Here is a 55,705-nt window from a genome sequence, read left to right on the forward strand (position 1 = left end):
TTAACGAAGAACCCAGCCAATCGGCTGGGTTTTTTGTATGCGTGGAAGAAAATAAAGCACACGTGTTAATGGTATGATGCGTCCCCAGCGACTATATCAACCGGCTGTCACTTTGGGTGATAGACGCAATTTGAGGTGAAGTGGTGAGTAAAACGGTACCGACATCGTGGTTAGTTTACTGCCGCCCTGGTTTTGAACATGATGCGTTGTCAGAAATGCAGCACCATGCAAAGCACCAAGGGGTACCCTGTGAACCTGCTTATGGGGAAGGGTGGGTCAGCCTAACGCGAACAGACGATGAACCCGTTAATGACTTGCACCGGCGGGCGGCTTTTAAAAGACTTATTTTCGCTCGTCAAAGCCTGGCGGCCTTACCAGCACTCACCTTGTCACGAGATGATCGATTAACCGCTATTTTAGAGCAGGTTAAAGCTAGCGGCTGGAGTTTTGAAGAAATCTGGCATGAAACGCCCGATACTAATGATGGTAAGGCGCTGGTTGGCCTGATCAAAGCCCTTACCAAGCCGTTGCAAAGCATGTTGAAAAAACGCGGTGCGCTACGCGGCAAGGCAGGTGGGCGTCGGTTACATATTTTTTGGACCGATGGTGATCGCGCCCAGCTAGGCATAAGTTTTCCCGGTAATCGTAGCGAGCTGCTTAACGGTATTCGTCGGTTGCGCTTCCCTTCGCGTGCACCAAGCCGCTCTACGCTTAAACTGGAAGAAGCATGGCATGAGTTTATCCCACGCGAAGAGTGGGAGGAGCGCTTGAGTGCGCATATGCAGGCAGCAGATCTAGGAGCCGCGCCCGGTGGATGGACATGGCAGTTGGTGCAGCGGGGCATGTACGTTTATGCCATTGATAATGGGCCAATGGATAAGCAGCTAATGGCCTCTGGGCAAATTGACCACCTTAAAGAAGATGGCTTTACCTGGGAGCCGCCTCAGCGTTTGGATTGGCTGGTATGTGACATCGTAGATAAGCCCGTACGGGTGCTGGCGATGGTCGAGCGTTGGCTAACGCGTAAATGGTGTAGAGAGGCTATTTTTAACCTCAAACTACCTATGAAGAAACGTTGGGATGAAGTAACGCGCTGTTTGGAAACATTGGAAGAAGCGCTTAAAAACGCGGGTGTTGGTGCCCACATAAACTGCAGGCACCTTTATCACGACCGGGAAGAAGTGACTGTGCACGTAAGGCTAACCCACTAAGGTGTTAATAGCCCGCTTCATAGATGCGGATCGTCTCGTCTTCTGTTAATAGCGGTAAAATACGTTGCATCGCAGTGGCACGCGCATCGCTGGCGTGCCATTCTTTCCAGGCGCGTAAATCGCGCCATTTGGTAATCATCAAGCGTCGATCCGTATGGCCTTGTTGTGCCAGCGTTTCACCGCTGACAAAGCCTCTGACACCGAGCGAAACACGCATGACTTCGCGTGCGGCCTGTTCATACTCATCTTCAAGGCCAGGCATAATACGCCGTTCGATGATAACTTTAATCATGCTATCTAGTTCCTAAACCGAGGATATGAATGGCTGACACGACTGATGCCTCACCCCACTACGACACTGTTCTGGACACCACAGGGCTTTATTGTCCTGAGCCTATCATGCTGATGCACAACAAAGTGCGTGATATGAGTTCAGGTCAAGTGCTTAAAGTTGTGGCAACGGACCCTGCTACCACGCGTGATGTACCTAAATTTTGTCAATTTTTGGGTCATGAGCTTGTCGACCGCAGTGAATCAGCAGAAAGCTACGTTTACTTTATACGCTTAGCGTAAAGATGTGCAGCCGTGCGCGGCAAAAATCGACTAATGGTGAATAGCCTCGCACGGTGCGCATAATTAAACAGGTGTACCGCCTCGTACGTTAATCGCCTGGCACGACCATCATGGCTAATGTCTCAAGAGTAGCGGGATCTTCCTCAAGAATACGGTTAGCGATATGGCGCTGAAAGTAATAAACGCTCGGGTGACAGGAGCGTGCACTGTAGAGGCACTTATCACCCAACAGAATGGGTGTCATTGTGGCCTTTTCTTCATCAGCAAGTAAGGCATCAATAGAGCCATCGCTGTACAAGCGCCATCCGTAAACGGGTTTCATATGCCACGGTGCATTGGGGTGATTCATGCACAACGCATGAGTGCCCAGGGTATCGGGAATTTGCTGGATGAGCGTAACGTCTCCCGACGCTTCATACTCAAAATAGTCAGCGGCAGCCGTTAGCTCGTAATATTTGTGATCGGGCGGTGACTCAAAGATCTCTTCTGTTTCTGGATCGCGATAGCCAACAAAATAGCCGTTTTCCTGGCTATCCACCTCTTGGCAGGCGGTTAGTGTTTCCATCCAGGGCACCAACCCAACAACATGGCCATCGGCTCTTAAGCCCCAGGCCAGAATGGGCATGCCAAAATAGGAATCGGGGCTCGCAGCGAGCTGGTATACCATTTCCAACCCGTCTAACTCGGGCGCTAAACGAACCAAACTTTTTTGCGCCTGCTGACGCAGGCGCACGGTATCCAGGTCGATGACCTGGGCAGAGCGGGGTGACTGGGATACGCCCATGATGTCCCTCCTAATGCTGCGTGGCCACGACATTGGTAAGCAAGAAATGCTTACCGCATCCTTCACCAATAGCACAGGTTGCCCATAAGGTTAAGAGGGAGGCGAATATTTAATCGCTTAAACAGACTGAGTGCATTTCTCTAAGCGATAAGTGGTGCGTTTTGGCCTGCTGATACTGCTGCCAAGGCGCTTGTGCGTTATCAAGTGAGAGCCATTGCGTTTGGTAAACACGTACCGCTTCTGGCAAGGCAACGCTTTGGCTGTTTATCAGCTTGTTGATAGCGAGTAGCCACTGTTGCGCGTTAGCTTCAAGGAGGTTCAGTGCTTCAGTGTCCCACGCTGTTAAACACGCTTCATGGTGAGGATCATGCTGGCTTAAGTGCTCGCTGGCGTCTTGCAAACGTTGTTCGGAAAGTAGCAGTGTGCGGAGTATCTCGGCGGTTAAGGGGCGTTCTTGAAGGTGCTTGAGGTGGTTTTCAAGCTGAGAGGAGTCTTGCTGCCATGCTTGGCTAAACTGGCTATCTACCATTTGTTGCAAATAATCGACAGCGGCAAGCTGCTGCGCAATCGCTGGAAAATCACTCATCGCTAGCGGTTGGCTTGCCCGAGAGAAGCTTTTTACCCACTCATCAGAATCGAAAATAGCATTCCAGCTAACAGCGGGTAGTTGTGCTGTTTTCAGAGCAGTAAGCTGTTCAAGGCGCTCTTTATCGCGCTCGCTTAACCGGTCTGGGACATCGCTTTCCTGGCATGCCGCCAAGCGTTGCCATAACTCACGCTCGTAAAGCCAGTGCTGGCTGGGCGGCGCAACCCGGCCAAGCTGATTGTTGCGGGCTGCAATCAGCGATGTGATGTGACACTCGCGCAACGCGTAAATATTGAGTATGCCATCGCGGGTTTCAGATACCTCAATCAGCCTTTCTTGGCGTTCTGGAAATGCCCCTATGTTGGATACTTCTGTGCGCTCGAGCGGAGGCGAGGACAGGTCTTCGGCCAACTGATGATGATAGGCGACCCATGGCTGCTCTGCCTCATGATCGCTGCAACCTGTCAAAACCGACATTGCCGTGAACATAACGAAGAGAAGCCACAGGTTTGTCACTTTTCACCCCTGTCGGCTAATCCATTTTAAACGCCAGGCCAACAACAGTGCGGCGGTGCTAAGCCCTGCAATCAAGCCTATCCAGTACCCATGAACACCTAAAGGCTCGGTTAAACCGCTTGCACCATGCACACCTAACCAGTAACCGCCTCCAAGGCCTACAAGCCAGTAGGACAGCACTGTAATGACCATGACGATGCGGGTGTCCTTATACCCTCGTAGCGCGCCTGCCAGGTTCACCTGAAGCGAATCAGAGAGCTGGAAGATGACCGCAAGGGCAATGAGGGTAAGGGTCAGCGCCTGTATCTCAGGGTTCGAGGTATACAAGGCAATCACCGGCTTGGCAGTTAGCCACAAAAAGAGGCTATTAAACGCCGCAATCAGTATGCTCACCACCACACCATTCCATGCAACCTGGCGAGCCAGTGTCAGGCGATGTTGGCCGAGGGTATTACCCACGCGTACCGTTAATGCCATGCTCAATGAAAGCGGCAGCATAAACAGAATAGAGGTAAAGCTGAGCGCGATTTGGTGAGCACCTACGGTTATCTCGCCCAGGCTGGCAACAAACAGGGCGATCAAGGTGAACAGGGTCACCTCAACAAAAATAGCCACGCCAATCGGCATGCCTACAAAAATCAGCTCTTTAATACCCGCCAGCTGTGGAGGCGTAAAACGGTGCCATAGCGACACGTTTTGGTAAGCACGCCCTCGGCGAGTGTACAGCAGCATGATTAACATCATGGTCCACATGGAGATAGCCGTCGCGATCCCACAGCCAAAGGCACCCATGGCCGGAATTTGTTGCAGAATATCGGGAACGCCGCTACCCAACAAATTGACCAGCCCGTCGCCGCCGTAGATCAGCAGGTAGTTGGCCGGAATATTCACGAGCAAACCGATGACACTGATCCACAATGATGGCCGCGTATGGTTCATGCCATCCGAAAACGCGCGTAATGCTTGAAAGAGGGCAATACCGGGCATACCGAACGCCACCGCTGAAAGATAAGCAGCTGATTCTTGAGCGACTTGAGCCGGTACATCCATTAATTCGAAAATGGGCATGACGCTGGTTCTAAGCAGAATCGCGGCGATAATGCCTAGAACCAAGGCCACCCATAATCCTTGATGAACCGCAGGGCGAATGGCATTGCTTCGCTGTCCGCCGAGGTGATAAGCGACAATAGGGGTAAGCCCCATGAGCGTGCCCGTCATAAAGAGCATCAAGGGCGCCCATAAACTGGTACCTACTGAGACCGCTGCCAGCGACGTAGCGTTAAAGCGTCCCGTCATCATGACATCGACTACCCCCATGCCTGCCTGGGCAAGCTGCGCGCCACAAATAGGCAGCGCCAATAAAATTAAGGCACGGGTTTCTGGCCAATAGGTGGTTTTGATATCGTCAGCAAAGCGGGCCAAGGAAAGGCTCTCCGTTAGTAAAGTAATCTATAAAACGCCGCTAGATTAGCAGGAGTCGCTGGTTTTTGCCGTTTAGACTTCAGCCTACCTAACGAGGGCCGTTATACTAGGCAAAAAGGCCTTAAATAACGAGGATATTGTGGTTCACACAGATAACAAATGGTTACTTGAGGATATTACGGCACTCTTTGACGGCATTTTTATGCCGCGCTATCAAACCCGATTAGTGCGGGGTGAAGATGAGCCGCTTTATCGACCGGCAAGCAAGGAAGCGCCTTATCATCAGATTATCTTTGCCCGTGGGTTTTATGCCAGCGCCCTGCATGAAATTAGCCACTGGTGTATTGCTGGTGCCAAGCGCCGTCAGTTGGAAGACTATGGCTACTGGTATTTGCCCGATGGGCGTAATGCCCAGGAGCAGAGCGCTTTTGAGCAAGCCGAAATTGCCCCTCAGGCGTTGGAGTCACTGTTTGCTGACGCGTGTGGACGCATCTTTCATGTCAGCGTGGACAACCTGGGGGGCGATGTTGACGTCGATCGTGACGCATTTGCGGAGAAGGTAAACGCCCGAAAGCAGCGCTATTTACAAGAAGGCCTGCCCACGCGCGCCAACGCCCTTTATGTGGCGTTGACGTCGTTTTATCAGCGCAAAGAGCCACTAGCCGCTGCGATTACCCAAGGCCAAGCGGTCTTGGGTCAAGCGCCTGTGGCTGCTAATGCTTAATCCGTTTCGGTTAAGCGCTGGTGCAAGGACAGCATGACCTCAAGCTCATGTTCGGGGCGCATGGGCTCCAGGCCCAGCTCGCTGAATGTCTCACGTCGCTGGCGGTGCCATTCACCCGGTGTGATAGACGGGTAGAGCACCGATGCCGGCGCCAGTTCTACAAAAGGGTCCAACCCATACGTATCAAATAGACGCGCCAGCGCCGCCTCATCCTCACCATTGTCGCTGGTATAGAGAGTGGCGGAGAAGTAATCGTTTTCCAGCTCGCGAATCACCTCAAGGGGGCTAACGCCCAGGCTCTCAAGTTCCTCGATGCTGTAAGCGCCCATGGCATTGGTATCTTCCTTGATCCAGCTATCGTCTGGTTGGATCAAGGTTTCCTTAACGCGTCCATCGGGCAATGACCAGGCTATGGCAAGGGGGAGGCCATCTTCTTCGCCCGTTTCAATGGCAATAAATCCTGGGTAATCGGCCACGCTCGTACTCCTTTCAAGATTCTGTAGGCAGGCGGAAAAAGCGCTGTGCAGTTTGCGTCGTGGCGCTACCTAGTTCAGCTTCGCTGATGCCGCGCCACTGGGCAATTTCTTTTACGATCCACGGCAGAAGCGCTGGCTCATGGCGGCGCCCTTTGAGTTTAGCGGGTAGATTGCGGGGCAGCAGGTAAGGGCAGTCGGTCTCCACCATCAAGCGCTCCAGCGGAATATCGTTAACCAGCGGGCGCAAGTGATGGCCGCGACGCTCATCGCAAATCCAGCCGGTCAGGCCAATATGTATATCCAGGTCCAGATAGCCGTGCAGCGTATCGCGGTCAGCGGTAAAGCAGTGCACAACCGCGTCGCTGATATCATCGCGCCAAGCGGCCAATATTTCACGCATTCGTACGCCTGCATCGCGCTCATGTAGAAAAAGCGGCAGGCCGCTTTCAGCAGCTAGTGCCAACTGCGCTTCAAACGCATGCTCTTGCTCGGCAGGCGTCGAAAAATTGCGATTGAAATCCAGCCCGCATTCGCCAACGGCGACTACCTTCGGATGTGCGTGCAAGGCTTTCATCTTGTTGGCTAGGTCTGCATTCCAGCAACTGGCATCATGCGGGTGAATGCCCGCCGTTGCGAAAAGGCCGGGATATTGCCCGGAAAGGGCTATCGCCTGCTCGGCGTGCGCCAGGTCCGTGCCCGTGACAATCATTGTATTAACATGAGCAGCATGAGCCCGCGCGATGACGTCATCAAGATCACGATCAAAGCTTTCGTGCGTCAAATTAGCGCCAATATCGACCAACGGAGACGTAGGGCGAAATTGAAGCGCTTCAGGTAAAACGTTATCGACTGCCGATGAAGCCAAGCGTTACTCCTTCGTCGAAAATAGCAAACCAGTATTGTAACGCTAAGCACACGTATCGACTAATGCGCGAAGCTTCCCCTCTACTGCTGTCCATGCGTTACACTGTGCGCCTCACGACGATGGAGGATACTGCGTGACCTTGTTACGACTCGAACAGCTGCAACTTGCCTACGGCACCCAAGTACTGTTGAACCGCGCTGACCTTACGGTCGAAAAAGGCGAGCGGCTGGCGCTGGTCGGGCGCAACGGCACCGGTAAATCTACGCTTTTAAAATTAGTGGCGGGTGATATTCAGGCTGATGACGGCTCGGTTTGGCGAGCGCCTGGCTTGAAAATTGGAGTGTTGGCTCAGGAGTTACCTGAGTCATCGGGCATGACTATTTTCGACATGGTCGCACAGGGTCTGCCTGAAGCGGGCGAGCTGCTGTCTGAATATCAGCACTTGATCAACGATCCCGACCCGGACATGAATCGCATGGCGACGTTGCAAACCCGCATCGAAGCGATTGATGGCTGGTCGTTCCATCAGCGTATTGATGTTGTGCTAACGCGGCTGGGACTTCCTCCTGAAACTGAGATGAGTTCTCTTTCAGGCGGCTGGCGTCGCCGGGTCGCGTTAGCGCGAGCGCTGGTGTCTGAGCCTGATTTACTTCTGCTTGATGAACCGACCAACCATTTGGACCTGGACACCATTGCATGGCTTGAAGAGCAGCTTCTGGCTTTTAATGGTGCGGTGCTGTTGATTACCCATGACCGGGCGTTTCTTTCCAGGCTGGCGACTAATATTCTTGAGCTTGATCGTGGCAAGCTGGGCCGCTACCCGGGCAAATACGAAGAGTTTCAGGCGCGCAAGCAGCACGAGCTTGAAGTTGAGGCGCGGGAAAATGCCGAGTTCGACAAAAAGCTGGCGCAGGAAGAGACCTGGATACGCCAAGGGGTTAAAGCGCGCCGTACCCGTAATGAGGGGCGGGTACGTGCTCTTGAAGCCATGCGCGACGAGCGCAGCCAGCGCCGTGAACGCCAAGGCACTGCTAACCTGACCGTTGATAGTGGTGAACGTACCGGTAAGCGGGTAGTCGAGCTTAAAGGGGTGACTCAGCGCTTTGGTAACGACGTTATTCTGCGTAATGTGAACCTGGAAGTCGTGCGCGGCGACCGTATCGGTTTTCTCGGGCGCAATGGCGCGGGCAAAACAACACTACTTAAAATTCTGTTGGGTGAGCTAGCACCGACCGAAGGCAGTGTACAGCTAGGCACGAACCTTAAAGTGGCCTATTTTGACCAGCTGCGCGCAGGACTTGAACTGGAAAAAACGGTTTATGACAACGTGGCTCAAGGCAGTGACCGAGTCAGCGTCGGTGGCAAGGATCGCCATGTCATGAGCTACCTGCAGGATTTCCTGTTTACGCCTGACCGCGTGCGTCAGCCTGTAAAAGCACTGTCGGGCGGGGAGTCTAATCGTCTGCTCTTGGCCAAGCTGTTTACCCAGCCTGCCAATGTGTTGGTGCTTGATGAGCCGACCAACGACCTGGATATGGAAACCCTGGAGCTGCTTGAAGAGCTGTTGCTGGACTTTGACGGTACGCTGTTACTGGTTTCCCACGACCGAACCTTTATGGACAACGTGGTGACCAGCATGCTGGCTTTTGAAGGCGAAGGCGTTGTCCGTGAATACGTGGGCGGTTACACCGACTGGATACGTCAGGGCGGTAAGCTACCGCCTGCCCCTTGGGAAGGCGCGGCGCGTCAACAAACCGAGCCCACCAGCGCGGCGGTAGAAAAAGCACCTGAGAAGGCACCTGAAGAACCCGCTAAAAAAACCGTCAAGCTCTCCTATAAGTTTCAGCGCGAACTGGATGCATTGCCTGCCGACATCGAGCGGCTTGAAGCCAATGTCGAAGCGCTGGAGCAAGTGGTAGGCGATCCCGCGTTTTATCAGCAGGAGGCCAGCGCGGTAACAGCGAAACTACAAGAGCTAGAGCATGCTCAGCAGGCGCTTGAAGCCGCCATGGAACGCTGGATGGAGCTTGAAGCCATGGCCAACGGCGCATAGCGGAAACTCAAGTGTATGTTCCCAAAGGCGCCTGGTCGGTGCCTTTGGGGATAGTAGCTTTTTGAACAGAAGCGTTCGATATGCAAGTCAGGCGCCGAGAATAAGCGCGTATATTTATTCGTCGCTGCTCTCGCCCTTTTTGCCAACCCGTACGGCGAGCACATCACACTGCGCGCCGTGCAGCACGCCTGTTGACGTTGAACCCAGTAGCAGGGCAAAGCCGTGTCTTCCGTGGGAGCCAACCACAATCAAATCAACGTTATGTTCATCCGCGAAGCGATGAATTTCCGTGTCGGGCATGCCCACCACTACGTGCTGGTCGGCCTTGTCGATATGAGGGGTCGCAATTTCAGCCAGGCGCTGCTTGGCATGATCATCCAATTGGTCTTGAATGCTGGTAAGGTCCATCGGGATATCACCTCCATAGGCGAAACCCAAAGGCTCAAGGGTATGCATAATGGAGATTTTGGCACCATTGTTGCGCTCAGCGATAACGATCGCGCGCTCTAGTACCTTGTGAGAATCTTTTGTTAGGTCAACGGCAACCAGAATATGGTGATAGCTCATGGCTTATCTCCTTGGCGATAATTAACAAAGAAGCAAACTTTGTTAGATAACCTTTACTTTAAGCTGCATGGACAATCTTAACAACGATCTGCGTCATGGTTTTTTAAACGTGTTAACAGCGTACGACTGAAATAGGGTGGAAGCAGTTATGGTATGGTTAATTATCATTTTTGTATTGTTATTTGTGATGGCGCCGGTCATGTGGCTCAAGCCAAGCCCGCGTCAGGTAAGGCAAATGGCGTTGCGTAACGGTGCTAAGCAACAAGGGGTCAGTGTTAAAATGGAAAAACCCCCGCTGCACCATTTTAGGGGCACCATGCCCGCTTATCGTTGGCACTATCCTCAGGATGCGCCAGGCCCGGACTTTGTGCTGCTACGGGACAGCAATGCCAGTGCCGCACTAGAGCCCTATTATGCTGGCTGGCGTTGGCGTATTGCACCGTTGCGCGATTTACCTGAAAGTGCCAGTGCGCCGTTAAAAGCACTCTTGGAGCGGTTGCCTCAGGATGCACTAGTGATTGAATCGACGCCTTATGCGCTAACGCTTTGGTGGTGGGAGTCGCAAACCGCCGAGCGTTTCTCCACTTATCTTGCAGACGTAAAGCAATTAAAGGGCGCGCTAAGCGGTTTGTCGGACCAGCCGCTAGGCAAGCCGTTGGATAATCGAGACGGTGCGCATCACCGCTAGGTGAGCATCTAAGCAGTAGGGGGGTCTTGCTCGCGCGCTTGAATGGCTAGCCCGTTTGATTCAATTATTGACAGCCATTCATTGAGCTGTTCAAGCTCACGCTCACCAAGCCCGACAAAGAACTCTTCACGGACTTGGGTAGCCACCGCATCAATTTTTTCTAAAAGCGGCATTGCTGCTGGCGTAAGGTAAATACGCTTGCTGCGCCGGTCACTATCACAAGCGCGTCGCTCAACCAGACCCTGCTCCTCAAGTTGACCCAGTGTACGAACAAGTGAAGGGGCCTCAACACCAATCACTCGCGCCAGGTCGCACTGGGGATGTCCCTCACCCAAGCGCCAGATATGATAAAGCGTGACCCAGCGCGTTTGGGTAAGCCCCAAAGGAGCGAGCCTACGATCCAAAATTGAGCGCCACAAATGCGGCAGGCGTGCAAGACGAAAACCAATCGATGAAGCCATGGGCAACTCGCTACCAAAAAGTGGGAGGATAGATTGTCATTAGCTATGGCTTGGATTGCAAGCCATAGGCGGACTTAGTCGCTTGTCGGCGTGTCAGAGCGTTCACTGCTTCCTGGCACAAAACGACGCAAATCAAGTCTGCTTAAACCGCTGGCGCGAATAGCGCTATCGGCTTTAGAGGCCTTTTGTAAGTCTTCCGATACCGTAAAACGAATCAGCCCCACGCGTTGACCACTATCAGTCATGATATCTATTCGCCAGTCACCTGATGGGTCAGCAGGAAAGTTAAGCTTATGACTCCATGCCCGATAACCCTGTTCACGCCCACCACTAATGTCCAGCCGGACGGTATCTAACGGTTCACCGTTGTGACGCCAGGCGTGGTAAATAGTTTCGCTTAATCCTCGTGGGGCACGGATCGCGGTATACACATAAAGGCCGTTTTCACGAATAGCATCTGGCGTCAGCGCAATGGAACCCTGCGGTTCTCGCTGCTGAATATCAAGCGAAGGGGAGAGCGCACTGCTGGTCAACCAAAGGCTTGCGGGCGGCACCCAAATACGGCCTATCCAGGCAGCATACGCAAGTGCAAGCGTTAGCCCTAGAAATAGGCACCAGCGTTTTAACGAGCGCTGCTTGAGTAAATGCCAAAAGCTGGGAAGCGCTACCAGTACCATCAAAGACATCGCTAACAAAAGGCTTTGTCCGGTCGTGAGATGGAGCATGATCGGTAGCGTTACCAGCATCACCAAAAAAACGCACAGCGCATGGAAAATAAAATAGAGACTGCGCCAGCGGCCAGCTACCTTGTAATAAAGCGGGTCGATAATTGATAACAGCGCCATGCCAATGACCAGGAGAGCAAATAGCGTTTGTCCGCTATTCCATACCGTCGTAATTAAAATGAACGGAAGGGTAAAAAACAGCGTCTCCTGGTGAATCATTTGGGCAATAAACGTAGTGGCGCCACGGTGCAGGGTAGGGTGGCCACGCTTGGCCAGCCAGCGGCCAATTAAACTTTCAGAAAGCAGCAGCGTCCAGGTAAATAACAGCCCCAGCGCTAGCGCCGCACCTAGCCACTGCTGACGGTCGACCAGAAAAAAACTGCCTACTCCCGCTGAAAATGCCATGGGCGGCCATAGCCAGCTCCAGGGTTTAATGCGCTCCACTAAGCGCTCGGTAAAGTGCTGAATGGCTTTTATGCGCGTCGGTGTTAACAGGGCGCCCATGAATATATGACCCATAGTGAAAAAAATCATGATCCATGGGTTTCTGAAAAAAGTCGATGCCCAGCAGGTAATCGTCTTAATGTGTCCTTAATAACGGAATATTTAGGTGATGAGAAAGTGTACTTCCTGGCAGGGATTAGCCAAAAGTCAGGGCTTGACGTTGTTGGATAACTCAACCAAGCTAACGCTATCAAACGACCGTATGAAATGCTGACGAACCAGCCAGGGACTTGTCGCTAAAACTTGCTGCAAGAGTCTGCTGACAGGAGCGCCAGTTCAAACCTGTGGAGAGAGCACGGATGATCTATCAAGGCAATGCCATCACGGTGGAGCGTCGTGACACCCTGAGTGGCCATCACATCGCGCGGCTTATTTTTGATTTAAAAGATGAGTCCGTTAATAAGCTTTCCAGCGCTGTTGTTACCGAACTGGGAGAGGCTGTTAGCGCTCTTCAGGCGGTAGATGACTTGCAGGGCTTGATGATTGGCAGCGGCAAAGACGCATTCATTGTCGGGGCGGATATCACCGAGTTTCACAGCCTGTTCACTAAAGGTGAAGCGTACCTTGAGGAGATGAACCTCAAGGTGCACGAGATATTTAATGCGATTGAAGATCTCCCTTTTCCAACCGTTGCCGCCATTAATGGCCTTGCCTTGGGTGGCGGGTGCGAAGTGCTGCTCACCACTGATTTTCGCGTGATGAGCGAAAAAGCTAAAATTGGACTTCCCGAAACCAAACTGGGCATTTTGCCGGGCTGGGGTGGTTGTGTACGCTTGCCACGCTTGATTGGCGCTGACAATGCGATTGAATGGATTGCCGGTGGCACTGAAAACCGCGCCGATGCGGCGCTAAAAGTCGGCGCTGTCGATGCCGTGGTCACGCCCGAGCAGCTAGAGGAGGCGGCGCTAGACATACTTGACCGCGCTAACGCTGGCGAGCTTGATTACCAGGCGCGTCGCGCAGAGAAAAAAGGCCCCTTAAAGCTCAATGCTATCGAACAAATGATGGCGTTTGAGACGGCCAAAGGGTATGTCGCCGGCAAAGCGGGCCCTCACTATCCAGCGCCTATTGAAGCTATCAAGGTTATTCAAAAAGGTGCGGGTGAAGAGCACAGTCGCGCCCAGGCCATTGAGGCGAAAGCCTTTGCCAAGCTTGCGCTAAGCAGCGTGGCATTTAACCTGGTCGGTCTGTTTATGAACGATCAGGTCGTCAAAAAGAAAGCCAGCAAGTATGAAAAGCAGGCGCAGCCTGTTAAGCAAACGGCCGTGTTGGGCGCCGGTATAATGGGCGGTGGTATTGCTTACCAAAGCGCCTCTAAAGGCACGCCTATCTTGATGAAAGACATCAAGGATGAAGCCATTGAACTGGGCCTGAAAGAGTCCCGTAAACTATTCGCCAAGCAGGTTGAGCGTAAAAAACTCACCAATGAGCAAATGGCGGAAAAGCTGACCAATATTCGCCCCACGCTCTCCTACGGCGACTTCGGCAATGTTGATTTGGTGGTTGAAGCGGTTGTTGAAAATCCCAAGGTAAAAGGTGCGGTGCTCAGCGAAGTCGAAGAGATGGTAGGAGAGAATACGGTCCTGACCTCCAACACATCGACCATTTCGATTAACCGCTTGGCTCAGAACCTGAAGCGCCCTGAAAATTTCTGTGGCATGCACTTTTTTAACCCTGTGCATCGCATGCCGCTGGTTGAAGTTATTCGCGGTGAAACAACCTCTGACGCAGCAGTTGCGGCGACGGTGGCTTACGCTCGCGCCATGGGGAAAACGCCCATTGTGGTGAATGACTGCCCCGGCTTTTTAGTAAACCGTGTGCTGTTCCCCTATTTCGGCGGCTTCAGCTTCCTGGTCGAGCAGGGTGCCGACTTCCAGCGTGTTGATAAGGTCATGGAGAAGTTTGGCTGGCCGATGGGGCCTGCTTACCTGCTGGATGTGGTCGGTATGGATACGGCGGTTCACGCTAATGACGTCATGGCGGAAGGCTTCCCGGACCGCATGGCGCGTGAAGGCAAAACGGCAATCCAGGTGATGTACGAAAACGAGCGCCTGGGCCAGAAAAACGCCAAGGGTTTTTATGCCTATGAAGAGGATAAAAAAGGCAAGCCCAAAAAAGTAACGGATGAGCAGGCCTACGCGTTAATCGAGGAAGTGGTTAGCGACAAAAAAGAGTTCTCCGACGAGGATATTATTGCCCGCATGATGGTGCCGCTCTGCATGGAGACGGTTCGTTGTCTGGAAGACAATATTGTTGATACGCCTGCCGAAGCGGATATGGCGCTGATTTACGGTATTGGTTTCCCGCCTTTCCGCGGTGGCGCGCTGCGCTATATCGACGCCATGGGCGTGGCGGAGTTCGTCAAACTGGCGGAAGGATTGGCTGAAGAGCTCGGCCCGCTGTACGCGCCGACTGAAAAGCTGCGCCAAATGGCGAAGAACAATGAGCAGTTTTATCCCGCCCCCGGTCAGGCCTAAGTCACCGCGAACAGGAGAAATAAGATGAGTTTGAATCCCAGAGATATCGTGGTGGTCGACGGTGTACGTACCGCCATGGCAAAAGCCAAGCATGGCGCATTTCGTAACGTTCGTGCGGAAAACCTGTCCGCTGCTGTCATGCAGGCGTTGTTTACCCGTAATCCCAATCTAGACCCTTCTGAAGTAGATGATGTGATTTGGGGCTGCGTTAACCAGACCCTTGAACAAGCCATGAACATTGCTCGCAATGCGGCGATCATGACCGGCATTCCACGCTCGGTACCGGCGCAAACCGTTAACCGTCTGTGTGGCTCCTCCATGACTGCGCTGCATATTGCGGCGGCGAATATCAAAGCGGGCATGGGCGATTTCTACATCATTGGTGGTGTAGAGCACATGGAACATGTGCCCATGGCGCATGGGGTTGATGTAAACCCTGCGATTAGTAAATACGCCGCTAAAGCCTCCATGATGATGGGGCTGACCGCCGAGCTACTAGGTAAGATGCACGGTATTACGCGGGAAGACCAGGACCGGTTTGGCGTGCGTTCGCACCAGCGTGCTCAGGCAGCAATGGAGAAAGGCTACTTCGATAACGAGATTGTCGGTGTTGAAGGCCATGACCAGCGCGGCTTTAAAGTGCTGTTCAAGAGCGATGAAGTGATCCGCTCTGATGCAAGCTTTGAGTCCATGGCCCAGCTTAAGCCGGTGTTTGATCCGCGTAGCGGCACCGTCTCGGCAGGCACGTCGTCCGCGCTTTCCGTGGGTGCTTCCGCCATGGCGATCATGAGCTACGAGCGCGCCCAAGCGTTGGGGCTTGAGCCTATCGCTAAAGTGCTTTCTACCGGTGTAGCAGGTTGTGATGCATCGATTATGGGCTATGGCCCGGTGCCGGCTTCTAAAAAGGCGCTGAAAGCCGCAGGCCTTTCGTCGGATGATATCCAGACTGTCGAGCTTAACGAAGCCTTTGCAGCGCAAAGCTTGCCGGTATTAAAAGACCTGGGCTTTTTGGAGGCCATGGACGAAAAGGTTAACTTAAACGGCGGTGCGATTGCCTTGGGCCACCCACTAGGTTGTTCCGGTTCACGCATCAGCACCACGCTGCTTAACGTTATGCAACAGCGCGACACCACGTTGGGCCTGGCCACCATGTGTATTGGTATGGGGCAAGGGGTTGCGACGGTATTTGAGCGCTTGAAGTAACCAGCCTTATGCACTGATAAACGGCACCTATCAAGGTGTCGTTTTTTTTCGCCTTAAATAATCCCAGCCTCCAGGCTGGCAGCCACGGATAGCCCCAGCTCCTCGCATTGCTCGATAAAACCTGCCTGAAAGTCGCCTCGGCAAATAAGTGGCTCTTGTATGAGTCGCCAGCGCAGCCCGGTGGTAATGCTCTCAATGCCACGCTGAGTGCCGGTGCCATCGTGGCCTGCCCGAATATAAAACGCGAACGGTAAACCTTCGGTTTTATCAAGGCAGGCGTAGTAGCATCGATCAAATACGTCCTTCACTAACCCTGCCATATAGCCCAGGTTTTCAGTGGTGCCGAGAATAATCGCATCGGCTGAAAGAATATCGTCCGGTTGTGTTTCAAGCGGGGTGAGCGATGTTACCACCACCTTTTCTACGTCAGGGTGGGACGCGCCGTGCACCACAGCCTCCAGCATCTTTTGTGTGTTCTCGGAAGGTGCATGTGCAATGATCAGCAGTTTTTTGCATTCCGCCATGGCAGCCTCTTGTCTAATGAAGTAAGGACACGCAAAGGCAAACAGCCATTCTTTAAAGTGGCGCGTTTACCGGATGCTAGGGTAGCAACCTGGCTCTTATGTGTCGTCACAGGTGAATACTTAGCGCTATGAGTGAGTACATCTACACTTAAGGTTAAGTGAACCAAATTCTGATAGGGATGGGGAATGATAGGGGGGAGAATGATAGAGGTGGAAAACAATAGGAGTGAAGAATGGCTAAGCGCTTCAAGGTGGGCGATCACGTAAAATGGAACTCAGAGGCTGGCTATGTAAGCGGGCATATCACTCGCGTACATACGCAGGATACGACCTACAAAGGTCATCACCGTTATGCCAATGAGGAGGAGCCGCAGTATGAAATCAAAAGCGACAAAACCGATCATGTTGCGATGCATAAAGACGCCGCGCTTACTCTGATGGATCACTAGCATTGCGTCGTGCCACCGACGTGCCACACTTACCCCCTCAATGTCCGCTCCGAGTATTATATGCCCACTGACAACACAATTAAGGTCTATTACGATGCGGTTTGTCCCCGCTGCCGCAAAGACAGGCAGCGTTATGAGCATTGGGCAGGCGAGGGGGCAAGCGATATTCGTTGGTGTGATGTCAGTGAGCACCGGCATACACTGCAAGAGAAGGGTATAGAACCTGACACTGCGTTAAAGTCGCTGCATGTTGAGCGGGCTGATGGGGATATAGTAGAAGGCATTGATGCCTATCGCCTGTTAATGACTCGGGTTGTCTTTTTACACCCGGTTGCGTGGTTGATCGGTCTGCCGGTGATTAAACCACGGTTAAGGAAGCTCTATGATGGCTGGGTAAAACGACGCTTAAAGCAGCAGGGTCGCTGGTCTTAAAAATGATGGTGGTAATTTGCATGGGGAGCCCATAGGAAACATGAAAATAAAGCAAAACATGTTATGTGTCCTGCTACTTGGGAGTGTGCTATTGGCAGGGTGTGCAGGCAAGCAACACAGGACGACATCGACCACATCTCAAACGAATGATGAGCCTGTTCAGGCAGCACCCGTTGCAAGTTCCAGCAGTGTATCGGCGACTGACTGGGTGCCGCCGCTGTACATGAGCCCTGAAGAAGAGGCCGCTTACTATGTGAGCAGGCTTTCTGATCGCCGCTTCGTTTCCTATTACGGCGACCAGGACAACCGCCGGACCTTTTATATTGCCGCTGAGCGGTTAGGTGATATTGGCTTACCCGCAGTGCCACTTTTGTATGCGCGCTTGAATACCCAGGATGAGTACGAACAAATGCTGGTGCTTTACGCGCTTCAACTGGCAACACAAGATCCGCTGTTAACGTCTAAAACCGGTGGGAATTATGTGCAGCTATCCTCCGTGCTAAGCCCCGAGAGCAACGCAGAAAATGTGGTAATTGCGCAGCAGTGGTGGCAACGCAACGCGGGTTATCTGAATTAACGTTGATGCCTTGGATATTTACTACCACTCTGTAGACATAGTGATTGGCTAACCAGGGAGAAACTTATGGCATTTGCTCTGTCATCAATGGAAGTCACCAGCACCGCTTTTGAGCAGCATCAGGCGATTCCTGCCCGCTATACCGGGGAAGGCGATGATCTATCGCCTCCTCTTGAGTGGCATAACGTACCTGAAGGTACAAAAGGGTTTGCGGTTATTTGCCACGACCCCGATGCGCCGCTGTTAAAAGATGGCCGCTACGGGTTTGTTCACTGGACCCTTTATAACCTGCCCGGCGATATTGCCGGGCAGGATGAAAACACTCAGCTGGGCACTTGTGGCAATAACGACTTCGACAAGCAGGGCTACGGCGGTCCTATGCCCCCAGAAGGGCATGGTAAGCACCTTTACTACTTTTTAGTGCTTGCTTTGGATCAGTCAATGGATCTGCCAAAAGGTCTAAGTGTCGCGGCGCTATTTGAGAAGGTAGAGCCGCACGTATTGGGGATTGACCGGCTTGTAGGCACCTACCAGCGGGGCTAATGCCCTCTTGGACTGGAGCATTTTGCCTAACCGGTGTAGGCTCCATCGCTTTGCTGGTTTTTGTGATGGAGCCATTGATGAACGAATTACCTAATTGTCCTGCCTGCGCCTCAACGTTCACTTACGATGACGGCTTGCAGTACGTCTGCCCGGAATGTGGTAATGAGTGGTCGAAAACGGCGGATGCCGATGCCTCTGACGATATTCCCAGCGTACGCGATGCGAACGGCAATCCCCTTTTTGACGGCGATAGTGTGACCGTCATTAAAGACTTAAAGGTCAAAGGCAGCTCGTTGGTTGTTAAGGTCGGCACGAAGGTTAAGAGTATTCGTATTGTTGAAGGTGATCATGATATCGACTGTAAAGTTGATGGCATTGGCCCCATGAAGCTTAAATCTGAATTCGTTAAAAAAGCTTGATGCTCAGTTAATCAGGTGCTGAGCCATAACAAGCCTATCCCTGGTGGATAGGCTTTTTTGTGGGATAGCCAATAAAATTCTCAAATGATAATGATTGTTGTTTTTGATGGTAACGGCGGCGAACGTGCCAGAACTTGACGCAATTTGCCAAGGATTGGGCAATAGGGCTTCACATCGATTTTATACAGGACTAAAATGGTACCCAATTAACACGCAAGCCAGCCTGATGATTTGCTGGCTAACGGGAGTCGCTATGCTCAAGCTTTCTCGGCTGACAGATTACGCCGCTGTTGTGATGGCACAAATTGCGCGTCACCCAGAGGCATCGCATACGGCTGCAGACTTGGCGGAAGACGTACAGCTACCGCACCCAACGGTAAGCAAAACGCTTAAGATGTTGGTCCGAGCGGGGCTTTTAGCGTCACAGCGAGGGGCGCAAGGCGGTTACCGGCTTGCCAGGCCCGCGTCACAAATTACCGCAGCGGATATTATTGCGGCGATTGAAGGCCCTGTCGCGATGACCGAGTGTAGCCATGCCCAAGGAGAGTGCGAGTTGGTCGCAACGTGTGGTGTGGCCGACAATTGGCAGCGTGTATCGCTCGCGATTAGTACCCTGCTTGAAAGCGTAACGTTAGCCCATTTGGCGGCATCATCGCCTCTCAAGCTACCCGTACAATTACCAATTCAAAGTATCAATCTATCGGCGGTATCTGCATAGCTCTGGATATACAGGGTTCTGAACATACGCAAATTCCGATAAGCGTTGATACGCATTTATTTATAATTGACGGCGAGCGGTGCTCGCCACCAACTGCCCAGAGGGTAACACCATGGCAACCGAAGAAATGGAACAGTTGGTTCGTCGCGAATACAAAGATGGCTTTGTAACCGATATTGAAAGCGACACGCTTCCACCCGGTCTAGACGAAAATACCATCGCGTTTATCTCCAAGAAGAAGGGTGAGCCGGAGTGGATGCTTGAGTGGCGTCTTGACGCTTACCGCCAGTGGTTGGTCATGAAAGAGCCTTCCTGGGCGCATCTTGATTATCCGCCTATCGACTACCAGGCGATTTCCTACTTCAGTGCGCCCAAGCGCCCCGAAGATGGCCCGCAAAGCCTCGACGAAGTAGATCCCAAGCTGCTGGAAACCTACGAAAAACTGGGTATTCCACTACACGAGCGGGCGGCGCTTGCCGGCGTTGCAGTTGATGCGGTATTCGATTCAGTATCCGTAACGACGACCTTTAAAAAGGAACTGGCTGAAGCCGGTGTTATCTTCTGCTCCATTTCTGAGGCAATCCGCGATTATCCCGAGCTGATCAAGCAGTATTTGGGTACCGTCGTGCCGGTGGCCGATAACTACTTTGCCGCGCTTAACTCAGCCGTGTTTACCGACGGCTCGTTCGTATTTGTTCCTGAAGGCGTTACCTGCCCGATGGAGCTATCGACGTACTTCCGTATCAATGCGGCCAATACCGGTCAGTTTGAGCGTACGCTGATCATTTGCGAAAACCGTGCTCAGGTCTCTTATCTGGAAGGTTGCACCGCGCCGATGCGCGATGAGAACCAGCTGCACGCGGCCGTTGTTGAGCTTGTCGCATTAGATGATGCGTACATCAAATACTCTACCGTTCAGAACTGGTACCCCGGTGATGAGAACGGTAAGGGCGGCATCTATAACTTCGTGACTAAACGTGGCGACTGCCGTGGCGCACGTTCACGTATTAGCTGGACCCAAGTCGAAACCGGCTCGGCCATTACCTGGAAATATCCTTCCTGCGTGCTGCGCGGTAAAGACAGCATTGGCGAGTTCTACTCCGTTGCCGTTACTAACGGGCGTCAGCAGGCCGATACCGGCACCAAGATGATTCATATTGGTGAAGGCACGCGCTCCTATATCGTGGCCAAAGGTATTTCGGCAGGTAAGAGCGACCAGTCCTATCGCGGCCTGGTGAAAATTGGCCCGCGTGCCAAGGGCGCGCGTAACTTCACGCAGTGTGATTCGCTGCTGATTGGCGACAAGTGTGGCGCTCACACCTTCCCGTATCAGGAAATCGGTAACAGCACGGCAACGATTGAGCATGAAGCCACCACCTCTAAAATTGGTGAAGATCAGCTGTTCTACTGCCGGAGCCGGGGTATTTCCGAGGAAGATGCGGTCAGTATGATTGTTAACGGTTTCTGTAAAGATGTTTTCCAGGAGCTACCGATGGAGTTCGCGGTAGAGGCTGAAGCGCTCTTGAACGTGACATTGGAAGGCGCGGTAGGCTAATCGTTTAGCCGGATTGCCGTACACATTACTTTGATACGCGTCGCGCCAGCGACTCGCCAGAATTAGAAGGTTTATGACTATGTTGCAAGTAACTGATTTACACGTCACCGTTGAAGACAAGCAGATCCTTAAAGGGCTTACCTTGACCATCAACGCCGGTGAAGTACACGCCATCATGGGGCCTAACGGCGCGGGTAAATCAACCCTGTCAGCGGTGATTGCAGGTAAAGATGGCTATGAAGTCACCCAAGGCAGCATCACCTTTGAAGGTAAAGACGTACTTGAGATGGAAATTGAAGAGCGCGCCCAGGCAGGCCTGCTGTTGGGTTTCCAGTACCCGGTTGAGATCCCGGGGGTAAAGAATATTTACCTGTTGAAGTCAGCGCTGAATGCCCAGCGCAAGGCGCGCGGTGAAGAAGATATGCCAGCGCCTGAGTTTATGAAGCTGGTAAAAGAGAAGCTTGGCTCTATGAAAATGGACGCCAGCTTCCTGCAGCGCGCGGTTAACGAAGGCTTCTCTGGCGGCGAGAAAAAGCGCAACGAAATTCTCCAAATGCTGGTTCTCCAGCCTAAACTCGCCATGCTGGATGAGATCGACTCCGGCCTTGATATCGACGCCATGAAAGTGGTCGCCGACGGTGTTAACAGCCTGCGTGCCGAAGAGCGCGCGATTCTGTTGGTAACCCACTATCAGCGCCTGCTTGACTATATCGTTCCTGATAAAGTCCACGTCCTGGTTGACGGCCGTATTGTTAAAACCGGTGATGCCGAGCTTGCCAAAGAGCTAGAGGCTAACGGATACGAAGGTATTGAGGAGTCTGTGGCATGAGCGATACGCAAACCTTTCTGGACACGCTAAAAGCGCGTAGCCAGCAGCGCGAAACGGAGCCGTCGTGGATTGCCGCGCGTCGCCAAGCGGGCGCTGCTCGCTTTGAAGCGCTGGGCTTTCCCACGCGCCGTGACGAAGAGTGGAAATATACCGATGTTCGCACCATCGCTCAGGGTAACTTTACACTGGCCGATAATGGCGACTACTCACCCGCTCAGGCAGCAGCATTAACGCTACCTCTCGCGGCTTATCGGTTAACGTTTGTTGATGGTGTTTACGCCCCAGCGCTGTCGGATATCGACGCACTGCCCCAGAGCGTTCATGTTATGCCACTGTCAAAAGCGCTTGCTGAAAATCACGAAGCGGTGGGTGGCCCACTTGGCCGCTTAACAGGCGTGGATTTCTCTCCCTTCGCAGCCTTGAATACCGCGTTTATGGAAGAGGGCGCTGTGGTGCGTATCGCGCCGGGTACGGTGGTCGATAAGCCTATCGTGCTGCAGTTTCTCTCCAAGGCGAGCAGTGCGCCGGTGATGAGCCATCCACGTATTCTGGTTGAGGCGGGTGGTCGCAGTGAAGCCACGTTGATTGAGCACTATTGTGGCGATCAGGACGCAGCCAACTTCACCAACATTGTGGGCGAATTTATGTTGGACCGCGGCGCTATCCTGAACCACTACAAGCTTCAGGAAGCACCGCTTAACGACATGCATATTGCCAGCATGCATGTTGAGCAGGGGCGCGATAGCCGTTACACCTCGTATAACCTGAATCTAGGTGGTGCGCTGGTGCGTAACGACCTGATCAGTGACCTTAATGGTCAGGGGGCCGAAACCAACTTCTTTGGCCTGTTCTTCGGTCAGGGTCGTCAACACGTGGACAACCACACCAAGGTCAATCATAACGCGCCCTTGACGTTCTCCAATGAGAACTACAAAGGCATCCTGGATGACCGTGCGCATGGCGTGTTTAACGGCAAGGTGTACGTTAAGCGCGATAGCCAGAAGATCGAAGGCTTTCAGAGCAACCAGAACCTGCTGCTGTCTGACCGCGCCCAGATTGATGCCAAGCCTGAACTTGAAATTTATGCCGACGATGTGAAGTGCTCTCACGGCACCACGACCGGTCAGCTAGATGAAGAGGCTATTTACGCGCTGCGTACGCGTGGTATCGATGAGGCGACGGCGCGGGGGCTGTTGACCCTGGCCTTTGCCGGTGAAGTGCTGGATAAAGTGATGCTGGATGAAGTCGCTGAGCGCGTAGAGCTTGCGGTTGCCGGTAAATTGCCGGAACGCTTTAACCTGGCTGGCCTGGTAGAAACGGCCGTCGCGCTCAACGACTAAGTTCTACGGCCTACTAAGGAGTGATGAATGTCGTCTACGGTACTTGAGAAAGCGACAGCGAATGGCCAGGCACCTTTTGACGTTCTGGCACTACGCAATGACTTCCCGATCCTTCGTCGGGAAGTGCATGGTAAGCCGCTGGTCTATTTGGATAACGCTGCCACCAGCCAGACGCCTCAGCAGGTAATAGACGTGTTTAGCGATTACTACTCGCGCTATAACGCGAATATTCACCGTGGCCTGCATACGCTGGCCGATGAGGCGACGGTGGCGTATGAAAACACACGCCAGCGTGTTAAAGCGTTTCTCAATGCTGAAGAGGCGCGCCAGATTATCTTCACGCGTGGCACGTCGGAAGCCATTAATCTGGTGGCTCAATCATGGGGTCGTACCCACCTGGCAGCAGGTGATGAAGTATTGATCTCACTGCTTGAGCATCACTCCAATATTGTACCGTGGCAGCTATTGGCGGCTGAGCGTGGTTTTACCATTAAAGTGATTCCGGTGGATGAAGCGGGGGCACTGGATATGGCGGCTTACCGTGCGCTGTTAAGCGAGCGCACTAAATTGGTCGCCGTGAACCATGTGTCTAACGCACTGGGAACCATTAATCCGGTAAAAGAGATGGCGGCACTTGCCCACCAGCATGGTGCGGTCATTCTAATTGACGGCGCGCAGGCGGCACCTCATCAGGAAGTGGATGTACAAGCGATTGATGCCGATTTTTACGCCTTCTCTGGCCACAAGGTTTACGGGCCAACAGGCGTCGGCGTACTTTACGGTAAGCAGGCACTGCTTGAATCCATGCCGCCCTGGCAAGGCGGTGGTGAGATGATCAAGACGGTCTCCTTTGACGTTGGCACTACCTTTGCAGATATTCCGCATAAGTTTGAGGCAGGCACCCCCGCCATTGCTGAAGTCATTGCCTTGGGCCGCGCACTTGAGTGGGTCGAAGGTGTTGGCGTCGCGGCGATTGGAGAGTGGGAAGGGGTGTTGCTTGAACATGCCACTCAAGGCGTAAAGCGCATTGATGGATTGCGGATTGTGGGAACCGCGCCGCACAAGGCCGGGGTGCTATCGTTTGTCGTTGACGGTGCACACTCCCAGGATATTGGTCTGTTGATCGATCAGTTAGGCGTCGCCATACGTACCGGTAATCACTGTGCGCAGCCGCTGCTTCAACACTTTGGCGTGGATGCTACGTGCCGAGCATCGTTTGCGGCGTATAATACCCTCGAAGAAGTGGAGGTGTTTATTGCCGCTCTCAATCGCGTTATTGGCATGGTGCGTTAAGGCAATCTATGAGTAACGAGAAAGCTATGGACATCGAGCAAATCGCGAGCCTTGAGCGGGGCCAGAAATTGCCACTTCAGCGTGACGTGGAAGCTATTGCGATTCCCTTTGGGAAAACGGATATCCTGGCGGAAGATAGCGTTGTTAGCGTGATGCAAGCCAAGGGCAGCTCGGTCAGTGTTGGCTTTGAAGGGCGCCTCTATCTCATAGAGGGGCGCAATTTAGATGCCTTGGGGCTTGAGGCGTTACCGCGCCCGACACTGCACGAAAATGCCAGCGAGGAAGAAATAGAGCAGTTTGTATGGGGCCAACTACGGACCTGCTTTGATCCGGAAATCCCGGTTAATATCGTGGATCTCGGGCTGGTGTATGGGTGCCGTATTGAGCGGCTGATTACGGGCGAACAGGTCGTGACGATCCGCATGACGCTGACCGCTCCTGGCTGTGGGATGGGGGATGTCATTGCGGCAGATGCACGTAATAAAATTCTCGGAGCGCCCCAGATTAGCAAGGTCCATACCGAGATTGTGTTCAGCCCTTCCTGGAACCGTGACATGATGAGCGACGAGGCGAAACTTGAGCTTGGCATGTTCTAAGCGCCTCAGGATAGCCGGATGCACAGCGTCTTGCTAAGGTGGATCAAACGCCTGCTAATGTCGCTAGGAGCTTTATTGCTGCTGGCGGCATTGCTATTTGTAGGCGGTAATTTATGGGTAGTAGGTAGCACGGCACGCTACATCGAAAGCCAAGTGCTTGAGTGTCGCCCTGCGGATGTAGGGATTGTATTTGGCACCTCCCACTGGACTCGCAGTGGTCTACGTAACCCGCATTTTCATGCCCGCATGCGTACGTCAGCCCTGCTTGCCAATGAGCAGCGCGTGTCTCATTTGTTGCTGTCGGGGGATAATCGTACCCAAGCATATAACGAGCCGCGTGCCATGTGGCGTGATTTGCATCGACGAGGCGTACCTGCCGAGCAGCTCACCATGGATTTTGCGGGGTTTAGTACCTACGATACGCTGGCGCGAGCCCGCGACGTTTTTCAGCTTGAGCAGGCGCTTTTGGTGACCCAAAGCTGGCATTTGCCGCGCGCGATATTTATTGGTCGCGCACTTGGGTTGGATGTAACGGGATGCGTTGCAGAAGAGAACCCTGCAGCCGATGAGTGGCGTTTGAGAGCGCGCGAATGGTTGGCGCGAGTTGCGACGCTGGGCGATATCTATATATGGAATCGGCAGCCTTACTTTCTGGGCCCACCCGAACCCATTGAGCTTCAAAACGTCGTGCCATTCACTGCGCCGACGCTTGATAGGCTGGAACCAGAACAAGTTTTATAGAGCTTAGCGCTTTGCTTTACGTTTTTGCAGCGTATAAAGCTCGCGAATAAGCTTACGGCACCCCTGCATGCACTCATCCACCACCGGCTCAATGGGGTCGGGTAGGGGATGGGTAAACAGGGTAGATAGTGCCTGCATCAAAACTCGCTCTTGCTCTAACAGCTCGTTGATTAATACCTGGCTATCGTTGCCCACAAAGCTTTTTAGACGGCTCCATAGCCATAAAAAATCATCGCGTTCAACGTCAGCATCTCGCGGCAGCATCTTTAAATGTGCCCGTGCAAGTTCCTGGAGAGAGCGCATCTGCTTTAAGCGCGCTGTATAGTGCGGCTTCAGCGCATCACGCAGCGAGGGGCGCAGGCGTTCGATATTGTCCTGGAAATAATCAATGCTGTCGGCCAGCGCTTCTAACACACTGTCCATCGCCACTTGGCGATTGTCGAGAAACATGAGCGTCTACCTCCTTCGGTGACGCAGATTGTGGGGGGGGCAGCAAATATTTGCCACCCCTCATACGGATTATTTTTGGTTTTTTCCCTTAACCTTTAGGCTTGGGCGGCGCTTTACGATTTGGAGAGGCATTTTTTTCAATATGTTCAATGATCAAGCCTGCAATATCTTTACCGGTTGAGTTCTCAATACCCTGAAGGCCTGGTGAGGAATTGACTTCCATAATGACCGGCCCGTGGTTAGAGCGTAAAAGATCGACCCCCGCAACGCGTAGGCCCATGGCTTTGGCTGCCCGAATGGCCGTTGAGCGCTCTTCCGGCGTAATCCGAATAACACTGGCCGTGCCGCCCCGGTGTAAATTAGAACGGAACTCGCCTTCTGCTGCCTGACGCTTCATGGAAGCGACGACTTTATCACCAATAACAAAGCAGCGTATATCCGCGCCGCGAGCTTCCTTGATGTACTCCTGAACCATGATGTTGGCCTTCATGCCCATGAACGCTTGAATCACCGATTCAGCGGCCTGGTTGGTTTCAGCCAATACAACGCCGATGCCTTGCGTGCCTTCCAGCAGTTTGATGACCAGTGGGGCGCCTTTAACCATGGTAATCAGGTCCGGAATATCATCCGGCGAATGGGCAAAGCCGGTAATCGGCAGCCCAAGTCCCTTGCGCGAAAGCAACTGGAGCGAGCGCAGCTTGTCACGGGAACGAGTAATGGCAACGGAGTCATTAATAACGTAGGTGCCCATCATTTCAAACTGACGCAGTACCGCACAGCCATAGAACGTTACTGAGGCGCCAATGCGCGGAATGACAGCATCGAACGGCTCAATTTCCTGCCCCTTGTAGTGAATAGAAGGGTGGTGAGATGCAATACTCATGTAGCAGCGCAACGTATCAACAACGCGGGCCGAGTGCCCACGCTGCTCAGCAGCCTCGATGAGGCGACGTGTCGAGTACAAATTGCGATTACGTGACAGTAGTGCGATATGCATTCAGGACTCCGGGCCAAATAAAGGGCTAATCGTCATTAATTTAAGGCTCGCCATGTAAAAATGCAGCGCCCGGGGCCACTAGCAGGCGGCGCATGGCGCGGCGCCCTAATAGCATGGCGTGACGCATATTGCTGCGATCTGTCAATGTCAATTCAACAGGAAAGCTCAGTTGACCCATTTCCATCATCGTACGAACAACATATCGCCATTCACTATGCCCATTTGAGCTGGTCACCCGGCGTCTATCATGCAGATGCATTTTTAGGCGATGGGCGGGCGTTTCTGGCCCACCGCTATGGGTGATAAAGCTAATCCATAGCTGCCCATGCTCATCTTCATGTGTTTCAATTTCCTCGGCATGCAGTGCTGATGTACGTGCCCCGGTATCTGCCTTACAGCATAGGTGAAGCCCCAGCTCAGGCAACGTCACCATCTCGCGGCGGCCAATAACCGCTTTAGCCTGGTAGGGTAGTTCCTTCACGGCTGACTCCTTGAAATTCGTTAATAGCGCTGCCCATTTAACGGCTAGCCGCTGATGTCATGGCCGCCATACGTCGCTGTATGGCCGAACCGTTAGGGGCATCTCGTAACGCTACCATTATTGGTAGCCGTAAACGCGGTATTAAAGCAAGGTCGCGCACGACCGCAGAAAAGTTGGTCCGTTCATCCTCCGCCAAGCGGCTCAGGAAAAGCGGTAAACGATGCGCGTCTTCCAGTAAGAGCCAACCGCGACCAGCCATCGCAGCCAGTACATCGGGTCCACACGCATGAGCGTCTTCCAGCAAGCTTGTATACCAGTCGCCTACGCTTGGTTGGCATGTGCTACCCACCGCACGAATACAGGCGCAGAGCGTTTCAACATCGCCTTCACTCGCCGCTTTTTCACCTATTTCACGTAGCGCCAATACTATCGACGCCGCTAGAGGCTGATGCTCTAAACAGTAGCAGAGTGAGTGCACAACGCTAGTGGGTAGCGTGGCGAGCCGGGGGGCCAGGGTGTTGGCTTGGGAATCATCCATGCGTGCCGTGAAATCGGCGATTCCTTGAAGCCCCAGTGCTTGCCAGTCAATGGTTTGCTGGCCGGTCAGGTAGGCTTCAACAGGCTCGAAATGTTGGCTGGCGGGCAGTTCACGCTCTTGCGTTGCGAAGGCGTTGAGCACTGCCTGGAAGGTTACGTTAGGCGTAAAGGCGAGCGGATTATCCGTCATTAAATGATCCACGTCTTTAGCGTTCTGGCCTACGTATGCAACATTTTTCCCCAGGGTTTCCATCAGGCGATTTAAAAATCCATCGCGCTGAGCGGGGGAGAGCAGCCCCTGCTCGTCAAGAGGAAGCGCTAAAAACCATATCGCCGGTTCGGGCATGTCGCCTAGCCGAAATATGGCCGCGAAGCGTGCCTGACCTTGCCAGGGCTCGGGCCAGGCACATTGGCCACGCTCAAAGCGACTCAGTGTCTCACGCGAGCAGGCACTCACGCGTCGGCCCATATAATAGAGCGAAACCTCGGCGCCACTACGTGTAAAAAAATCATCAATGGTCTGAATCGGTTGCATGATGTCCTTCCGCTTTGCAAGTCTGCACTCTACCTTGACCGCTGCACAGTGTCAGCCGTAACGGTCGATAAATTGGTGCTTTTTTATACGGATGATCAAAAAATGAACAACTTCCTGCAAGCCTCTTGAGAGTAGCGTTAGCGAGACCTTTCCATAGTTTATCCACAGCCTCTTGCAGGTTTTCTGTGAATCGGTGAATAACCCAAGTTGGCGGGGGATAAAGTGGTAACTCGTGAACAGAGTTGGGATAATGGGCATTAACCAAACTGATTTGACCAAGGTGTATATGAGCGTCCATCAACAGCTTCAAACCGCGCTTCTTGAGCTTGAAGCCGCCATGAAGGCCGCCAATTTATGGCGCGTCCCCACGCCGGATGTAACGGCGTTCGCAAGCCAGGAACCCTTCTGTATTGATACGATGTCGCTGCCCCAATGGGTGCGTTTTGTATTCGTGGCGCGGCTGAATGCGCTCGCCGAAGCGAAAGCGCCAATGCCTGCGAAATGCGAGGTAGCCCCGGCAATGGCCGCCTATCTTATTCAGGAAAAAGTACGCCCCAGCGACCAATGGTTGGTCGTGCGTGCTTTTGAGAAAGTCGACCAGCTGGTTACCGAGAATTAATTGGTAGTACGTCGCCTTGTATGCGTTGCGTCAGAATCCTTTGGTGACGCATCCAAAAGCGATGACCGACGGCGGTGACCGATCAGTTGCGCGTTTGTTAGTACCGTTGTGCAATACGAAAAGGCCACCTCGCGGTGGCCCTAGTAACGCTCTATTGATCTACTGCGGTTAAGACTCAATACGCTGATATTCACCGGCATCAGCGGTCATGCTACTTACCACCATAATGGCGATGAAAGAAGCGATGAAGCCGGGGATGATTTCATAGATGCCGGGGCCACCCATAAACTCGCCGTTCCAACCCAGGGCGATCCAGATAATAACGGTGAGAGCACCTACCACCATGCCTGCAATGGCACCCGCGCCGTTGGTGCGTGGCCACATGAGTGACAGAATGATTAAGGGACCGAAAGCGGCACCAAAACCTGCCCACGCGTTACTCACCAGGCCAAGTACCTGTGACTCTGGATCAGAGGCGATAATGGCGGCTATCAGGCCTACCAGCACGACACAAATCCGGCCAACGGTAACGGTCTGCTTTTCCGATGCTTGTTTGTTCAGGAACAGCCGGTAGATATCCTCAGTCAGTGATGAAGACGCCACCAGAAGCTGGCTGGAAATAGTACTCATCACTGCCGCCAGAAGGGCCGCAAAAAGGAAGCCGGTCACCAGCGGATGGAATAAAAGCTCTGCCAGGATAATAAAGATAGTTTCGGGATCCTGAATTTCCAGGCCATTACGAATAGCGTAAGCCCGGCCAAAAATACCGAGCGAGATGGCGCCAATCAGGGAAATAGCCATCCAACCCATACCAATATTACGGGCGGTAGGCACATCTTTCAGATGCCGGATAGCCATAAAGCGCACGATAATATGCGGCTGACCGAAATAACCCAGCCCCCAGGTCACCGCCGAGAGCCAGCCAATAAAGGTCAAGCCCTCTGTCCACGACAGTAGCGTTGGATCGACTTCATTAAGGGTCTGGGTTGCTTGGCTGAAGCCCCCACCGCCTTCGCCGAACAGCACCACTGCGGGCATGATAATTAGCGCCAGCATCATAATGCAGCCTTGTACAAAGTCCGTCAGGCTCACGGCCAAAAAGCCGCCCACTACGGTGTAGACAAGTACCACGCCCAGCGTGATGATGATGCCGGTTGCGTAATCGCTTAGGCCACCAACATTCACCAAGCCAGAAAACGCACTTTCGAATAGCTTACCGCCAGCCACCAAGCCTGACGCGGTGTAGACCGCGAAGAAGATGACGATGACTATCGCCGAGACCGTTTTCAGCGACATTGCCCGGGTCGGGAATCGGTTAGCCAAAAAGGCGGGGATGGTGATTGCATTGCCATAGTGAACGGTCTGTTCACGCAGGCGGGGTGCAACCAGAAGCCAGTTGAAGAAGGCCCCGACGAACAGACCGATGCCGATCCAGGCAGAGCCCAGGCCCGATACAAACATCGCGCCAGGTAAACCCAGCAGCAGCCAGCCACTCATGTCTGAGGCACCCGCTGAAAGAGCGGCTACTTTAGGACTTAAGGTACGGCCGCCTAGCACGTAATCTTCAGAGGTGGATGTCGATGTGCGCATCGCATAAAGCCCGATGCCGATCATCAGCGCAAAGTAAGCAAAAAGGCTGATCCAAACGCCAATAGCCATGAAATTCTCCCGTTTATCAAGTCGGATAGCACCGACCGGTGAGTGCGCTTACCGAGCCATGCTTGGTAATAGCACAGACTTATTGTTGTTAACCCTATTTCTTGTTAACCCAGCCTTTTGTTCACGCTGTAACCTGCAAACATTTGGCGAAGGTACCGTCAAAAAGAGGTTTCAAGCGTTTATTTGCCATATTCCCTGTGCCTAATGCCCCCCTTCTGTGGAGGGGGCATGTAAAGGCCGTTACGCTTTTATTTTCAACCATGAGAGATCCTTTTTGAGGAGTTCAGGTTTTCCATTTAGATGAGCTATTTACTCATCGCCTAGCGCCAGCAAGGACGCATTCCCGCCTAAAGCGGCCGTATTGTTAGTAATTGTCTTTTCAGTGATAAAACGCTGCAGGTAATTCGGCCCGCCTGCTTTAGGGCCTGTACCTGAAAGCCCTTGTCCACCAAAGGGTTGAACGCCTACTACGGCCCCAATGATATTACGATTAATGTACACATTGCCCGCACGAATTTTCTGTGCAATGCCCGCAGCAAAGGATTCATTACGGCTATGGACACCAAACGTTAGCCCGTAACCCCGGCTATTGATATCGCTGATCACCTGGTCAAGCTCGCTGGCCTTATAGCGCACAATGTGCAGTACAGGGCCGAATTGTTCGCGGGTTAACGCATTGATACTGTCGATAGTAAAGGCCACGGGGGCCACGAAGGTACCGTTTTCGGTGTGCTCGGCTGACATGGGCGTTTCGGCGACCAGGCGATCTTCCCCTTTAAGTTTTTCGATATGCTCAAGCAGGCCCTTGCGCGCCTCCTCGTCGATCACCGGGCCAACGTCAGTACCCAAATCGCGCGGATCACCGATACGCAGCTCGTTCATTGCGCCTTTTAAAATCGTGATGACGCGGTCGGCAACGTCGTCTTGCAGGTAAAGAACTCGCAATGCCGAGCAGCGTTGACCAGCGCTTTGGAACGCAGACTGGATAACATCCACCACGACCTGCTCGGGAAGCGCGGTAGAGTCGACGATCATGGCGTTCATGCCGCCGGTTTCAGCAATCAGCGTGGGCAGCGGCGCATTTTCACGCGCAGCCAAGGCACGGTTGATGATCTGCGCCGTGTCGGTGCCGCCGGTAAATACCACGCCAGTAATGCGTGGGTCAGAGGTCAGCACGCTGCCCACGGTCGGGCCATCGCCTGGCAGCAACTGAACCACATCGCGTGGCAAGCCCGCTTCATAAAGCAGCTCGATCACCCGGTGGGCGACAATTGACGTTTGCTCGGCAGGCTTGGCCAGCACGGTATTGCCCGCAACCGCCGCCGCAACAATCTGCCCGCAGAAAATCGCCACCGGGAAGTTCCACGGACTGATCGCGGCAAACACGCCTTTACCGCCCATGATTAGCTGGTTGGATTCACCGGTCGGGCCAGGCAACTCAATCGGCTCGCCGAAGGAGTCTTCCGCGCGCATGGCGTAATAGCGGCAGAAATCGACGGCTTCTTTGATCTCGTCCACACCGTCTGTTAAGAGCTTGCCGCCTTCGCGTGAGCAAAGGGTCATAAGCTCCGGCATGTGCTCTTCCATCAGGTCAGCCAAACGGCGCAGCACGGCAGCGCGTTCGGTAACCGGCGTGGTTTCCCAGCGCGGGAAGGCATCCCAGGCAGCGTCAAGCGCCTTGGTGGCCTGTTCTTTAGTTGTCCACTGAACGCTGCCTACGCTTTGACGGCGATCAAAGGGGCAGGTCACGTTGTGGGTATTGGCAGCATCGTCCGCCACATCGAACGCCAGCAGCGGTTTGACCGGGTACTGCTTATCCATAAAAACGGCCATCTTATCCATTAACGGATAGAAGTGGCTGCGGATATTCAGGTTGACGCCTCGCGAGTTGCGCCGCTTGGACCCATAAATATCCTTGGGTAGCGGAATCTGCGTATTGGCTAAGGATGTCTGCTTACGCAGAGCCTCTATGGGGTGCTGGCAAAGCCATTCCACCGGTACTTCGGGGTCGACCAATTGGTGAACAAACGACGAATTCGCGCCGTTTTCCAGCAAGCGGCGAACCAGATAGGGTAGCAGGTCTTTGTGCGCGCCGACTGGCGCGTAGATGCGGCAGTACGTACCTTGGGGAGCGCGCTTCAGGGCAGCTTCATAAAGGGCTTCGCCCATGCCGTGCAAACGCTGGAACTCAAACGGACGACTATCGTGATTGGCTAATTCAAGAATAGTCGTAACCGTATGCGCGTTATGGGTCGCAAACTGGGGGAAAATGCGCCCGAGGGTGTCGTTTGACAGCAGGAACTGAGCACAGGCCAGGTAGGCAACATCCGTGCACGCCTTGCGGGTATAGACGGGATAGCCGTCGACACCCAGCTGTTGAGACTCCTTGATTTCGCTATCCCAGTAAGCGCCTTTCACTAAACGCAGCGGAATTTCATCACCTTGCTCATCCGCTAAGCGGTTAATGTAGTGCAGGACCGGCAGGGCGCGCTTGGAGTACGCCTGCACGACCAGTCCAAAGTGTCCCCAGCCTTTGACCGCATCGCTTGAGTAAACGTCGCGGAAAACTTCCAACGAAAGCTCCAGACGGTCAACTTCTTCGGCATCAATGGTGACTGCCACATCCAGCTCGCGAGCTTTGGTGACCAGCTTGATAAGTGTATCAACCAGCTCTGCCAGCACCTGTTCGCGACGACCAAACTCATAGCGGGGATGCAGCGCTGAGAGTTTGATCGATACCGAAGGCTTGGGCGTTTTATCACTTAAGTGCTGGGACGTTTTACCCACCTGCTCTATGGCGCGGGCGTAGTCGTCAAAGTAGCGTTTGGCATCATCGTGGGTGCGTGCGGCTTCACCCAGCATGTCGTAGGAGTAGGTGTAACCTTTATTGAATAGCGGCTTGGAGCGTTTTAACGCTTCGTTAATATCACGGCCCAATACGAACTGCTTGCCCATGATTTTCATCGCTTCAACCATCGCGCGACGAATCACAGGCTCACCCATACGATTAACCATGCGGTTAATAAACGTCGCAGGCTGGCCATCTTTAGGGTGATCAAGCTTCAGGACACGGCCGGTCATTAACAGGCCCCATGTGGAGGCGTTTACCATCCACGACTCACTTTTGCCGGCATAAGATTGCCAGTCAGCGGGGCCAAGCTTATCTTCAATCAGCGCATCAGCGGTGGCTTTGTCGGGAATACGCAGCATCGCTTCAGCCAGACACATCAGCATTAGCCCTTCGTGGGTATCCAGGCTGTACTGCTGTAGGAGCTCATCAATGGTGTCTACCGCCGTGTCCATCTCACGAACATCGTGGATGAGCGCTGCGGTATTGGCTTCAATGCGGGAAAAATCGTCGCGATCCGTATCCAGCCACGTGATTAATTCGCTGACGTAGGTTTCTTCGTCCACAAGGTAGTGGTCGCTCACCTGAGCCATCAGCGTATCAAGGTCCGTTTGCCAAGTGGCAGAGTCACGCATGTTTTTAGCGTTGAGCATTGAGGCCCCCGTAAATTTACATAAAACGAGTAGGTGGTAGGGCATTTCGCCCAAGCTGCGCTCGAATGTAGAGTGGTCTGTGTTTCCGTGTATGTCGTTTTCTCGGTAAAACGTGTCAATTTCGCGGCAAGCAGGGCTACTTTGCGACCTTAGTAGTGTGTGCTTGATGCTGCCAGTGGTTTTTTGAGCATAGTGGAGGATGCTGTCGTTAGCGAAACCGGTGCCTCTTGGCGTAGAGCACGGGGCGATATGCCGTAGCTGCGCCGAAACGCATGAGAGAGTGCGCTCTGGTTGGAAAATCCTGTTTGAATGGCAATGTCGGTTAACGGCAACCGACTTTGCAAAATCAGCTGCCGAGCCGCGTGAAGTCGTCGGCGCTTAACGTATTGCCAGGGCGAAAGTCCTGTCTGATTACGGAAGCACTCTGAAAAGTGGGCTTCACTCAGGCAGGCAAGCCTGGCCAAGTCAGCAACGCGCAGCTCATCGGCCAAGTGGCGGTTAATAAAGCGGTCGATAAGAGAGACATCAATTCTGCGCAGAGAAGCCGATGGGGTATGCCCAAGGCGCGCTTTGAGCGAGCCCAGTAGCGTGGCGGCCAAGCGGTCTTGCTGAAACGAGATAGGAGAGGTATCAAACCCTTGGGCAAGCTCGCTTTCCATAAACGCCAGGTAGTGGCGTAAAGGGTTATCTAACGCAAAAAAGCGCGGCACATCAAACAGGGCGACCAACTCGCGGTGTTCACCTGTCAGGGCGGGCGCATTTTCTGGCAGATCAATAATCAACTGCCGGTTATGCCCATGGCCTGAGTAGTAGTGCTCGTGATTGGCAGGCACGATACAGCCTGAGAACGCATTTACACGCCCGCCGAGCCCCTCAATTTCAAACTCCGAGGAACCACACAACGTAATCACAATTTGGTGAAAGTCATGTGCGTGATGATGGGTTGCGCTCGCCAGCGGTATTTTGCGAATAGTACTGGGCATCAGGTTGTCTCCTCGGCGCTTTCAACCGCATCTACGTTTGACGCAAGGCGGTATGAGCCGCCAGATGATCTCGTAATACTTGTAGCTCCGCTTGCCCTTCCTGATTTAATAGCGGTTTGCCTTGGGCGATTTGCCAGCGTCGCCCATGCAGCTCCATTAAACGCGACGCTCTGCGTCGAATGCCGTCCAGATAGTCATTATGACGTATTGGATAGCCGATAATCGTATCCCACTCGGCTTCGCTCACTTGGCTATCCAGGGCCTTGTCAAACAGTGCCAGCAAATCCTTTGGCTCGGTACGGTAGCGCGGCGTACCTACCGTCATCAGGGCTAATAAAACAGCACCTATCACCAGCAGGCAGACGCCGAGTACCAGTAGGTACAGTGCCATGCATCCACTCCTGTGCTCTTTCATGAATTGAATGCTTAAGTATACGCGCGACCTCTTAAAGACAAAAATTTTAAACGATGGCGAACTTTTTCGGCGCAAGGTGTCTGAAGTAGTACGACAACGTAGCGATAGCAGTCGCTAATAGTGTTGTCCTAGCTATTGTTTCTCGATCCCTTGCTTCCGCTGCCTTTTGGGCAGCGGTTTTTTTATGCGCCACTGTTTTTTCATACGTACATCGTTATCAATGGCGGCGAATGGTTAGCAAGGCCATAAGAATATCGCGCCGGGTCACGATGCCGACGAGTCGCTGTTGTTCAACCACCGGGTAAACCTTGGGTTTGTCTCCGAGCATTTCCTGGGCAAGGTCTGTGATGCTTTTGTTGGGTGTGGTGGTAAGCACCTCTTCGCGCATCAGCTCACCCACCAGTGGGGACTCATGGTCATGGTATAAGCAGTCAAGCACACGGCCTAGCACATCTTTCTCAGAAATATAGCCGATTAATCGATCTGCCATATCGACTACCGGCACACCAGGCAGGCGATGAAGTGCCAGCCCCTGTGACAGCGTGGTAATTGAGGTAGATGGCGAAACGCGGTAACAATCCTTGGACATGATATCGCGGACAATATGCGGGCTTGGGTGTTTCATCTTGGCACTCCTTACGCACACTTTCATTTACCTTACTTGTGTGTGCAGCATTTGGCGAAGGCATCGTGGCTAAGTGCAACGTTTATGATGTTATTCGATAATAGGGTGAGTAACGTTTTAAACGTATTTACTCACTGTAGATGATTTAGGCGTAGTTGATGTAGGTGGACGCCACGCCTATTCAACGCTTTGCTGAACGTGACTCAAAGGAGCTTTACATGGATGCACGCGAATACCTGAACCGCAAAGGCGTCGGTGTCGAGCGGGAATCTGACCGCCCCAATACCCTTGAGGAAAAATCCTGGGAGCGAGCCCGCGGGGCAGGGGAGCAGCGGCCCAAGTCGGGTACCCCTCATGATTGGGAGGATTGGGAGCGCTATCACGACGAGCTGGCGAAAGATGCCAGCGAACTAGAGCAAAAAATTGATAAGCAGGCACATCGAAAAGAGACACTTGAGGCAACGCCTGCCGAGCAGGCGCACGAGGCGGTAGAGCACTTTACGCCTCCTAAGCCATCGTCAGCGCCCCATCCGCATGTCGCCAACCCCGATGCGCAAGTTGTAAGGCCTGGCATCACGCTTAGCGAGCCTCACTCAAGTGCTGATCAACCTTCGGCCAGGCGTGCGGATAGCGAGCCAGGCGCACTCAAGGCAGCCTATCTCGCCTTGGCTGTTTTGCTCCCGCCGTTAGCTCTGGGGCTCACCGGCGCGGGAGGCACGCGCCTGCTTATTGGCATTGTGTTAACGCTGCTGGGTTGGCTGCCTGGGGTTATCTATGCACTTGTGTGGCTCCAGCGTCGTTAACTTATTTCTTGGCTGTTGGTTTACCTGTTGGCAGGCCCTAAGAAATCCGTATAATTTGCGTAAACTCTTTCTAAGAAACGAGGTTTACGGTGGGCTATCTAATTAGCGTGACAGCGCTTTGGGCGTTTTCCTTTTCTTTAATCGGGGTTTATCTAGCGGGGCAGGTCGATAGTTATTTCGCGGTGCTTGTGCGGGTAACCCTAGCGATGCTGGTTTTTTTACCCTTTTTGCGCCCCAGCCTGCTACGCGGCAAACAGCGTATTACGCTGATGGCGCTTGGCGCCATTCAACTTGGGGTGATGTACACCTTTCTTTATCAGTCGTTTCTACTGCTTTCAGTGCCAGAAGTGCTGCTCTTCACCATCTTTACGCCGGTGTATATCGCTTTACTGGATGATCTGATGTTTGGCCGTTTCACGCCTATCTACTTACTTACCGCACTATTGGCCGTTGTGGGGGCTGCTGTCATTCGCTATGACGGGATCGACAGCGGCTTCTGGCTCGGTTTTTTTGTGGTCCAGGGGGCCAATCTCTGCTTTGCGCTAGGCCAGGTCGGGTATCGCCGCTTGGCCGCAGACTTGCCGGCTGACCTTGCGTGGCATAACGTTTTTGGATGGTTTTTCATTGGCGCCATGGTCGTTGCACTACCGGCTTATTTACTGTTCGGCAATAGTGCGGCGTTACCCAGCACACCGCTGCAGTGGGGAGTGCTTGCCTGGCTTGGTCTGGCCGCCTCTGGTGTGGGGTATTTTGCCTGGAACCAAGGCGCTACCCGCGTCGATGCCGGTACTTTGGCGATCATGAATAATGCACTCATCCCGGTCGGGTTATTGGTTAATCTTGTCATCTGGAGCCGTGAGGCCGATATCGTTCGACTACTGCTGGGCGCACTGATCATGGCGGCCTCGCTCTGGTTGAATCACTGGTTACTCCAGCGACGTAAGGTAGCGACAGCCTAAGGGTTTCTCTTGATTTGGTTAGGCGTATTTGCCCCATACTCCCGGTATCCCCATAATGTCAGGCTGATGCTAGCGAGAGCCGCCCATGCCTAACACGTCACCACCCACTTCAGCGCCGCTAACCGGCCAAGGAAGCTCACGGCCCTTTAAAACGATTGGCTTAATTGGGCGCTTGGGCAGCGAGAAAGTCATCGACTCGTTGCAGCGGCTCATTAGCTACCTGGTCGAGCATGATTACAGCGTTTTGATTGAAGACCGTACGGCAACGGCGCTTCCCCAGCACGGGCAGCCGGAAGCCAGCCGCCGTATGCTGGGCGAGCTTTGCGACCTTGTTATTGTGATCGGCGGGGACGGTAGCCTGTTAGGCGCCGCCCGCACATTGTGCCGCAGTGGGACACTGATGTTAGGCGTTAACCGTGGCCGCTTAGGGTTTCTTACCGATATCTCGCCTGACGAGCTGGAAAGCCGAGTGGGCGAAGTATTGGCGGGCGAATTTGAAATTGAGCAGCGTTTTTTGCTGGAAGCGGTGCTTTATCGTAATGGCGTTGCGGTCGGCAATGGTGATGCATTAAATGAAGTCGTCGTGCATCCGGGTAAAGCCGTCCGCATGATTGAATTTGAACTGTTTATTGATGGTCAGTTTGTTTACAGCCAGCGCAGCGATGGCTTGATTATCGCAACGCCTACCGGCTCTACCGCGTATGCACTTTCCGGCGGTGGCCCCATCATGCATCCCAAGCTTGATGTCGTGACGCTGGTGCCCATGTTTCCGCATACGCTTTCCAGCCGACCGATTGTGATTGATGCCGCCAGTGAGATTCGAATTCATATTGGTGAAACCAACCAGACCTACCCACACATTAGCTGCGATGGACAAACCCGGGCGGTTGCTAAGCCGGATGATGTACTGGTGATAAAGCGCAAAGCCGAACGTGTGCAGCTTGTGCACCCTATCGGACATAACTTCTATGATGTGCTGCGCAGTAAATTGGGTTGGAGCCACCGGTTAGGGGATTAAGCATGACAGGCTACGACCTGATTGGTGATGTTCACGGCTGCGGTGCCACGCTAGTCACCTTGTTAGAAATGCTGGGTTACCGCGAACAGCGTGGCGTTTATCGCCATCCGCAGCGTAAAGTTATCTTTTTGGGTGACCTGATTGACCGTGGCCCACGTATTCGCCTCGCCGTCACCGTTGCGCGACGCATGGTCGAGGAGGGCGAAGCCTATATTGTGATGGGCAATCACGAACATAATGCACTCGCCTATATGCACCCGGCGCCACCCGGTAGCCATAAGCGTTGGCTGCGTGAGCATACGCCGCGCCATAATCGCATCATGGAAGACACATTGGCGCAGTATCAGGATTACACCAATGAGTGGGATGACACGCTCGCCTGGTTTAAAACACTGCCGCTTTTTTTAGAAATCGATGGTATTCGCGTGGTACATGCCTGTTGGGACGATAGGTTGATCGAGCAGTTAAAACAGCGCCTGCCTGATGGCCGTATGGATACGCGATTTTTGATCGAATCTACTGATCCTGGCACGCAAGCCTATCGCATCATTGACCGCTTAACCCGTGGGGCCAACATTCCCTTGCCTGGCGGTATCGCGATTCATTCAGGCGATGGCTATACACGGCAAAGCTTTCGAGCGCATTTTTGGACCGCTAATCCAACCCGTTGGGGGGATGTGGTTTTTCAACCCGACCACTTGCCTGGCGACCTGGAAACACGCCTATTAACCGAAAACGAGCGCCAGCGTTTGAGTTACTATGGGCCGGAGCAGCCGCCTCTGTTTATAGGCCATTACTGGTGTGAAGGTATTCCTGCGTTACCTGCTCCCAATATTGCGTGTTTGGATTATAGTGCTGTCAAGTATGGTCGTTTGGTCGCCTATCGATGGGACGGCGAAACACCGCTGAATGCAGATAATTTCGTTTGGGTAGAAGTGATTAAAGAAGAGTGTTCCCAAGCCAATTTATATGGAAACGATTTTTATTAACCTATGTTGTCTTAATATACAAGGCTTTACATTTTTTTTATAAAACTGCTGAACTAACTGTGCGGTCGGCCATCAGAGTAGGTGTTCCCTTGAATGATCCCTTGCTTTATCCGGCGGCCCCCTCCGCCGGTTTTTTTTGGCCATGATTTTTTGCTTATGGTATTTGTCTTCATGCAGCAATAGTCGATGAAGGGGTTGGTTTTCAAAGGCGAGGGCCTCAATAGGGAGAGTTTATGCACCCCGTAATGCACTTACCAAGTGATGCTGATACGCAGGAACTGCGTAAAGCACTTTGGCACTATCGAATTGGGCATCGCATTACAGAAGAAGCCGAGGGCCCTCTGCTTTGGATAGCCGACCCACGTCAGCACGCAGAGCTTAAAAGCCTGGTAGCGCGCTGGGAGCGTGGCGAAGCACTTATTGTTGATCAGCCCGCCAATCGCCGCTACGCATCCGGCAATATACTAACCACCTTGCGCCATGTTCCTGTTACCGCTATCGCGATGGCTATTAGTCTTGTGATATTTGCGTTAACGGGGGTGTTGGGTGATAGCGTCGTGATGGCGTTAACCATCGTGCCGATAGAAATTTCGGGCAATCAGTTTGTATATCGCAGCTTAACCGATGGGCTAATAAACGGGCAGGTATGGCGGCTGCTTTCACCGGCATTCCTGCACTTTGGCTGGATGCACTTGATCTTCAACCTTATGTGGTTATGGTACTTTGGGCGCCAGGTGGAGGTGCTACAAGGCAGCCGTACCATGCTGCTTCTGCTTTTAGTTGCGGGTATCGGCGCTAATCTTGCGCAATATTTTACCGGAACCGTGCTGTTTGGCGGTATGTCGGGCGTGGTTTATGCCCTGCTAGGGCATGTTTGGGTGATGTCGCGACGTGCGCCACAACGTGGTTTTTTCGTTCCTCAAATGCTGGTTGTGTTTATGTTGGGGTGGATGGTGTTCACCATGACCGATATGGCCAGTTGGGTAGGTTTTGGCAATGTCGCTAACGAAGCACATTTAGGTGGGCTCCTCGTCGGGCTTATTACTGGCGTGTATTATTCGTCTCGCCGTTTGAAAACAGATTAAGAGATTCGTAATGAGCGATATGACGTTCGATAAAATGATCAACCAAATGACACCTGCGATTTATGAAAGCCTTAAGCAAGCGGTGTCGCTGCGTAAGTGGCCCGACGGTCGCTTTCTTACCGCTGAGCAAACAGAGCTGTGTCTGGAAGCGGTGATGCGCTTTGAGGCTGAAAATAACGTGCCTGAAGAGAAACGCGTGGGTTATCTGGAGCAGCGTACCTGTGGAGCGGCGTCTTCTGGCGCAGGCGTTACGCCAGAAATGGCAGGTTTGGGACGGGATGCAACGCGTGGTTGAACAGGCAGTGCAAGGGTGTTTACGCAAGATGTCGGTCGTATTGCCTGACCGGCCGGGTGACCAGGTGAGTTACCATTTGCGTGCTGGGGATCAGCACATCCCCCTCAATTCGCGCGTAGGCAAGCCGATATCGCTTCATTGGAGCGGCGCTATTGCTTGTACTCACTGTGGTCGAGCGACTAAAAAAAGCTTTGCTCAAGGGCATTGTTATCCGTGCTTCAAGCGCTTGGCGCAGTGCGATACCTGCATCATGAAGCCTGAGACGTGCCACTTTTTTCAAGGCACATGCCGCGAGCCTGAGTGGGGCGAAACGCATTGTTTCCAACCGCATATCGTGTATTTGGCGAACTCATCGGGCTTAAAAGTTGGCATCACCCGTAAAACACAGATGCCGACTCGTTGGATGGACCAGGGCGCTATCCAGGCGCTTCCCATACTTGAGGTCGACACGCGTCAGCAATCAGGGTTCGTCGAGATGCTTTTCAAAGAGCAGGTAAGCGACCGAACCAATTGGCGGGCTATGCTGAAAGGGGAGGTGGAGACGCTTGATTTAATTGCCGAACGTGATCGCCTGTTGGAAACGCTTGATGGCGGTTTGAATCAGCTGCGCGACCAGCATGGCAATGACGCAATTCGTGAGCTGGATGAAACGCCCTACACGTTTGATTACCCGGTGGAGACGTTTCCACGCAAAGTGACTTCCCATAATTTTGACAAACAACCCTTGGTCGAAGGCGTGTTACAAGGCATTAAAGGACAGTATCTCATTCTTGATAGTGGAGTGATTAATCTTCGTAAATTCACGGGTTACGAAATCACCCTAAGGTAAATCGGCTAGCCAGAGTGGCGAGCGTTGACTAAGGTGAGTGGAGTGTTCTTTCACTAAGCCTAACGCAATGCAAGGAAGCCTCAATGCCTTGGCTAAAACTTCTTCATATAGCCTCGCTTGTTGTCTGGTGCGGCTCGCTGCTGTATCTGCCTGCGTTACTCAGCTATACGCTGCAACTTCGTAAAGACGCAGGCTTTGCGCAGGGCTCTCCTCCCATGCCACGGTTTTTTTATATTTCTGTGGCAACACCGGCAGCGCTAATTGCCATATTTTCCGGCACGCTTCTCTTTATCTTGCATGGTTTGGTGGGCGGCTGGCTGGTGCTCAAGTTAGGCGCTGTTGTTGCCATGGTGGCTGCCCACGGCGCCTATGGATGGCTAATTTTACGTCTGGAAATGGGGATTTATAAAGGCGTAAAAACGGCGTTAATACTCGCGTTTTTGGTGGCCCTGGCGGGCATTCTTTGCGTGCTTGGGCTGGTATTAGCCAAGCCGCTGGATTGGAGCTAGCCCGCCATGACTACTATCGCATCACTCTTCAACTTCGACACCGACGGCGTGTTCATACACGAGTTGGCCGCCCAGCCAGCCAGCCAACGCTACCAGTCCGGCGGTTACCACAGAAACCGCAATGCCCCAAGGCAGCACCAACTCCGGTTCGCTAAACCGGATCAGCCAGTTAAGCGAAGCAAGCGAGAGCATGACAACAGCGACAATAGCGTGGCTCCAGCCGGTAATGAGACGGCGAATTTGGCCTACGCTCACCAGGTCAATGATGCCTGCAATACTCGCCAGCCAGCCCCCAAGCGCCCCTATACCCGCCAGCCACAAACCTACGCGCAGCCAGAAAGGATCGTCGGTATACCAGTATCCCAAATCGCAGGCTACCAGGGCCATCAGTGCAGCCACGGGAAAGTGAACCATCAGCGGATGCAGCGGGTGGCCAGAAATAGAAGCGCGACTTTTGATATTACGCCTATTGGAGTTTGCCATTATCACTTCCTGTGGGCAGAAAAAAGGAATAAACAATGAGGGAACGTTACTTATATCACGTCGCCTTGCTGTGTATTCAACGTGCTGTACCGCAGTGGGTCAACCGGTGCATGCTCACCCTGCTGGGCACTCTGACGTTAGGTCTTACAGGCTGCGCGGGTGATAGGTCTATTCTAGACCCCGCTGGGCAAGCTGCACGCGATGTGGTCCTAATCTGGTGGATAATGCTGACATTTGCCACGGTGGTGCTGATTGGCGTGGTGGCGTTATGGCTTTATACCTTCAAACGTAAGTACCAGGAACGTACGCCTCAAGAGGAGCGTAAAATTGCTCGCCGCTGGATTATTGGTGGGGGCATTTTACTGCCTGTTTTGAGCGTTACAGCGTTACTTATTTTTGGGGTGCCGACTGGCAAGCGAATGTTGCCGCTACCGTTGGGCCAGCCCCCTGAAGTGATTGAGGTGATCGGCCATCAATGGTGGTGGGAAGTTCGCTACCCGGGAGCAGAAGGCGGAGAAGTCGTCACCGCGAACCAGCTCATCATGCCTGCGGGGGAACCTGTAGATTTTCACGTTACCTCCGCTGATGTTATTCACTCCTTTTGGGTGCCCAGGCTAGGTGGCAAGATCGATATGTTACCCGGGCGCACCAATGTTATTCGTCTTGAGGCTGATGCGCCGGGCGTCTTTGGTGGTCAGTGCGCGGAGTTTTGCGGTGCTCAGCATGCGAATATGGAGTTTTACGTTGAAGCTGTAGAACGTGAAGCGTATGACGCGTGGCTCGCTGAACGGCAGGAAGAGCGCTTGGCCGAACGGGCACTTGCAAATGATGACTTTGCCCAAGCGCGGGATGAGTTTGCATCTACCTGTGCCAGCTGCCATAGCGTTGCTGGGCTCTCTGCCTCCACTATTGGGCCTGATCTTTCTGATATTGGTGCGCGCTATACCCTGGGCGCGGGCACGCTCCCCATGGAGGAGGGCGCCATTCACTACTGGTTGGAAAATCACCAAACGCTTAAGCCGAGTAACAAAATGCCATCTCATAACCATATGGATACTGCCACCTTGGAGTCCCTGGGTGCTTGGCTGGAGACCTTGACCCCATGACAACGATTGATCGCGACGCAACTGGCCCTGAAGATCTTCAAAAGTTACACAATGACCTTGCAGAGGTATGGGCAAATCCTCCTGGTTTAAAAGCGTTAACCATTGTTAACCACACCACGCTTGGCCTTCGATTTATGGTCACCGGGATGGCCTTCTTTCTGTTTGGCGGCATTTTGGCGATGCTGATTCGCACGCAGATTGCGACACCCGATCAAGGCTTTTTAACGCCCGAAATCTATAGTCAAGTCACCACCATGCACGGCACGGTGATGATGTTTTTGTTCGCCATTCCCATTTTGGAAGGCTTGGCGATCTATATGATCCCCAAGATGATTGGCGCGCGTGACCTGGTGTGCCCGCGGTTAACCGCGCTGGGCTACTGGTGTTATCTGTTTGGCGGCATCATTCTTTCTTTCAGCATGGTGCTGGAAATGGCGCCGGACAGCGGCTGGTTTATGTACACGCCGCTTAGCAGTAGCGAGTATTCGCCAGGCCTCGGTTCCGATTTCTGGCTGTTGGGGATCACCTTCGTTGAGATTTCGGCGCTTTCAGCCGGGGTAGAGTTGGTGGTTTCCATTCTACGAACCCGTACTCAAGGGATGGCGCTGCACAAGATGCCGCTGTTTGCGTGGTACATTTTGGCCATGGCGCTGATGATTGTGGTGGGGTTTCCGCCCCTTATTCTGGGCAGTATCTTGCTGGAGCTTGAGCGTGCTGTAGGCATGCCATTTTTCGACATCGCAGGCGGCGGCGACCCGGTACTCTGGCAGCACCTGTTCTGGCTATTTGGCCACCCAGAGGTTTACATCATCTTTCTGCCGGCTGCTGGTATTGTCTCAACGCTGATTCCCGTCTTCGCCGGTCGGCCTATCGTAGGCTACGGCTGGGTTGTATTCGCCATTACCGTGATGGGATTTATTAGCTTTGGGCTATGGGTCCACCACATGTTTACGGTGGGCATCCCCCAACTGGCTCAGGCATTTTTCTCAGCTGCCAGTATGCTGGTGGCGATACCTACCGGTATTCAAATCTTTGCCTGGTTGGCCACACTGTGGCTTGGTAAACCCAAAATGAAGCTCCCGATGCTATGGATCGTCGGATTTTTGGTCATTTTTGTGTGCGGTGGTTTAACCGGCGTTATGTTGGCGCTAGTGCCCTTTAACTGGCAGGTGCATGACACGCACTTTGTCGTGGCGCATATGCACTATGTACTGGTAGGCGGCATGCTTTTCCCGTTAATGGCCGGGCTTTACTACTGGTTGCCGCTTTTTTCAGGGCGGATGCCCTCTGAAACGATTGGCAAGTGGGGCTTCTGGCTGGTGTTTATTGGCTTCAATGCCACCTTTTTGGTTATGCACTGGACAGGTCTTTTGGGAATGCCCCGGCGGGTTTATACCTATGACACGGGATTGGGCTGGGATATTTTTAACTTGTTGTCTTCCATCGGCGGGTTTGTGATGTCGGCAGGGGTCGCCATGGTGCTGATTGATATCGCGCTGCACTTTCGCTACGGCAAACCCGCCAAAACCAATCCATGGAATGCGGATACACTGGAGTGGGCCAATAAACTGCCACCGACTCCCTATAACTTTGTCAGCTTGCCTCCTATTGAAACACGCCACCCGCTTTGGGAGCATCCTGAGTTGCCGCAGGAGATGGAAGAAGGCAAATACGGCCTGGCCTCAGCAGACCACGGCCGCCGCGAGATGTGGGGCACCGACCCGCTAACCGGTAAAGTGCGTGAAGTTATTCATGTGCCCAGTAACTCCTGGTGGCCGCTTTTTGCTGCTATGGCGCTGGCGATAGTGTGTATCAGCCTGTTATTGCGCTGGTACCCGTTGGCCGGTTTGGGGGCAGTGGTGGCGGTCGTTTTCCTGCTGCGCTGGTCGTGGGAGAACGGGGCCCATCCTAAAGCGGCACCTAACGCTAATGTTACGCCTGGCGACCCACCGCTGCACTCCCGAACCATGGATGGCCCCGGCGTTTGGGCCATGACAACCGCAATGATCGCCAATGGATCTTTTTTCCTGTCTTATCTATTTGGCTGGTTCTATCTATGGACGATATCGCCTGAATGGCGGATGCCCGAGACATCGCCGCTTTCCTTAATAGCGCTTGTCATCGCGGGTGGCGCATTACTGGGTGGTGCGGCGTTAATGGAGAAGAGCGTACGAGGACTGCGTAAGCAACAAGAGCGTGGCTTGGCATTTAACTTTTACGGCGCCGCGCTATTGGGCGGCGTTCAGTTTGCGCTGATTTTATGGGTAATGGTGCGCGCTAACCTGGCGGTTACTGAAACGTCGCATGATGCAATTCTGATGGTAGGCCTCTACTACGCGCTGCTGCATAGCGCCTTGGGGGCGGTACTTTCCCTGCTCCAGGGCTTACGTGTTGGTTATCGCTATGTGGGATTGCATGCGCCGTTTGAACCGGTAGTCGTCGCTTATTTCTGGCGCTATAACGTGGTGGTGTTCTGGATATTGGTTATTGCGCTGGCCGTGTTACCGCGCGTGATTGGAGGCTAAGCGATGAAAGCAATCGTGCAGCGATTAAATCTTACTCATCCGGGCCATTTTGTAGGTGGGTTGACGCTTTGGAGCATCTGGTTTGTCGCCATTTACGGCGGGCTATCGGTTGCCTGCGCCGTGGTGCCGCCAGAGCCTGACTTGGGTGCATTTAACCATATCAATATCACTCTGTTGTTGCTGAGCCTGGTAACCGCCGTGCTATTGGCCGGGCTTGCCTGGGGGTGTTTTCAAGAAGCTAAACAGCATAAAGGGCGGCAGCACTTTAATGCCTTTGTGTCCGCATGGCTATACGTGTTTTCTGCCTTGGGCGTGGTGTTTGTCGCCGGGCCGATGGTTGGCTTACCGCCTTGTCTGTAAGCGGTAAAGAGCCACCGATGCAGGCGCAGGGGGAGCCAAGCGCCAAAGAAGCGCTGTACACGCTAAACGGCATGTGGTGCACCAGTTGTGCGCTCGCCGTGGAGGGTGTGCTTAGCCACCGAAAGGGGATTGAGAGCATCAGCGTTCACTACCCAACCGCCACGCTATGGGTAAAAGGAGCTGCTGAGGCTATCTCGCTCGACACGTTGGCCCCTGGAGTAAAGCGCCTGGGCTACCGATTAACCGAGCTGGAAGCTGGTGCAGACGCGCATGCGCGCCTTGAACAGGAAAGCCGCTATTTGAGTTTACGCCTGCTGGTGGGGTCCGTGTTTGGCATGTGGACCATGCTGGCATCTCTTTTGATTTACGCAGGAGCGTTGCCCAACCCAACGATTGAGTGGGTCGTCGCTTGGGTATCGGGGGCGTTTTCTATTCCCGTTGTGGCCTTTGCCGGGTGGCCGTTTTATCGGGCGGGCCTGCGCACGCTGCGTGCCAAACGTCCGGGCATGGACGTGCTGGTGACTCTCGGCGTTTGGTCTGCGGTCGTGGTGTCGTTCGGGCTTTTGTGGCGCGGCTCTGCCGAGGTGTATTTCGATACAGCTGTCATGCTCATTGTACTTTTGCTAGGCGGGCGGCTAGTGGAAACACTGTGTCGTCATCGCGGGTTAAAAGCCCTTGATGTCCTGCCCCAACCAAAGGGTGAGGCGCTGGTGTGGGAGGGCGCCAAGTGGCAGGTGAAACCCTTGGCTGAGGTGCTACCGAGTGCCAGGGTAATGCTCACGCCGGGTGAGCTTATTGCGCTGGACGGCATTTTAGAAGAGGTCGCGTGGGTGGATACCGCATCGCTGACGGGGGAGAGTACGCCTCGCCACTTTCCTAAAGGCGAGCCAATTTATGCCGGCTGTCGGTTACTAGGCAGCGATGATGTCAGTATGACGGTCACTCATGCCTTTGGCGAACGGCGTCTGGATCGTCTTCGCGACCAAATGCGCCATTACCAGACGCAAAAGGGCGAGCTGCAAAAACTCGCCGACCGCTTTGCTGCCTGGTTAAGCCCCGTGGCGTTGATACTGGGGTTAGCTACTCTGCCGGTGGGGCTATTATTGGGGCTTGGCCTTGAAGATGCCGCCGTTCGAGCGCTTTCAGTTCTGGTCGTTGCATGCCCCTGTGCCGTAGGTTTGGCCGTGCCATTGGCAAGCCTGGCGGGGAGCGGCCGACTGCTAAACCAGGGGGTCGCCTTGCGCGACCCGGCAGCGCTTGAAACGCTGGCGAGAGTAAAAACCATTGCGCTGGATAAAACCGGCACGTTAACGCAGGGCGAACCGGTGCTAGTGCATTGGGCAAACCGTGAAGGGGTGACCGAGCCAGCGGTTAAAGCCACGTTGTATCAAGCGGCAGCCAACAGCCAGCATCCCTTGGCCCAAGCGCTCACGCGTTGGGCGGGTTCTGACCCGACATACGTGCCTCGGCAATCCCAGGTGATAGAAGAGGTGCCTGGGCAAGGGGTGCACCTTCACTTGCCTGAACATGGCGATATTTGGCTGGGCAGCCAACGCTTTTTAACTCGCCAAGGTATTGAGCTACCAGAAGCAGATACCTTACTTGCCGCCTCTGAAGTGATACTGGCGGATGCTCAAGGCTGGTTAGGGAGCTTCTATCTTGAAGATACGCCGTATAAGGATGCCGCGCCGAGTATTCAATCACTGCAAGCCGATTACTGGGTGGTCATGCTGAGTGGAGATAGGCCTGGCGCCGTTGAGGCGGTGGCTGAGCGTCTAGGGCTGGCGCCTAATGCATGTTTTGCAGAGTGTTCGCCGGAGGCGAAAGCCCGCTTGGTTCAGGGGCTGCCAGGGCCTACGCTGTTTGTGGGCGATGGGGTTAATGACACCTTAAGCCTAGCGGCCGCCGATATTGGGGCAGCCCCTTTCAACGCCAGTGATGCCGCCCGTGAAGGTGCAGCTGCGCATTTACTGAAACCGGGCGTTGCTAGCCTGGTTGAGGGGCTTGCCACTGCTCAGGCAACTCGGCGTGTCATGTTGCAGAATTTAACCCTGTCGGCCGTCTATAATACGCTAGCACTGGGCTTGGTGATCGTGATGGCCATTCCCCCGCTGGTGGCGGTGCTGGCCATGGTCGCCAGTTCATTAAGCGTTACGCTGAATGCCGCCCGGCTTGCCTGGCGTGATTGAGCATCTGAACCAACAGGCAATCAAAACGAGAGCGAGGGATAATCCAGTGCCTCGGCCAGCCGTTTTGCCTGATTTTTGACCCAGGAAGGGTCAATTGGCCCCCAACTGATAATCCGGTATTCACCACTGTTATGGCGCTCGCCTTGGGTTGGTTGAAATTGGCATTCAATGTCCAGTTCGGCAAGTGACGCAATCGTATCCTGAGCCGTACGACGCGGCATGCCACAGGCGCTCACGAGCGCAGGTACGCTAGCGACGCCCTGGTCGATCAGGTAAGCCACGTAAAGACGTCGATAAAAGCTGGATTTTGTCTTGCTGAGAGAGTCGGTCATAAAATCTACTGTGTGAATGTCTTATAAATGAGCGCGGACTAAAGCATACTGAACGTCCTCTGCCACAGCCACCGTTTAATACGTATGCCTACTCTCTTTAAAGACGCCATGCCGCATGCGTTAACGCAGACGATTGATGCGCTGCACACGGTGAGCTTCACCTCACAGCTGACGGCGCTTATCAAAACCATTATCCACTTTGACTGTGCGGTGATCATTGGGTACCGGCCTGACAAACACCCTATCTACCTGTTCGATTCCATTCCCGAGCGCCGTGAGCTGCTTTTTCAGCGCTACTTGCTACAGGATTACCAGCAGGACCCTTTTCTGGTAGCGCTCGACCAGGCACCGCGCCAAGGTGTGCTGTGTATGGCCGATGTGGTACCGCCTGCCGGGTATAACGAGTATGCCAGCAACTTCTATCAGCGAACCGGCTGGCAGGATGAACTTTGTCTCGCCATTCGTCTGGATGACGCCCGCTGGATAGTTATCTACCTGGGATTGTTGGCGGAGAGTGGCGGGTTTTCTTCCTCCGATGCCCACTACCTTGAGCTGTATATTGAGCTGCTGGCCGCGCTGTGCCGCAAACAGTGGGGCAATAATCCGCTGTATCTTTCTGAGCCTTTGCAGCCCGATCAGCCGATTAGCCAGCACATTCACCAGGCCATTGGCAGCTTTGGGCAGGCGCATTTAACCCACCGTGAACAGCAGGTGGCTGCCTTGATGGTGCAGGGCCTGGATTCCGAAGAGATTGCCGAGCGCCTGCAGATCACCCAAGGTACGGTCAAGAATCACCGCAAACGTATTTACGCCCAGCTGGGTGTGGCGTCGTTAAGCGAGCTCTTTGGCCTGTTTATCAATCATGCCATTACCTCACTGCCCGTCACCCAATCCTGATTTCTATCCCTTTAGGGATATCGCGGATTGCGCCGCCAACTTTTAGCCTATGACCATCTTCTCTAATGGCTAAAAAGGCGAGCATGATGACTGTACAGGGATTGCTTCACGACCTTGAACGGCGTGGTTTGATTGCGCAGACAACTCACCTGGATGAGCTTCAGGCTCTGCTCGAATCACCGCAGACCGTTTACTGCGGTTTTGACCCCACGGCGGGCAGCCTGCATATCGGGCACTTGGTGCCCTTATTGATGCTCAAACGCTTTCAGGATGCCGGCCACCAAGGTGTGGCGTTGGTCGGGGGGGCCACCGGCTTGATTGGTGACCCCAGCTTCAAGGCGGCGGAGCGTTCGCTTAACTCTCCCGAAACGGTTGAGGGCTGGGTTAACGCCTTAAGCGAACAGATTTATTGGTTGATGGCCCCACACCTCGACGCGCCTTTGAAAGCCGTTAATAACGCAGAGTGGATTGGCCATATTAACGTGATCGACTTCTTTCGCGATGTGGGCAAACACTTCTCGATGAATGCGATGGTTAACCGTGAATCCGTTCGTCAGCGTCTTGAACGGCCTGACCAGGGCATGTCGTTTACTGAATTCAGCTATGCGCTGCTGCAATCCTATGACTTTGCCCACCTCAACAAGATGTTGGGCTGCCGGTTACAAGTGGGTGGCAACGACCAGTGGGGCAATATCGTCAGTGGTATCGACCTCACACGCCGCCTGAACGGCGAGCAGGTGTTCGGTATGACGCTGCCGTTGATCACCAAATCCGACGGTACCAAATTCGGTAAAACGGAAAGTGGTACGGTATGGCTCGGCCCGGAACAGACCTCGCCTTACCAGTTTTACCAGTTCTGGTTGAATACGGATGATGCTGACGTTTACCGTTTTTTACGCTATTACACGTTCATGGATTGCGATCACATCGACGCAATCGAAGCAGAAGACAAGCAGGCCGCTGGCAAGCCCCAAGCGCAGCGTGTACTTGCTGAAACCATTACCCGCTTTGTGCATGGCGAGGAGGGGCTGGCTGCTGCTCAGCGTATTTCCCAGGCACTGTTCAGTGGTGAAGTAGCTGCGCTCTCATGTAGTGAGCTACAGCAACTTGAACTTGATGGGCTACGCTGCCAAGACGTAGCGTTTGGACAGACGCTGGAAGAAGCTATGGTGGCAAGCGAACTCGCCTCATCCAGGCGGCAAGCCCGTGAATTGATTGACCAGAACGCTGTACGTATCAACGGCGAGCGCGCCGAGCAAGGGCAGCTAAGTCAAGCATTCGCGCTTTTTGACCAATACTGGATCGTACAAAAAGGGAAAAAGCACTTTCGATTGTTCAAGCGTGGGTAACTTACATGGGGTGCCGCTTCCAGGAAGTAGCGGTATTCGCTTGATGTTGCCCACTGTGAACAATCTCTCTTCGCTCCAACACCGTTCGCTCTAACACGATAGTGCCACGCCGTTGTCACGCCTATGTCACTTATAGACGCCACTCTTTGCAGGAGTGGGTGGGTTATACGTGCGTTCTTCCTTCCAAGAGGGTGTGGCAATGGCCGAAAATATCAATAGTGCTGTGCAAGAGGTCTTACCAAGCCAGGGTAGAAGAATAAAAGTCCGGCGCAAGGGCACGCTAAGGCAGTGGCTCACGCTTGCATTGCTGGTGTATTTCCTAATCTGTGCCGTATCCATCATAGGTAATGGCTTTAAGATTGCCGCGGGCGGCCATGCCGCTCAGTTGTTTGAATTTGCCACCAACCCCTTTGTTGGTTTGATGATTGGGATTGTCGCGACGGCCCTGATACAGTCATCTTCAACCGTTACTTCCGTTATCGTGGCGTTTGTGGCGGGTGGCCTGCCTGTCGCTACGGCGGTGCCCATGATCATGGGCGCCAATATTGGTACTACTGTCACCAATACATTGGTAAGCCTTGGCCATGTACGTGATAAAGCCGAGTTTAGGCGCGCGTTCTCTGCCGCAACAGTGCATGACTTTTTTAACTTGCTGGCCGTGGCGATTTTTCTGCCCATTGAGCTTATTTTTCATCCGCTTGAAAAGCTGTCGAACGCTACGGCGTTTCTGTTTTACGGTGATGCCGATCTTTCCATGGGTAGTATTAATATTGTTGGGATGGCAACAAAGCCGATTACCTCTTCGGTTGAAAGTGTCGCCATGAACCTGCCCACGATTGCCGGTGGCGTTGCCATGATTATTTTTGGCATTGCCGTGATCTTTTTAGCGATTCGTTATATCGGCGCACTGCTGAGAGTACTGATGGTAGGGCAGGCAAAAAACATTATGCATAACGCCATTGGACGTGGCCCCGTCGCCGGTATTGCTTCTGGTGCTGTGGTGACGTTTTTAGTCCAGTCTTCCTCTACCACCACAAGCTTAATGGTGCCGTTAGCTGGGTCAGGCGCATTCTCTTTACGTCAGATTTACCCTTTCACATTAGGCACCAATATTGGCACGACGTTTACCGCGCTACTTGCGGCCACCGCAATCACTGGGGCAACTGCCATACTGGCACTGGAAATCGCACTGGTTCACCTCTTCTTTAATTTATTTGCGGTTGTGGTGATTTTTGGCCTACCGTTTTTAAGACCACTGCCTGTTAAAGGTGCCGAGTGGCTAGGCCGTGTCGCCTCAGAAAGAAAAGCACTCGCCGCTGCTTGGGTATTAGGCGTATTTATCGCCGTGCCAGCTATCCTGATTGCGCTCACCACGCTGTTTTGAGGAAACGACCATGACCCATCAACACGAGCTAGTGTCAACATCGACCGCTGAGCTCAAGGCTATGCTGGATGACTCTTCCGAGCTCATTGAAGAAATAAGAGAAGAAATTGCACAAAGAGAAGCGCAAGAGCGCGAACTAGAACCTTTCGATACGCTGATTAAAGAAGCACGACCCAAAATGAACGAAATTCGTAGTTTCTTTACGTTAGTGCTTAATGAGCTACGCCACCGGCCTAAATAAGCGTTACGAATAGCGAAAGCAACAAGGCTACTCCTTTAGGTATTTGTTTGACACTTTCAGTAAGCTGAGAGTATGTCAGGCAAATGCCTTTTTATGGGACCTGTTAGGTGTTGCTTGTTGAATATTTATCTTTCTAATTCTTGGTCGAGTCACCCAGTATTCATTAAATGATGGCTGGATAAAATACCTTTTTCACTCATGATGCCTTATTGTAAAACAGTGGCTTAAGTTGTTTTTATTGAGTGGTCATATCGTGCTATGGCCTTGAAGATAATCCTATACCGTTGTGTAGATTAATATGGGAGCCATTGTTTGGATGTTTGTAGCGTCAAGGTTTTTAATCTATTGATGAGTTGGTATATTTTCTTATACTCGTTATTAAACCACTTTTCTACCCGTTGGGTGCTATGAGAAAGAGATGTCACGCCTTGGTTGGTAATATTTTTAGCATTTTCAAATGGATAGACGTTTGCTGGCGAAATAATTTTTTAAATCATACTTACGATTTTTCATTTTTAAGATTTTGTCATAGACTAAAAGCACCATCTATGTAGGTATAGTAAATGTTGATGGTTTGGTAGGGTGGTTTTAGCTGATCTTTGAGCAGTAAACGTGATCCATATAAAAAACTGGGGGTAGTACGATGGATGTCAAAGGGTTAAATGCACGTAATGATAATGACGATGTATATGCATCAATTGACTTGGCGACATCGTTGCCGAAATCCGGGTTTCCCGATGAGGAACGGAATCCTCACAATGTATTTAGCGCCATTCGTGACGAATTAATGCTTGATGGAAATTCCCGCCAGAACCTGGCAACATTTTGCCAAACGTGGGTTGATGATGAAATTCGTAATTTGATGGATCTTTCAATCGATAAAAACATGATCGATAAAGATGAATATCCACAAACTGCGGAGATCGAAGCACGCTGCGTTAGGATGTTAGCAGATCTCTGGAACTCACCCTCGCCAGAAACAACCATGGGATGCTCGACGATTGGCTCTTCAGAAGCCGCAATGCTTGGCGGGCTAGCGCTTAAGTGGCAATGGCGGAAAAAACGTGCGGCAGAAGGGTTGCCCACTGATAAACCAAATATGATTTGTGGACCAGTACAAATTTGCTGGCACAAATTTGCCCGTTATTTTGATGTTGAACTGCGTGAAATTCCGCTGGAAGGCGATCGCTTGATTATGAGCCCAGAGGAAGTTATCAAACGCGTTGATGAAAATACGATTGGCGTCATACCAACGCTGGGCGTTACCTTTACTTGCCAATACGAGCCAGTAAAAGCTGTCAGCGATGCGCTGGATCAATTGCAACAAGAAACCGGCCTGGATATTCCTATGCACGTTGACGGTGCCAGTGGGGGCTTCTTGGCTCCGTTCTGCGCGCCAGATCTAGTGTGGGACTTCCAACTCCCGAGAGTAAAGTCCATTAACACGTCTGGCCACAAATTTGGGCTTGCACCTTTGGGAGCTGGCTGGGTGGTCTGGCGTGAAGTAATAGACTTGCCCGAAGAGCTCATTTTTAACGTTAACTATCTCGGCGGTGATATGCCGACATTCGCGCTCAATTTTTCGCGCCCCGGCGGGCAAATCATTGCGCAGTACTACAACTTCCTGCGACTTGGCCGTGAAGGTTACGCCAAAATCCATAATGCCTGTTACGCTACCGCGCAGCATATTGCAGATGAG

General features: G+C 53.1%; 58 protein-coding genes (1 of these 58 cut by a window edge). 37 read left to right on the forward strand and 21 right to left on the reverse strand.

The window, feature by feature from the left end; all coding sequences use genetic code 11:
• Positions 1-140: 140 nt before the first annotated feature.
• Complete coding sequence (rlmM, locus tag ACT3TC_RS13905; RefSeq protein WP_444640417.1) at positions 141-1,211, forward strand: 23S rRNA (cytidine(2498)-2'-O)-methyltransferase RlmM; 1,071 nt, start codon at positions 141-143, stop codon at positions 1,209-1,211.
• 4 nt (positions 1,212-1,215) lie between these two features.
• Here the strand turns inward: rlmM and ACT3TC_RS13910 are convergent, their stop codons facing one another.
• Positions 1,216-1,503, reverse strand: a complete 288-nt coding sequence (locus ACT3TC_RS13910) for an antibiotic biosynthesis monooxygenase family protein (RefSeq protein WP_087111672.1) — start codon at positions 1,501-1,503, stop codon at positions 1,216-1,218.
• Between the two features lie 29 nt (positions 1,504-1,532).
• Here ACT3TC_RS13910 and tusA point away from each other — a divergent pair, with 29 nt between their 5' ends.
• Entirely contained in the window at positions 1,533-1,784 is a 252-nt protein-coding gene (gene tusA / locus ACT3TC_RS13915; RefSeq protein ID WP_087111670.1) for a sulfurtransferase TusA, read from the forward strand.
• Positions 1,785-1,872: 88 nt separating this feature from the next.
• Here the strand turns inward: tusA and ACT3TC_RS13920 are convergent, their stop codons facing one another.
• The 3 genes from ACT3TC_RS13920 to ACT3TC_RS13930 all read right to left on the reverse strand — a co-directional run bounded on the left by ACT3TC_RS13920 (position 1,873) and on the right by ACT3TC_RS13930 (position 5,092).
• Positions 1,873-2,568 (reverse strand): hypothetical protein, encoded by a 696-nt coding sequence (locus ACT3TC_RS13920; RefSeq protein ID WP_193056956.1) that lies wholly within the window; start codon positions 2,566-2,568, stop codon positions 1,873-1,875.
• Between the two features lie 109 nt (positions 2,569-2,677).
• Positions 2,678-3,631: a DUF3080 family protein gene (locus ACT3TC_RS13925; RefSeq protein ID WP_444640418.1), complete on the reverse strand. Its 954-nt coding sequence runs from the start codon at positions 3,629-3,631 to the stop codon at positions 2,678-2,680.
• Between the two features lie 42 nt (positions 3,632-3,673).
• Positions 3,674-5,092, reverse strand: a complete 1,419-nt coding sequence (locus tag ACT3TC_RS13930; protein WP_444631269.1) for an MATE family efflux transporter — start codon at positions 5,090-5,092, stop codon at positions 3,674-3,676.
• 139 nt (positions 5,093-5,231) lie between these two features.
• Between ACT3TC_RS13930 and ACT3TC_RS13935 the strand changes: the two genes are divergently transcribed.
• On the forward strand, positions 5,232-5,816 hold the full coding sequence (locus ACT3TC_RS13935; protein WP_444628848.1) for an elongation factor P hydroxylase: 585 nt from the start codon (positions 5,232-5,234) through the stop codon (positions 5,814-5,816).
• Here the strand turns inward: ACT3TC_RS13935 and ACT3TC_RS13940 are convergent.
• Both ACT3TC_RS13940 and ACT3TC_RS13945 read right to left on the reverse strand, forming a co-directional pair.
• Positions 5,813-6,292, reverse strand: coding sequence for a hypothetical protein (locus ACT3TC_RS13940; RefSeq protein ID WP_172118338.1), 480 nt, complete (start codon positions 6,290-6,292; stop codon positions 5,813-5,815). The two genes, ACT3TC_RS13935 and ACT3TC_RS13940, sit on opposite strands and share 4 nt — an antisense overlap.
• A gap of 13 nt (positions 6,293-6,305) precedes the next feature.
• A complete protein-coding gene (locus tag ACT3TC_RS13945; RefSeq protein ID WP_444631270.1) occupies positions 6,306-7,157 on the reverse strand; it encodes a TatD family hydrolase in 852 nt (283 codons plus the stop codon).
• A 133-nt stretch (positions 7,158-7,290) separates the two neighbouring features.
• On the opposite strand from ACT3TC_RS13945, the gene ACT3TC_RS13950 reads away from it, so the two are divergent.
• A complete protein-coding gene (locus ACT3TC_RS13950; protein WP_444640419.1) occupies positions 7,291-9,210 on the forward strand; it encodes an ATP-binding cassette domain-containing protein in 1,920 nt (639 codons plus the stop codon).
• 114 nt (positions 9,211-9,324) lie between these two features.
• Here ACT3TC_RS13950 and ACT3TC_RS13955 read toward each other — a convergent pair whose 3' ends face one another.
• A complete protein-coding gene (locus ACT3TC_RS13955) occupies positions 9,325-9,777 on the reverse strand; it encodes a universal stress protein (protein WP_172118335.1) in 453 nt (150 codons plus the stop codon).
• Positions 9,778-9,925: 148 nt separating this feature from the next.
• On the opposite strand from ACT3TC_RS13955, the gene ACT3TC_RS13960 reads away from it, so the two are divergent.
• Positions 9,926-10,465: a preprotein translocase subunit YajC gene (locus ACT3TC_RS13960; RefSeq protein WP_172118334.1), complete on the forward strand. Its 540-nt coding sequence runs from the start codon at positions 9,926-9,928 to the stop codon at positions 10,463-10,465.
• A gap of 8 nt (positions 10,466-10,473) precedes the next feature.
• On the opposite strand, the gene slyA is transcribed toward ACT3TC_RS13960, so the two are convergent.
• Positions 10,474-10,926, reverse strand: a complete 453-nt coding sequence (slyA, locus tag ACT3TC_RS13965) for a transcriptional regulator SlyA (RefSeq protein ID WP_172118333.1) — start codon at positions 10,924-10,926, stop codon at positions 10,474-10,476.
• Between the two features lie 74 nt (positions 10,927-11,000).
• Entirely contained in the window at positions 11,001-12,155 is a 1,155-nt protein-coding gene (locus tag ACT3TC_RS13970; RefSeq protein ID WP_172118355.1) for a DUF5924 family protein, read from the reverse strand.
• Positions 12,156-12,454: 299 nt separating this feature from the next.
• On the opposite strand from ACT3TC_RS13970, the gene fadB reads away from it, so the two are divergent.
• Complete coding sequence (gene fadB, locus ACT3TC_RS13975) at positions 12,455-14,632, forward strand: fatty acid oxidation complex subunit alpha FadB (RefSeq protein ID WP_444640420.1); 2,178 nt, start codon at positions 12,455-12,457, stop codon at positions 14,630-14,632.
• Positions 14,633-14,656: 24 nt separating this feature from the next.
• A complete protein-coding gene (gene fadA / locus ACT3TC_RS13980; RefSeq protein ID WP_444631272.1) occupies positions 14,657-15,835 on the forward strand; it encodes an acetyl-CoA C-acyltransferase FadA in 1,179 nt (392 codons plus the stop codon).
• A 53-nt stretch (positions 15,836-15,888) separates the two neighbouring features.
• Here the strand turns inward: fadA and ACT3TC_RS13985 are convergent, their stop codons facing one another.
• Entirely contained in the window at positions 15,889-16,359 is a 471-nt protein-coding gene (locus ACT3TC_RS13985) for a flavodoxin family protein (protein WP_172118330.1), read from the reverse strand.
• 233 nt (positions 16,360-16,592) lie between these two features.
• On the opposite strand from ACT3TC_RS13985, the gene ACT3TC_RS13990 reads away from it, so the two are divergent.
• The 12 genes from ACT3TC_RS13990 to ACT3TC_RS14045 all read left to right on the forward strand — a co-directional run bounded on the left by ACT3TC_RS13990 (position 16,593) and on the right by ACT3TC_RS14045 (position 25,851).
• A complete protein-coding gene (locus tag ACT3TC_RS13990) occupies positions 16,593-16,808 on the forward strand; it encodes a DUF2945 domain-containing protein (protein WP_444640421.1) in 216 nt (71 codons plus the stop codon).
• Between the two features lie 60 nt (positions 16,809-16,868).
• On the forward strand, positions 16,869-17,240 hold the full coding sequence (locus ACT3TC_RS13995; RefSeq protein WP_444640422.1) for a thiol-disulfide oxidoreductase DCC family protein: 372 nt from the start codon (positions 16,869-16,871) through the stop codon (positions 17,238-17,240).
• A 40-nt stretch (positions 17,241-17,280) separates the two neighbouring features.
• Positions 17,281-17,817: a hypothetical protein gene (locus ACT3TC_RS14000; RefSeq protein ID WP_444640423.1), complete on the forward strand. Its 537-nt coding sequence runs from the start codon at positions 17,281-17,283 to the stop codon at positions 17,815-17,817.
• Positions 17,818-17,883: 66 nt separating this feature from the next.
• A complete protein-coding gene (locus ACT3TC_RS14005; RefSeq protein ID WP_444640424.1) occupies positions 17,884-18,360 on the forward strand; it encodes a YbhB/YbcL family Raf kinase inhibitor-like protein in 477 nt (158 codons plus the stop codon).
• A gap of 77 nt (positions 18,361-18,437) precedes the next feature.
• Positions 18,438-18,779 (forward strand): zinc ribbon domain-containing protein YjdM, encoded by a 342-nt coding sequence (locus ACT3TC_RS14010; RefSeq protein ID WP_444622489.1) that lies wholly within the window; start codon positions 18,438-18,440, stop codon positions 18,777-18,779.
• Positions 18,780-19,032: 253 nt separating this feature from the next.
• Positions 19,033-19,497: an SUF system Fe-S cluster assembly regulator gene (locus ACT3TC_RS14015; protein WP_441679217.1), complete on the forward strand. Its 465-nt coding sequence runs from the start codon at positions 19,033-19,035 to the stop codon at positions 19,495-19,497.
• A gap of 112 nt (positions 19,498-19,609) precedes the next feature.
• Positions 19,610-21,052: a Fe-S cluster assembly protein SufB gene (gene sufB, locus ACT3TC_RS14020; protein WP_444640425.1), complete on the forward strand. Its 1,443-nt coding sequence runs from the start codon at positions 19,610-19,612 to the stop codon at positions 21,050-21,052.
• Between the two features lie 79 nt (positions 21,053-21,131).
• Positions 21,132-21,881 carry a Fe-S cluster assembly ATPase SufC gene (sufC, locus tag ACT3TC_RS14025; protein ID WP_172118323.1) on the forward strand — a complete coding sequence of 250 codons (750 nt, stop codon included), beginning with the start codon at positions 21,132-21,134 and terminating at the stop codon, positions 21,879-21,881.
• Entirely contained in the window at positions 21,878-23,221 is a 1,344-nt protein-coding gene (sufD, locus tag ACT3TC_RS14030; RefSeq protein ID WP_444640426.1) for a Fe-S cluster assembly protein SufD, read from the forward strand. The genes sufC and sufD overlap by 4 nt, the downstream gene beginning before the upstream one ends.
• Positions 23,222-23,248: 27 nt before the next feature.
• On the forward strand, positions 23,249-24,514 hold the full coding sequence (locus tag ACT3TC_RS14035) for a cysteine desulfurase (protein ID WP_172118321.1): 1,266 nt from the start codon (positions 23,249-23,251) through the stop codon (positions 24,512-24,514).
• A 26-nt stretch (positions 24,515-24,540) separates the two neighbouring features.
• Entirely contained in the window at positions 24,541-25,110 is a 570-nt protein-coding gene (gene sufT, locus ACT3TC_RS14040; RefSeq protein ID WP_444640427.1) for a putative Fe-S cluster assembly protein SufT, read from the forward strand.
• 18 nt (positions 25,111-25,128) lie between these two features.
• Positions 25,129-25,851, forward strand: coding sequence for a SanA/YdcF family protein (locus ACT3TC_RS14045; protein ID WP_193055125.1), 723 nt, complete (start codon positions 25,129-25,131; stop codon positions 25,849-25,851).
• Positions 25,852-25,854: 3 nt separating this feature from the next.
• On the opposite strand, the gene ACT3TC_RS14050 is transcribed toward ACT3TC_RS14045, so the two are convergent.
• From ACT3TC_RS14050 to ACT3TC_RS14065, 4 genes are all read right to left on the reverse strand, one after another.
• On the reverse strand, positions 25,855-26,301 hold the full coding sequence (locus tag ACT3TC_RS14050; RefSeq protein ID WP_172118319.1) for a hypothetical protein: 447 nt from the start codon (positions 26,299-26,301) through the stop codon (positions 25,855-25,857).
• Between the two features lie 88 nt (positions 26,302-26,389).
• Positions 26,390-27,298, reverse strand: coding sequence for a 30S ribosomal protein S6--L-glutamate ligase (rimK, locus tag ACT3TC_RS14055; protein WP_087111618.1), 909 nt, complete (start codon positions 27,296-27,298; stop codon positions 26,390-26,392).
• Positions 27,299-27,338: 40 nt separating this feature from the next.
• Entirely contained in the window at positions 27,339-27,779 is a 441-nt protein-coding gene (locus ACT3TC_RS14060; RefSeq protein ID WP_444622487.1) for an ATP-dependent zinc protease family protein, read from the reverse strand.
• A gap of 37 nt (positions 27,780-27,816) precedes the next feature.
• Positions 27,817-28,851, reverse strand: coding sequence for a DUF3549 family protein (locus ACT3TC_RS14065; protein ID WP_444640428.1), 1,035 nt, complete (start codon positions 28,849-28,851; stop codon positions 27,817-27,819).
• Positions 28,852-29,137: 286 nt separating this feature from the next.
• Here ACT3TC_RS14065 and ACT3TC_RS14070 point away from each other — a divergent pair, with 286 nt between their 5' ends.
• Positions 29,138-29,470, forward strand: coding sequence for a YqcC family protein (locus ACT3TC_RS14070; RefSeq protein WP_172118353.1), 333 nt, complete (start codon positions 29,138-29,140; stop codon positions 29,468-29,470).
• A gap of 168 nt (positions 29,471-29,638) precedes the next feature.
• On the opposite strand, the gene putP is transcribed toward ACT3TC_RS14070, so the two are convergent.
• From putP to ACT3TC_RS14095, 5 genes are all read right to left on the reverse strand, one after another.
• Entirely contained in the window at positions 29,639-31,129 is a 1,491-nt protein-coding gene (gene putP / locus ACT3TC_RS14075) for a sodium/proline symporter PutP (protein WP_193055123.1), read from the reverse strand.
• Positions 31,130-31,438: 309 nt separating this feature from the next.
• A complete protein-coding gene (putA, locus tag ACT3TC_RS14080; RefSeq protein ID WP_444640429.1) occupies positions 31,439-34,630 on the reverse strand; it encodes a bifunctional proline dehydrogenase/L-glutamate gamma-semialdehyde dehydrogenase PutA in 3,192 nt (1,063 codons plus the stop codon).
• A 149-nt stretch (positions 34,631-34,779) separates the two neighbouring features.
• Positions 34,780-35,613 carry a helix-turn-helix domain-containing protein gene (locus ACT3TC_RS14085; protein WP_444640430.1) on the reverse strand — a complete coding sequence of 278 codons (834 nt, stop codon included), beginning with the start codon at positions 35,611-35,613 and terminating at the stop codon, positions 34,780-34,782.
• Positions 35,614-35,644: 31 nt separating this feature from the next.
• The gene (locus tag ACT3TC_RS14090) at positions 35,645-36,004 is read right to left on the reverse strand and encodes a hypothetical protein (protein ID WP_172118313.1); all 360 of its coding nucleotides are present in this window, start codon (positions 36,002-36,004) and stop codon (positions 35,645-35,647) included.
• 241 nt (positions 36,005-36,245) lie between these two features.
• Positions 36,246-36,653, reverse strand: a complete 408-nt coding sequence (locus tag ACT3TC_RS14095; RefSeq protein WP_172118312.1) for a CBS domain-containing protein — start codon at positions 36,651-36,653, stop codon at positions 36,246-36,248.
• A 218-nt stretch (positions 36,654-36,871) separates the two neighbouring features.
• On the opposite strand from ACT3TC_RS14095, the gene ACT3TC_RS14100 reads away from it, so the two are divergent.
• From ACT3TC_RS14100 to ACT3TC_RS14135, 8 genes are all read left to right on the forward strand, one after another.
• Positions 36,872-37,456: a YqaE/Pmp3 family membrane protein gene (locus ACT3TC_RS14100; RefSeq protein ID WP_444640431.1), complete on the forward strand. Its 585-nt coding sequence runs from the start codon at positions 36,872-36,874 to the stop codon at positions 37,454-37,456.
• Positions 37,457-37,545: 89 nt separating this feature from the next.
• Entirely contained in the window at positions 37,546-38,415 is an 870-nt protein-coding gene (locus ACT3TC_RS14105; protein ID WP_444640432.1) for a carboxylate/amino acid/amine transporter, read from the forward strand.
• An 85-nt stretch (positions 38,416-38,500) separates the two neighbouring features.
• Positions 38,501-39,433 (forward strand): NAD(+) kinase, encoded by a 933-nt coding sequence (locus tag ACT3TC_RS14110; RefSeq protein WP_172118309.1) that lies wholly within the window; start codon positions 38,501-38,503, stop codon positions 39,431-39,433.
• A 2-nt stretch (positions 39,434-39,435) separates the two neighbouring features.
• Positions 39,436-40,422: a metallophosphoesterase gene (locus ACT3TC_RS14115; protein WP_444640433.1), complete on the forward strand. Its 987-nt coding sequence runs from the start codon at positions 39,436-39,438 to the stop codon at positions 40,420-40,422.
• 233 nt (positions 40,423-40,655) lie between these two features.
• Entirely contained in the window at positions 40,656-41,507 is an 852-nt protein-coding gene (locus tag ACT3TC_RS14120; RefSeq protein ID WP_172118307.1) for a rhomboid family intramembrane serine protease, read from the forward strand.
• Between the two features lie 10 nt (positions 41,508-41,517).
• Entirely contained in the window at positions 41,518-41,802 is a 285-nt protein-coding gene (locus ACT3TC_RS14125) for a YeaC family protein (protein ID WP_087111591.1), read from the forward strand.
• The gene (locus ACT3TC_RS14130) at positions 41,786-42,631 is read left to right on the forward strand and encodes a DUF2797 domain-containing protein (RefSeq protein WP_253927050.1); all 846 of its coding nucleotides are present in this window, start codon (positions 41,786-41,788) and stop codon (positions 42,629-42,631) included. The genes ACT3TC_RS14125 and ACT3TC_RS14130 overlap by 17 nt, the downstream gene beginning before the upstream one ends.
• An 83-nt stretch (positions 42,632-42,714) precedes the next feature.
• Positions 42,715-43,140 carry a CopD family protein gene (locus ACT3TC_RS14135; RefSeq protein ID WP_172118306.1) on the forward strand — a complete coding sequence of 142 codons (426 nt, stop codon included), beginning with the start codon at positions 42,715-42,717 and terminating at the stop codon, positions 43,138-43,140.
• A 21-nt stretch (positions 43,141-43,161) separates the two neighbouring features.
• Here the strand turns inward: ACT3TC_RS14135 and ACT3TC_RS14140 are convergent, their stop codons facing one another.
• Complete coding sequence (locus ACT3TC_RS14140) at positions 43,162-43,623, reverse strand: DUF2231 domain-containing protein (RefSeq protein ID WP_193055116.1); 462 nt, start codon at positions 43,621-43,623, stop codon at positions 43,162-43,164.
• 35 nt (positions 43,624-43,658) lie between these two features.
• Between ACT3TC_RS14140 and coxB the strand changes: the two genes are divergently transcribed.
• Genes coxB through ACT3TC_RS14160 form a run of 4 tightly spaced genes read left to right on the forward strand, consistent with a single transcriptional unit; the run spans position 43,659 to position 49,803 of the window.
• The gene (gene coxB / locus ACT3TC_RS14145; RefSeq protein ID WP_172118304.1) at positions 43,659-44,729 is read left to right on the forward strand and encodes a cytochrome c oxidase subunit II; all 1,071 of its coding nucleotides are present in this window, start codon (positions 43,659-43,661) and stop codon (positions 44,727-44,729) included.
• Entirely contained in the window at positions 44,726-47,254 is a 2,529-nt protein-coding gene (gene ctaD, locus ACT3TC_RS14150) for a cytochrome c oxidase subunit I (RefSeq protein WP_444640434.1), read from the forward strand. Before coxB ends, ctaD begins: the two co-directional genes overlap by 4 nt.
• Before the next feature lie 3 nt (positions 47,255-47,257).
• Positions 47,258-47,614 (forward strand): hypothetical protein, encoded by a 357-nt coding sequence (locus ACT3TC_RS14155; RefSeq protein WP_172118302.1) that lies wholly within the window; start codon positions 47,258-47,260, stop codon positions 47,612-47,614.
• Between the two features lie 17 nt (positions 47,615-47,631).
• Entirely contained in the window at positions 47,632-49,803 is a 2,172-nt protein-coding gene (locus ACT3TC_RS14160) for a heavy metal translocating P-type ATPase (RefSeq protein ID WP_444640435.1), read from the forward strand.
• A gap of 20 nt (positions 49,804-49,823) precedes the next feature.
• Here the strand turns inward: ACT3TC_RS14160 and ACT3TC_RS14165 are convergent, their stop codons facing one another.
• Positions 49,824-50,135: a winged helix-turn-helix domain-containing protein gene (locus tag ACT3TC_RS14165; RefSeq protein ID WP_444640436.1), complete on the reverse strand. Its 312-nt coding sequence runs from the start codon at positions 50,133-50,135 to the stop codon at positions 49,824-49,826.
• A gap of 84 nt (positions 50,136-50,219) precedes the next feature.
• Between ACT3TC_RS14165 and ACT3TC_RS14170 the strand changes: the two genes are divergently transcribed.
• The 5 genes from ACT3TC_RS14170 to ACT3TC_RS14190 form a co-directional block, all read left to right on the forward strand.
• Positions 50,220-51,032, forward strand: a complete 813-nt coding sequence (locus tag ACT3TC_RS14170) for a helix-turn-helix domain-containing protein (RefSeq protein WP_444640438.1) — start codon at positions 50,220-50,222, stop codon at positions 51,030-51,032.
• An 86-nt stretch (positions 51,033-51,118) separates the two neighbouring features.
• Positions 51,119-52,381, forward strand: coding sequence for a tyrosine--tRNA ligase (tyrS, locus tag ACT3TC_RS14175; protein ID WP_444640452.1), 1,263 nt, complete (start codon positions 51,119-51,121; stop codon positions 52,379-52,381).
• 169 nt (positions 52,382-52,550) lie between these two features.
• Positions 52,551-53,765, forward strand: a complete 1,215-nt coding sequence (locus tag ACT3TC_RS14180) for a Na/Pi symporter (protein ID WP_444640440.1) — start codon at positions 52,551-52,553, stop codon at positions 53,763-53,765.
• 10 nt (positions 53,766-53,775) lie between these two features.
• Positions 53,776-54,006 (forward strand): hypothetical protein, encoded by a 231-nt coding sequence (locus ACT3TC_RS14185; protein WP_193055111.1) that lies wholly within the window; start codon positions 53,776-53,778, stop codon positions 54,004-54,006.
• 643 nt (positions 54,007-54,649) lie between these two features.
• Positions 54,650-55,705: the 5' portion of a glutamate decarboxylase gene (locus ACT3TC_RS14190; RefSeq protein ID WP_444640442.1), read on the forward strand. It continues 342 nt past the right edge of the window; 1,056 of the gene's 1,398 nt are visible here — the first part of the coding sequence; its start codon is at positions 54,650-54,652; its stop codon lies off the right edge, out of view.

Source organism: Halomonas sp. AOP27-A1-41 (assembly GCF_052378605.1).
GTDB classification, from domain to species: domain Bacteria; phylum Pseudomonadota; class Gammaproteobacteria; order Pseudomonadales; family Halomonadaceae; genus Vreelandella; species Vreelandella citrativorans.

Excerpts from the sequence above, each read along its gene's own strand:
- ACT3TC_RS13910 (WP_087111672.1), bottom strand. The coding sequence starts at position 1,503 with ATGATTAAAGTTATCATCGAACGGCGTATTATGCCTGGCCTTGAAGAT.
- tusA (WP_087111670.1), top strand. The coding sequence starts at position 1,533 with ATGGCTGACACGACTGATGCCTCACCCCACTACGACACTGTTCTGGAC.
- ACT3TC_RS13920 (WP_193056956.1), bottom strand. The coding sequence starts at position 2,568 with ATGGGCGTATCCCAGTCACCCCGCTCTGCCCAGGTCATCGACCTGGAT.
- ACT3TC_RS13925 (WP_444640418.1), bottom strand. The coding sequence starts at position 3,631 with ATGTCGGTTTTGACAGGTTGCAGCGATCATGAGGCAGAGCAGCCATGG.
- ACT3TC_RS13955 (WP_172118335.1), bottom strand. The coding sequence starts at position 9,777 with ATGAGCTATCACCATATTCTGGTTGCCGTTGACCTAACAAAAGATTCT.
- ACT3TC_RS13960 (WP_172118334.1), top strand. The coding sequence starts at position 9,926 with ATGGTATGGTTAATTATCATTTTTGTATTGTTATTTGTGATGGCGCCG.
- slyA (WP_172118333.1), bottom strand. The coding sequence starts at position 10,926 with ATGGCTTCATCGATTGGTTTTCGTCTTGCACGCCTGCCGCATTTGTGG.
- ACT3TC_RS13970 (WP_172118355.1), bottom strand. The coding sequence starts at position 12,155 with ATGGGCGCCCTGTTAACACCGACGCGCATAAAAGCCATTCAGCACTTT.
- fadB (WP_444640420.1), top strand. The coding sequence starts at position 12,455 with ATGATCTATCAAGGCAATGCCATCACGGTGGAGCGTCGTGACACCCTG.
- fadA (WP_444631272.1), top strand. The coding sequence starts at position 14,657 with ATGAGTTTGAATCCCAGAGATATCGTGGTGGTCGACGGTGTACGTACC.
- ACT3TC_RS13985 (WP_172118330.1), bottom strand. The coding sequence starts at position 16,359 with ATGGCGGAATGCAAAAAACTGCTGATCATTGCACATGCACCTTCCGAG.
- ACT3TC_RS13990 (WP_444640421.1), top strand. The coding sequence starts at position 16,593 with ATGGCTAAGCGCTTCAAGGTGGGCGATCACGTAAAATGGAACTCAGAG.
- ACT3TC_RS13995 (WP_444640422.1), top strand. The coding sequence starts at position 16,869 with ATGCCCACTGACAACACAATTAAGGTCTATTACGATGCGGTTTGTCCC.
- ACT3TC_RS14000 (WP_444640423.1), top strand. The coding sequence starts at position 17,281 with ATGAAAATAAAGCAAAACATGTTATGTGTCCTGCTACTTGGGAGTGTG.
- ACT3TC_RS14005 (WP_444640424.1), top strand. The coding sequence starts at position 17,884 with ATGGCATTTGCTCTGTCATCAATGGAAGTCACCAGCACCGCTTTTGAG.
- ACT3TC_RS14010 (WP_444622489.1), top strand. The coding sequence starts at position 18,438 with ATGAACGAATTACCTAATTGTCCTGCCTGCGCCTCAACGTTCACTTAC.
- ACT3TC_RS14015 (WP_441679217.1), top strand. The coding sequence starts at position 19,033 with ATGCTCAAGCTTTCTCGGCTGACAGATTACGCCGCTGTTGTGATGGCA.
- sufB (WP_444640425.1), top strand. The coding sequence starts at position 19,610 with ATGGCAACCGAAGAAATGGAACAGTTGGTTCGTCGCGAATACAAAGAT.
- sufC (WP_172118323.1), top strand. The coding sequence starts at position 21,132 with ATGTTGCAAGTAACTGATTTACACGTCACCGTTGAAGACAAGCAGATC.
- sufD (WP_444640426.1), top strand. The coding sequence starts at position 21,878 with ATGAGCGATACGCAAACCTTTCTGGACACGCTAAAAGCGCGTAGCCAG.
- ACT3TC_RS14035 (WP_172118321.1), top strand. The coding sequence starts at position 23,249 with ATGTCGTCTACGGTACTTGAGAAAGCGACAGCGAATGGCCAGGCACCT.
- sufT (WP_444640427.1), top strand. The coding sequence starts at position 24,541 with ATGGACATCGAGCAAATCGCGAGCCTTGAGCGGGGCCAGAAATTGCCA.
- ACT3TC_RS14045 (WP_193055125.1), top strand. The coding sequence starts at position 25,129 with ATGCACAGCGTCTTGCTAAGGTGGATCAAACGCCTGCTAATGTCGCTA.
- ACT3TC_RS14050 (WP_172118319.1), bottom strand. The coding sequence starts at position 26,301 with ATGTTTCTCGACAATCGCCAAGTGGCGATGGACAGTGTGTTAGAAGCG.
- rimK (WP_087111618.1), bottom strand. The coding sequence starts at position 27,298 with ATGCATATCGCACTACTGTCACGTAATCGCAATTTGTACTCGACACGT.
- ACT3TC_RS14065 (WP_444640428.1), bottom strand. The coding sequence starts at position 28,851 with ATGCAACCGATTCAGACCATTGATGATTTTTTTACACGTAGTGGCGCC.
- ACT3TC_RS14070 (WP_172118353.1), top strand. The coding sequence starts at position 29,138 with ATGAGCGTCCATCAACAGCTTCAAACCGCGCTTCTTGAGCTTGAAGCC.
- putP (WP_193055123.1), bottom strand. The coding sequence starts at position 31,129 with ATGGCTATTGGCGTTTGGATCAGCCTTTTTGCTTACTTTGCGCTGATG.
- putA (WP_444640429.1), bottom strand. The coding sequence starts at position 34,630 with ATGCTCAACGCTAAAAACATGCGTGACTCTGCCACTTGGCAAACGGAC.
- ACT3TC_RS14085 (WP_444640430.1), bottom strand. The coding sequence starts at position 35,613 with ATGCCCAGTACTATTCGCAAAATACCGCTGGCGAGCGCAACCCATCAT.
- ACT3TC_RS14090 (WP_172118313.1), bottom strand. The coding sequence starts at position 36,004 with ATGGCACTGTACCTACTGGTACTCGGCGTCTGCCTGCTGGTGATAGGT.
- ACT3TC_RS14095 (WP_172118312.1), bottom strand. The coding sequence starts at position 36,653 with ATGAAACACCCAAGCCCGCATATTGTCCGCGATATCATGTCCAAGGAT.
- ACT3TC_RS14100 (WP_444640431.1), top strand. The coding sequence starts at position 36,872 with ATGGATGCACGCGAATACCTGAACCGCAAAGGCGTCGGTGTCGAGCGG.
- ACT3TC_RS14110 (WP_172118309.1), top strand. The coding sequence starts at position 38,501 with ATGCCTAACACGTCACCACCCACTTCAGCGCCGCTAACCGGCCAAGGA.
- ACT3TC_RS14115 (WP_444640433.1), top strand. The coding sequence starts at position 39,436 with ATGACAGGCTACGACCTGATTGGTGATGTTCACGGCTGCGGTGCCACG.
- ACT3TC_RS14120 (WP_172118307.1), top strand. The coding sequence starts at position 40,656 with ATGCACCCCGTAATGCACTTACCAAGTGATGCTGATACGCAGGAACTG.
- ACT3TC_RS14125 (WP_087111591.1), top strand. The coding sequence starts at position 41,518 with ATGAGCGATATGACGTTCGATAAAATGATCAACCAAATGACACCTGCG.
- ACT3TC_RS14130 (WP_253927050.1), top strand. The coding sequence starts at position 41,786 with ATGCAACGCGTGGTTGAACAGGCAGTGCAAGGGTGTTTACGCAAGATG.
- ACT3TC_RS14135 (WP_172118306.1), top strand. The coding sequence starts at position 42,715 with ATGCCTTGGCTAAAACTTCTTCATATAGCCTCGCTTGTTGTCTGGTGC.
- ACT3TC_RS14140 (WP_193055116.1), bottom strand. The coding sequence starts at position 43,623 with ATGGCAAACTCCAATAGGCGTAATATCAAAAGTCGCGCTTCTATTTCT.
- coxB (WP_172118304.1), top strand. The coding sequence starts at position 43,659 with ATGAGGGAACGTTACTTATATCACGTCGCCTTGCTGTGTATTCAACGT.
- ctaD (WP_444640434.1), top strand. The coding sequence starts at position 44,726 with ATGACAACGATTGATCGCGACGCAACTGGCCCTGAAGATCTTCAAAAG.
- ACT3TC_RS14155 (WP_172118302.1), top strand. The coding sequence starts at position 47,258 with ATGAAAGCAATCGTGCAGCGATTAAATCTTACTCATCCGGGCCATTTT.
- ACT3TC_RS14160 (WP_444640435.1), top strand. The coding sequence starts at position 47,632 with ATGCAGGCGCAGGGGGAGCCAAGCGCCAAAGAAGCGCTGTACACGCTA.
- ACT3TC_RS14165 (WP_444640436.1), bottom strand. The coding sequence starts at position 50,135 with ATGACCGACTCTCTCAGCAAGACAAAATCCAGCTTTTATCGACGTCTT.
- ACT3TC_RS14170 (WP_444640438.1), top strand. The coding sequence starts at position 50,220 with ATGCCTACTCTCTTTAAAGACGCCATGCCGCATGCGTTAACGCAGACG.
- tyrS (WP_444640452.1), top strand. The coding sequence starts at position 51,119 with ATGACTGTACAGGGATTGCTTCACGACCTTGAACGGCGTGGTTTGATT.
- ACT3TC_RS14185 (WP_193055111.1), top strand. The coding sequence starts at position 53,776 with ATGACCCATCAACACGAGCTAGTGTCAACATCGACCGCTGAGCTCAAG.